This is a genomic window from Sanguibacter sp. 25GB23B1, assembly GCF_040012415.1.
In the GTDB taxonomy this organism is placed as follows: domain Bacteria; phylum Actinomycetota; class Actinomycetes; order Actinomycetales; family Cellulomonadaceae; genus Sanguibacter.
Genome location: NZ_JBDYKL010000001.1, coordinates 1 through 55,450 on the forward strand (window position 1 = coordinate 1; position 55,450 = coordinate 55,450).

Genomic DNA, 55,450 nt, shown 5'->3' on the forward strand with positions numbered 1-55,450 from the left:
GACCTGGCGCACCCGGACGATCATCAGCGCGACCGGGGCAGGTGGACGCGGACCTGGGGCGGCGGCGAGCAGCCGCGTCAGGCCTGCGTGAGAGGCTGAAGCCATGCCGCACGACGACGAGACCCCCGACGCCCCACAGACACTCGAGCCCGAGGGCTACGTCGAGAAGGGGATCTTCGACGGCACCGATCTCCGGGACGTCGACGCGTCCGGCTCCCGCATCATCGACTCGGAGTTCCGCGGCGCGAACCTCTCCGGCATGGACCTCGGCTCCGCCCGGCTCATGGACTGCACGCTCGAGAGCGTCAGCGCCGACACCCTCGACGCGGCGTCGGGCTCCTGGCTCGACGTGACCGTCCGCGCCAGCCGTCTCGGCGGCATCCAGGCGTACTCCGGCGACTGGTCTCGCGTGACGTTCCGCAACGTCAAGATCGACTACCTCAATCTGCGCGACGCCCGCCTGAGCGAGGTCCGCTTCGAGGACTGCGTCATCGGCGAGCTCGACCTCTCCCGCGTCCGCGCCAGCGTGGTGTCCTTTCCCGGTACCCGGATCGACCAGCTCACGACGACCGCCACCCAGCTCAAGCGCGTCGACCTCAGCGGCGCACGGCTCAGCGTGATCACCGGCCTCGCGGGTCTCAAGGGAGCGACCATCAGCGAGGAGCAGCTCCACGACCTCGGCCCGTCGTTCGCGGCGCACCTCGGGATCGCGATCGCCGACTGACGTCAGAGCGCTGTCCTGTCCTGGTCGCCGAGACCCAGCCCGTCGTCGATCGTGTCATCCCGGATCAGCCGAAGAGCGCAGCGAAGCCGACGAGCACGCCGAGGTGGACGAGGACCGCGAGCGCGCTGACCGCGAGCCCCAGCCACGCGAGGACGATGCAGGCGAGCGCCTGAGAGCGCCCCGCGCGGTACCGGCGGGCTCGCCCGACGTGCCCTGCGACGATGGCACCGATCGAGCAGACGACCGCCACGGTGAGGAAGAACGGCGCGTAGAGCCATCCGAGGAACGTCCCGAAGCTCGCCAGAGCAGCGACGACGCCGATCAAGAACCACCCGCTGACCTGGGCAGGACGGTTCCGCCGCTCTCCGGGGGTCGTGGGAGTGATGTCCCGCGCTCGCACGGGAGGCCCTTCCGGGACAGGCTGATGGTGCACGGCTGCACAGTAGCGGGCCGGTGCGCGAGGCGTCGACGCGGGAGCGCCGGCGCGGAAAATGGGAGGCGACCAGCAGCAACGGTCCACTACGGTCAGGCGCGCCGCACAGCCCGGGTGACGCTCCCGGCCGGCACTGATCGAGAGAGGCATCATGCACACCGAGTTCCCCGTCCCCCTCCCGGGCGCGAAGGCGCCGACGCTCATGTGGGCCCACCCGCACGACGTCGGCCCCGAGGCGCTCCAGCAGCTGCGCAACATCGCAGCCCTGCCGTGGGTCGAGGGCGTCCGCGTCATGCCGGACGTCCACCTGGGGAAGGGGGCGACGGTCGGCTCGGTCATCGCGATGCGAGATGCCGTCTCGCCCAACGCGGTCGGCGTGGACATCGGCTGCGGCATGATCGGCGTCCGGACCTCCTTGACGGCCTCGGACCTGCCCGACGACCTCGGCCCGCTGCGGTCGGCGTTCGAGCGGGCTGTCCCGGTCGGGTACCACTCGCACGGCTCGGCCGTAGACGTCAGCCGGCTGCGGCCCGTCCGCTCCGGGCCCGCGAGCGCTGCGTTCGTCTCGGGAACGGCATCGCTCTGGGGCCGGTTCTCGACGCTCCACGACGGCGTGCACCAGCTGGAGGCCCGGGCGCGCAAGCAGCTCGGGACGCTCGGTGGCGGCAACCACTTCATCGAGCTGTGCGTCGACCAGGACGACCAGGTGTGGCTGCAGCTGCACTCCGGGTCGCGGAACATCGGCAAGGAGCTCGCGGAGCGCCACGTGTCGATCGCGAAGGGTCTGGACCACAACCTCACGCTGCCGGACCGGGACCTGGCCGTGTTCCTCGCGGGCACCCCGCAGATGGACGCGTACCTGACCGACCTGCGGTGGGCGCAGGAGTACGCGGCGCGTTCGCGTGCGGTGATGATGGCGCTCGTCGTCGAGGAGGTCCGGACGGCCTTCGCGGGTCGGGACGTGGAGTTCGACGAGGCGGTCAACGTCCACCACAACTACGTGGCGGTCGAGCAGATCGACGGCGCGGAGCTCATCGTCACCCGCAAGGGCGCGATCCGGGCCGGTCTCGGGGAGCTCGGGCTCATCCCGGGCTCGATGGGCACGGGGTCGTACATCGTGCGGGGATTGGGGAACGACGTGTCGTTCCAGTCGGCGTCGCACGGCGCGGGCCGCCGGATGTCCCGGACGCGGGCCAAGAAGGAGTTCACGGTCGACGACCTCGCCGCGCAGACGTCGGGCGTGGAGTGCCGCAAGGACGCCGGGGTGGTCGACGAGATCCCCGGCGCCTACAAGGACCTCGACGCGGTCATCGCGGCACAGTCCGACCTCGTCGAGGTGGTCGCCCGGCTGCGCACGCTCCTCTGCGTGAAGGGCTGAGGGACCGGCTGACGCACAGCGCCCCGTCGGGCCGGGGTCGGCGGGGCTCAGCCCGACCAGTAGGCCAGGTGCGTCCGGTGGAGCCAGTCGTCGACCCAGCGGCGGTCCGGGTGGTCGCGGAGGCTGGACGCATCGCGGAGCTCTTCGAGCTGCGTCTCCGCAGCCGAGATGGCAGCGACGACCCGTGACAGCTCCACCTCGCCGCTCCGCACGGCGCGCAACCAGCTGAGATGGGGCTCCGGCACCGGCAGGGTGATCCGGCCGGTCGTGAGGTACTCGACTCCCTGCACACCCAACCGCAGTGCGTGCATCGCGAACTTGGTGTCGTAGCCGTGCGCCGCGACGAGCTCCGGGCGGTTCGTGTGGGCGCCTCTCAGCCCGAGCATCGCTTCGCGCTGCGCACGGAGGTAGCCGAGGAACCGGTCCGCGGCGAGCTTCGACACGAACCGCGGGGCGTTCTCGACGAGCTCTGCGCCGGCCTCGTTGCGGTAGACGACCTCCTCGTCCGGGACGAACAGCGCGAGGAGCACGGTCGGGTTCCCGGCCAGCGCGAGCCGGCACCACTTGCGTGCCGAGTAGACGACGACGTCGAGGTCTCCGGCGCCGGACCTGTTCGCCAGGCCGCCGGGGCGGTCCCAGACGGTGTGCCGCTGGTACTGCTCGAACTCGATCTCGGTGCCTTGCGCGTCGGTCCCGCGCGGCACCCGGGCGAGGCCGGTCACGAGCTCGGCAGGCTCCAGGCAGATGCCCATCTCGTCGCGGTCGTCCTGGCCGGTGATCGCGGTGCCGTGCACGCCCGAGCCGACCTGGACCCTCAGGATCATCCCGGCTTCCGCGATCGCCCGCGCCTCGTCCGAGGCGTGCGGGTGCGCGAATCCCGGAGGCAGGTTCCTCTCCCCCTCGACGACGCCTACGCCCACCATCGACACCCTCCACGATCTCGGGACACGTGTCAGCCGACCGGCCGACCTGCTGCGCCCGACCCTACTGCCCCTCCCTCAGTTCAGGCCGCTCCTCGGCGTCGTGACAGGGCGTGCTCCTGCGGGCCGGGCGTGCGGTTCAGCGCACGCTCCGTCCTCGAGAGCACGCCCCGTCAGGCGTGGCGCGTGGAGCTCGCGGCACGGACCAGGGCCTGGTCGACCCGCGCGTCCCCGTCAGCAGCGCCCGTAGACGTAGTCCTCGTGGGTGGGGGTGACGAGGTCGAGGTCGCGCAGGACCATGTTGTCGGGACGCCCCGGCACGGCGCAGGTCGCGGCGAAGTCGCCCGCGTCCGGGTACTCGATGGCGAAGACGGCGCCGCCGTACACGTCCGTGAAGACGTCGCACTCTTCCCAGTAGCCGCACTCTTCGACGATCGCGAAGTCGAAGCCGATCTCGTCGCGGCCGCGAGCCTCCAGCTCGGCGGTGTTCTTCTGCCCGACGGCGAGCCCGAGCTCGTGCCCGCGCTCGACGTACAGGTGGGCGGCGGCGACGGTGTCGTCGAGGTCGAGGGCACCGCCGGACCGGGAGTAGGAGTCGAGGTTGTCGAACTCGATGGCGTCGAAACCGCGTTCCGCGCACGTGGCCATGGTGGCCGCCATGATGTCCGCGATCGCCTCGCGCTTCACGTCCGTGGAGACGTCGAGGATGTACTCGTCGGGCCACCCCGGGTCCACGACGGGCTTGCCGGCCGCGGTGCGCAGGACGAGCTCGGGGTGCTCCGCGAGCCACGCGTCGGAGTCACCGGGCTGGGTCTGGAAACCGTTGACGTAGCAGACGTTGTACAGGCCCGGGGCGGGCTCGGCGGTGCTGTCCCGGACGACGAGGGTCACGTCGGCAGCGGGCGTGTACGCCCCGCCCAGCTGGTAGTCGCCGACGGCGTCCTCGGGGAAGGCCGCGCGCCCGGCGGGCTCGGACGTCGCAGCGTCGTCGACGGGGACGACCTCCGGCTCAGGCTCCTCGACGACGGGCGCCGGTGTCTCGACCGGCTCGGCGGGTACGGTCGGCACCACCACCTCCTCGGGCGCGGCGGGCGCCTCGACGGTGGGCTCCGGCGTGGGCTCTGCGGGCACCACCACCTCGACCGCGTCGGTGTTCTCGGTCGGCGCGGAGAGCGGAGGCCTCTCGTCGCAGGCGGTCAGCACCAGTGTCAGGGTGGCCGCCGCACACGCGATCCGGACAAAGCGGGTCGGAGCGAGGGTCTTTTTCACCCGGCGCACACTACGCCCTCGAGCGCTGTGGGTCGAGGGCGCTCACGAGTGGAGAGGGTCTCTGACCTGCTCCTCAGCCGTCCGTGCCAGGCACCGGGCCGCACCCGGCGGTGACGCCGAGGCCGGCCGACGCGGTCGCGATGAGCCCGGTGAGCCCGGAACCGGCGGGCAAGGGGCGCGGGTCGTCGACCACGGCCCAGCACCCGTCGACGACCTCGTACCGGGCGACCGGTCCGGCGGTGACGTAGGCGTGCAGAGCGGCGACGAGGCGGTCGACCTCGTCGAGGGTGGTGCCGACGCCGACGCTCGCGCGGACCGCGCCGGCGTCGTAGCCGAGGCGCGCGAGGAGCGGGTGGGCGCAGAAGCGGCCGTCGCGGACGCCGATGCCGTGCTCGGCGGAGAGATAGGCCGCGACGAGGCCCGGGTCGTGGCCGACGACCGAGAACGTCACGACACCGACGGGGTCGACCGCGTCGGCCCAGGCCGTGACGATCTCGACCCCGGGGACGGCCGACAGCCCGTCGACCAGGCGCGTGCGCAGGACGGCCTCGTGAGCGGCGAGCGCGCCCTCGGGGAGCGCGCCGAGCGCGTCGCACGCTGCGGCGAGCGCGACCGCACCGACGACGTTCGGCGAGCCGGCCTCGTGGCGGGCGGGAGCGTCGGTCCAGACGACGTCCTCGACGCCGACCTGGCGCACCGCGCCTCCCCCTGCGAGGTACGGCACGCCAGTGTCGAGCCAGTCGCGGCGTCCCACGAGGGCACCGGACCCGAACGGTGCGTAGGTCTTGTGCCCTGAGAAGGCAATGTAGTCGACGTCGGTGTCGGCGAGGGAGAACCGGCGGTGCGGCACGAGCTGCGCGCCGTCGAGCACCACGCGCGCGCCGGCGGCGTGGGCCGCCGCGACGACGTCTGCGACGGGCAGCGACTCCCCGGTGACATTGGAGGCGCCGGTGACGGCGACGAGCGCGTACGACGCGGCGGCGAGCTCCGCACGGAGTGCGGCGAGCGTGGCCGCGACGGACGTCTCGCCGACGAGGACGGTCGCCCCGCCGGCGGCCCGCTGCCACGGCAGGAGGTTCGCGTGGTGCTCGACGTCGAGGACGAGCACCCGGCCCGGTGCGCCGTCCGGGCCGTCGGGGACACACCCGGCGAGGAGGTTGAGGGAGTCGGTCGTGTTGCGCGTGACGACCGTGACGTCGTCGGCGCGGGCACCGACGAACGACCCGATGGCGTGGCGGCTCGCCTCGTACAGGGCGGTCGAGACCTGGGAGAGGTACCCGGCGCCGCGGTGGACGCTCGCGTAGAGCGGGAGCACCTCGGCGACACGGTCGGCGACGGCCCGCAGCGCGGGGGCGCTCGCGGCGCAGTCGAGGTTGGCGTAGGTGAGGACGCGTCCGTCGACGAGCGGGACGAGCGTGTCCGAGCCGACGACGGGCAGGCAGCTCACGGAGCCTGGGGTCGCGGCAGTGGCTGTGGTGGCGGTGGTGCGCTCGAGAGTGGTGGCAGACATCCTGGGTCCTCCGACGATCGTGGGGACCGCTGTGCAGAAGCCTGCAGTCCCGCGCTTGCCGGAGGTCGACTGACTCCGGCCAGGTCTTCACCCGGGGCACCCCACCGCGGAAGGAGGGTTGCCGGCCAGCAAGCCGGGGCTATCTGCTGGCACTCGTGACCTGAGTCAACGATCGGGGACGCGACGGGCCGTGTCAACGCACCGACCGGGTCAATCTCACGATGTGATCACCCCGTCTCATTTCTGGAACGGCACGCGATCCTGAGACGTACGACCATCCAGAGCGGCTGAGTGACCAGGCACGACGACGCCGCAGCAACCCCCTCGTCCGACGAGGTGAGGGTGCTACCGCCCGGACCGATGGAACCACGGAGGCATCACATGACATATGCAGGCGACCTCACCCCCCAGCAGGCCTGGGACCTTCTGCGCGACGACCCGCGCGCCGTGATCGTCGACGTGCGCACCGAGGGCGAGTGGCACCAGGTCGGTGTCCCCGACGTCAGCGAGCTCGAGGGGCGGGACGTCGCCTTCGTCGAGTGGAACACCGCGTACGGACCGAACGAGAACTTCGTCGCCGAGGTCGCCGAGAAGACCGGCGTGCAGCCCGGCGACGAACGCCCCATCGTCTTCCTCTGCCGAGCCGGCAACCGTTCCATCGGGGCGGCGATCGACGCGACCGCAGCCGGGTTCGGGCCGTCGTACAACATCCTCGAGGGCTTCGAGGGCGACGCCGACGCCCGCGGGCAGCGGACCGTCAACGGGTGGCGCCTGCGCGGCCTCCCGTCGACGACGTACACCGGGGAGTGAGCCCGGTGACGGACGAGACTCCCCCGCGCAGCGCGCTGCGCCCCGCGACCCTCGCCGTCCGCGGCGGGCAGGTGCGCTCGAACTTCGAGGAGACCTCGGAGCCGATCTTCCTCACGCAGGGCTACGTCTACGGCTCGGGCGCCGAGGCCGAGGCGGCGTTCAAGGGCGAGGTCGACCGCTTCATCTACTCGCGCTACGGCAACCCGACGGTCCACATGTTCGAGGAGCGCCTGCGCCTGCTCGACGGGGCCGAAGCCTGCTACGCCACCGCGACCGGCATGTCCGCCGTCTTCACCTCGCTCGCCGCGCTCGTGAAGTCCGGGTCGCGCATCGTCTCCGCCCGCGCGCTCTTCGGCTCGACCGTCGTCATCTTCGAGGAGATCTTCAAGGACTGGGGCGTCACCGTCGACTACGTGGACGGTCACGAGACCGACCAGTGGGAGGCCGCGCTCTCGACGCCCGCCGACGTCGTCTTCTTCGAGACCCCGTCGAACCCGATGCAGGACATCGTCGACGTCCGCCGCGTGTGCGAGCTCGCCCACGCCGCCGGTGCGGTCGTCGTCCTCGACAACGTCTTTGCGACGCCCGTCCTCCAGCAGCCGTTCGCGCTCGGCGCCGACGTGGTCGTCTACTCCGCGACGAAGCACATCGACGGTCAGGGCCGCGTGCTCGGCGGTGCGATCCTCGGCTCGACGGAGTACATCGAGGGGCCGGTCCAGAAGTTCATCCGGAACACCGGTCCGTCGCTCAGCCCGTTCAACGCGTGGGTGCTGCTCAAGGGCCTCGAGACGCTCCCGCTGCGCGTCCACGCCCAGACGGCCGCCGCACTCAGGGTCGCCGAGCACCTCGAGACGCTCCCCGGCATCACGCGGGTGCGGTACCCGTTCCTGCCGTCGCACCCGCAGTACGAGCTCGCGCGCTCTCAGCAGTCGGGGGGCGGGACGGTCGTGACCTTCGACCTCGCAGTCCCGGAGGGCACGGACGCCGAGACGGCCAAGAAGCGTGCCTTCGCGTTCCTCGACGCGCTCGAGATCATCGACATCTCGAACAACCTCGGCGACGCGAAGTCCCTCGTCACGCACCCGGCGACCACGACGCACCGCAAGCTCGGCCCCGAGGGTCGCGCCGCCGTCGGGATCATGGAGACGACCGTGCGCCTGAGCATCGGCCTCGAGGACCCGCTGGACCTCATCGAAGACGTCGAGCGGGCGCTGGCCGCCGGCTGACCTGCACCCGTGGAGTTCGCCGACCTCGGGCACCTGACTCGACCTCGACCGTTCCAAGGCCCGAGGTCGAGGCCTATGCCCGAGGTCGAGGGGCGACGCGCTCGGTGTCAGAGCCGACGACCTGCGTGGCGCGGCCGGCCTCAGTGACACCATGGTCGAACATCAGGCCTCCACCGCCCGGCCGCGCGCGCTCGGGCGCACTCGTTCAGTCGCCACCGCCGCCGCCTCCGTCGCCGCCACCGCTGTCGCCGCCCCATCCGCCGCCGTCACCGCTGTCGCTACCGCCGCTGAACCATCCGCCGCCTCCGTCGTTCCCGCCCGTCGAGGATCCGCCGCTGGATCCTCGGCTCGCCCGCACGATGATCATGACGACGATCGAGATGGCGGCAACGGTGATGATGGGGACCATCACGCCTCCTGCATGCTCTGAGAGTCGAGCGCTCCGAGCGAGCCCCCGATCACGGCGACAGCCTAGCGGCACCCGCGGAGTGCCTGAGCTCCGGGTCAGGTGAGGCTCAGGGTGTAGCAGAGCGAGACCGGGTCGGTGACGTACGGGCCGTAGTTCTCGATGAGGGTGTAGCCGCACGCTTCGTAGAGTGCGCAGGCCTCCGGCTGGAGCATGCCGGTCTCGAGGACGAGCCGGTCGAGGCGGGCGTCGCGCGCATGCTCGTGGAGGGCTCCCATGACGAGCCGGGAGAGTCCCCGACGCCGGGCCTCCGGGCGCACGAACACCCGCTTGATCTCGCCGATGCGTCCCGGTCCGAGGTCGGGGTGCTCCCCCGTGATGTCCTGGACCGCGCCGCAGGCGCTCGTCCGGCCGTCGACGCGGACGAGCACCATGGCGACGAGACCGTGGCCGGTCGGCGGCGGTCCGGGCTCGCCCCGCCCGTAGCGGCCCCGGAGCTCGACCTGCTGTTCCTCGCGCAGCTCGTGCACCTCGGCGAGGTCCCAGGGGACGGTCTCGAGCGTGACGCCCGCGGGCATCGTCGAGGGCACCGCCGTAGCGGACCCCGGGTCGACGAGGGCTGGCGCCCCGGAGATGTTCACCACGGGCGGGCGGGTCAGGCGCGGACGAGCGAGCCGAGGACGGACGTGAAGAACCTCAGCCCGTCGGTGCCGGCACGGGGGCCACGCTCTGCGGCGGTGCCGAAGCCGGACTCGACGGCGTGCTCGGGGTGCGGCATGAGCCCGACGACGTTCCCGGCCGCGTTGGTGATGCCGGCGATCCCGCGGCGGGAGCCGTTGGGGTTGACGCCGGCGTAGCGGACCACGACGCGACCTTCGCCCTCGAGCTCGTCGAGGGTGTGCTCGTCGGCGACGAACTGGCCGTCCTGGTTCTTCAACGGGATGGTGATCTGCTCACCCTGCGTGTAGTCGCGCGTCCACGCGGTGGTGGCGTTCTCGACCGTGAGGGTCTGCTCGGTGCAGAGGAACGCGAGGCCGTCGTTCTTGATCATGGAGCCGGGCAGGAGGTGGGCCTCGGTGAGGATCTGGAAGCCGTTGCAGATGCCGAGGACGGGCAGGCCGCCGTTGGCGGCGTCGACGAGCGACTCCATGACGGGCGCGAAGCGGGAGATGGCGCCGGCACGGAGGTAGTCGCCGTAGGAGAAACCGCCGGGGAGGACGACGGCGTCGACGCCGTGGAGGTCGGCGTCTGCGTGCCAGAGCGGGACGGCGGTGCCGCCGGCGAGGCGGACGGCGCGGGCGGCGTCGCGGTCGTCGAGCGTGCCGGGGAAGGTGATGACGCCGATGCGGGTGCCGCCGAGGTGCTGGGTGTCGCTCATACCGCTGCGACCTCGTCGGACGCGTCGAACACGTTGACGACGTCCTCGATGATGGGGTTCGACAGGACGCGGTCCGCGGCCTCGCGGGCGGCGGCGAGCACCTCGGGGGTGACGGGCCCGTCGACCTCGAGCTCGAAACGCTTGCCCTGGCGGACGCTGGTGAACTGCGTGAAGCCCAGTCGCGGCAGGGCCCCGGCGACGGCCTTGCCCTGCGGGTCGAGGATCTCGGGCTTCGGCATGACGTCGACGACTACGCGTCCCACGGGGGCTCCTCAGGCTGGATTCTTGTCTGCTGCGGGTGCACGGTACAGACCGGTGGTCAGTTTATCGTGAGCGTCCAGCCCGGCGGGTGAGGGTCCCGTCGCTGAGACGTCGGGGGCACCAGCCCGACCTCCCCCGTCGACGTCCCGGCGCAGGTCAGGCCTCCAGGTCAAGGGGAGTTCTCACCATGCCTCGGGCCCCACCCCGCGCCCGGCGTGCCCTAGCCTTCAGGGAGGACGCGCACCGGTCTCGGGAGCCGTCGCACCGACGCGGGGGCCCAGCGTGACGAGCGATCTACCAGCACCTGCCGCGACCGGCACCGTGACGATCGACTCGATCGACGAGCTGCTCCTCAACGTCGCACGGGTCGAGGAGACGCTCATCCAGCTCGCTGAGGCACGTTTGCAGCTGAAGACGATCGCCACTCGGCCTCCACGCCAGGCGTGGTCTGCCGTCCCGTCGCTCGTCACGTTCGCTGCCACGTACGGCAGCGCTTCCTCCGCGATCATCGCCGTGCTCGACCAGGCAGAGCTCAAGATCGTCGGGATGGCTGAAGCGATCCGCACGTACGCCGCCGAGATGCAGTGGCAGGACCAGGCAACGCTCGACGCCCTCTCCTCGCTCGAGCGGAGGGTCGACGACGCCCTCGCCGCTCCTCCCCTCGTGACGTCGGGACTGCAGTACAACGGTCAGAGCATCAAGACGCGCCAGCACCAGCAGCCGATCTAGTGTCGCCCGCTGGTCCGCCCGACGCCGTCACACCATCAGGAAGGCAACCCGTGTCACAGTGGGAAAGTCCGGTCCCGCAGGGATCGCCGACCACGAGCCCGACTCCGAGCGGGTCGCAGTCGAGACGACGTCCAGCGATCACGGCGCTCGTCGGCGCGGGCGTCGCACTCGCGGTCGTCGGAGCCCTGGCGCTGTCCGGCGTGTTCGCCGGTGACGGCGACGACGCCCCGGACCCGCGTGCGTCGGCCGGTGCGGGCTCGACGCCGAGCGCGAGCACGACCCCCTCGGCCGAGCCGACACCCGAGGAGGACGTTCCCGGGGTGACCATCGGCACCGACGAGAACCCCTACGGCCCCGGAGACAGCTTCGTCATGCTCGACGACTGGACCATCACCCTCGGCGCCACCGACACCGACACGTGGCCCGACCTCGAACCCGGTCTCCGAGAGACGTGGCCGGACCAGATCGAGCAGTTCCAGCCCGCAGCCGGGATGGTCTACGTCTCTGCCCCCGCGAACGTCACCTACACGGGGGACCCCGCGGGCCTCGATCGCATCGAGTCCATCGTCGTCGAGCACGTCGCCGCCGACGGCACCGTGAGCGCGATCAACACGTGCGGAGACTTCGGGCTCGCCGTCGACACGTTCCACCCGATCGACCTCGACAAGGAGCCCGTGGTCGAGGGCGTCGCCTGCGTCGAGGTGTCCCCGGCTCAAGCTGCCGACGGTCGATGGCGAGTCTTCGTCGACTGGATCCGGCCGGACGGCCAGGGCGACTACGTCGAGGTCTTCTACACCGCAGGTTGAGCACACCCACACGTCACGACACACGGATCGACGACAGGAGCACCCATGACGGGGACGAACGAGACCGCTCTGGAGAAGATCCACCAGACGTCAGTTCTCGACTCTGGCTCGTACGACTCGGCGAAGCTCGCCAAGGCAGCTGCTGCGATCGCGAGCGTCGCCGACTCGATGAGTCTGATCGCGGCCAACGTCGGCTGGACCGGGTTGTCGGCGGAGAGCTCGGCGGAGACGTTCGTCGAGCTCGGTCGCAAGCTCTACGAGCACTCGGCGAACGTCACCTCCTTGGCGGCCATCGCCGATCAGGCGGAGGTGCTCGTCGCCTCGAAGCGGACGCTCGCCGACGGCATCGGTGGGCCGTCCTACAGGATCAGCGACCTCATGCAGAGCGCCCCGCTCACGGATGACCAGGCGGACGCCGTCGCGGCTCAGGCGCTGAGGCAGATCAACGCCGAGGCGTCCGTGATGCAGGCGACCGCCGAGACCGTGAGGCTGTTCGCGGTGGAGAACCCGGTGGACCCGCAGTCGCTCGTCGTGAGCACACCTCCCTCGGTCGGCACCTCCGACGACGGGTGGTCCGGCGAACCGTCACAGGGCGATGGTCAGCACGGTTCCGGTTCCGGTCTGGGTTCTGGTGGTGGTTACACGTCGGTCGACGGTGCGACCGGTGGGTACGTCAACGGTGCGGGCGGGTACGGGTCCGTCGACCGTGCCGGTGCGTCCGGCTTCGCCGGTTCCGGTGCCGGTGCGGGCGGGTCGATCGCTGCGGGCGGGAGCGGCGGCTCCGGGTCTCCTGGGATGAGCGCCGGTGTCATCGGCGCGGGTTCGGCGGGTCTGCTCGGTGGTGCCCGGTCGGGCGCGCTCGGCGGGGCCGGTTCGGGTCTGTTCGGCGGCGGTGGTGCGGGTAGTCGCGCAGGCGGTGCGTCCGTGGCCGGGACACCGGGCGCAGGAGGCACGGCGGGCGGTCGCGGGGCCGGCGTGCCCGGGACCGTTGCGGGAGCGACCGGATCGTCCGGGACCTCGGGCACGAGCGGCGGCATGATGGGCGGCGGCGGCGCCGGAGGCGCGGGCGGCAGCGCGAAGAAGGGCAAGCGCAGCTCAGCCGGATACCTCGCCCCGCGGATCGACGACGACCCGTCGAACCCACGACGCACCGACGCGATGCGTGCCGGCTCACGCGCCACCCTCGCCGCCCAGCCGCCACCCCCGCCCGTCGACGAACCCGACGGCGACCGCTGGTAACCCCAGCAGTCGGTATCACCCCAGATTCGTGGCGCACGCCCGAAGGCCACGAGACCTCCGTCGACGTCTTCTACGCCACCGCCTGATCAGACCGCCTTCGCACGCACCCCGAAGCGTCCGGGACCGATGAGGTGCGGCGCGGCGATCGGGACCATGAGCGGGGTCCCCGTCTCGGGGTCGTCGATGACGCGGCACCGGAGCCCGAAGACCTCTTCGATGCCCGCGGCCGTCACCACCTCGGCGGGCGTGCCCTGGCTGTGGATGCGGCCGTCCTTCATCGCGATGAGGTGGTCGGCGTACCGCGCCGAGAGGTTGAGGTCGTGCAGCACCATGACGATCGTGCGCCCCAGGGTCCGGTTGAGGCTGCACAGCAGGTCGAGGACCTCGACCTGGTGGCTCACGTCGAGAAAGGTCGTCGGCTCGTCGAGGAGGAGCACGTCCGTGCGCTGCGCGAGCGCCATCGCGATCCACACCCGCTGACGCTGACCACCGGAGAGCTCGTCGACAGGGCGCGCCGCCAGCTCGAGCGTCGACGTCGCCTCGAGCGCGTCCGCCACCGCCTCGTCGTCCTCGGCCGACCACTGCTTGAACCAGCCCTGGTGCGGGTAGCGGCCACGCCCCACGAGGTCCGCGACCGTGATGCCGTCGGGTGCGATCGGCGTCTGCGGCAGGAGGCCGAGCACCTTCGCAACGTCTTTGGTCGAGCGCGAGCGGATGTCCTCGCCGTCGAGCAGCACGGTCCCCGACTGCGGCGACAGCAACCGTGCGAGCCCGCGCAGGAGCGTCGACTTGCCGCACGCGTTCGCGCCGACGATGACGGTGATCTGCCCGGCCGGGATGTCGACGCTCAGCTCGGGGACGATGACGCGGGCGTCGTACCCGAGCGTGAGGTCCCGGGCGGCGAGCGTGTGGTGGACCATGTCAGCCCTTTCCGATGCGGTTGGACTGGGCGAGCAGCCACAGGAGGAACGGGGCACCGATGACGCCCGTGATGATCCCGACCGGCAGGCGCACCTCGCCGAAGAGCTGCGCGCCCGCGAAGTCGGCCGCAAGCACCACGCAGGCCCCGACGAGACCGGACTGCACGAGCGCGAGTCCCGAGCCCGGGGCGAGGCGCCGGGCGATGGGGCCGGAGAGGAACGCGACGAAGGCCACCGGTCCGGCGGCCGCGGTCGCGATCGCGGCGAGCGCCACCGCGGCGACGATGAGCGCGAGCTTCGACCGCTCGGGCCGCACCCCGATCCCGGCGGCGAGGTCGTCGCCGAGCTGGAGCCCGCGCAGCGGCCGGGAGAGGAACGCCACGACCGGCACGAGCGCCACGAGCGGCCAGAAGAGGCCGGGCAGCCGGCCCCACGAGCTCGAGTTGAGCGACCCGGTGATCCACACGAGCGCCTCGTTGGCGTCGATGACGTCGCCCCGGGTCAACGCGTAGCTCACCACGGCGTTGAGGACGGCCGCGACGCCGATACCCACGAGCACGAGGCGGTACCCCGAGACGGAGCCGCGCCACGCGAGCAGGTAGATGATCGTCGCGGACGCGAGCGCCCCGCCGAACGCGAAGGGCGCGGCGAGCGCGGGGTTGAGGCCGAAGAGCATGATCGCGACGACCGCCGCAGCGCTCGCACCCGCCGTGATGCCGATGATGTCCGGGCTCGCGAGGGGGTTGCGGACGAGCGTCTGGAAGATGGCGCCGGAGACGCCGAAAGCGACACCCACGCACAGCGCGGTGAGGGTGCGCGGCAGGCGCAGGTCCCACACGACGAACGTCGCGCCGTCGATGTCCGCGCCGCCGATGACACGCAGCACGTCGACGAAGGACACCATGAACGCCCCGACGCACAGGGTGAGCACCACGAGCCCGACGACCAGCGCCGCCAGTACGGCGGTCACCAGCCGCGACCGGGTGGTGCGCTCGCGCCGGGCCGCGCGCACGGTCTCGACCGGGCTGAGCGTCCCCGCGGGGACCGTCGGCGGCGCGGTCTCTGGTTCCGGACTCACGGACTCGGGGATCACCACAGGCGCGCTCACAGCTCGGCCAGCTTCCTGCGCCGCACGAGCGCGATGAACACGGGCGCCCCGATGAACGCGGTGACGATGCCGACCTGGAGCTGGCCGGGGTGCGCGACGATCCGCCCGAGGACGTCAGCGACGACGACGAGGACCGCGCCGAGCAGGCCGCTGTACGGGAGGATCCACCGGTAGTCCGGTCCGGTGATGGCGCGGGCGACGTGCGGGACGGTGAGCCCGACGAAGGCGACCGGCCCGGCCGCGGCCGTCGCGCCGCCGCAGAGGAGCACGACCCCCACGGCCGCGAGACCGCGCGCCAGGCCGACGTGCTGGCCGAGCCCGCGCGCGAGGTCGTCGCCGAGGGACAGGGCGTTGAGCACACGCCCGCTGACGAGCGCGACGACCATCCCCACGACGAGGTAGGGCAGGACGGTGCCGATGATGTCGAGCGAGCGCCCTGCGACGGAGCCGACCTGCCAGAAGCGGAACGTGTCCCAGGCGCGCGTGTTCATGATGAGCAGCGCCGTGATGACGGACGTGAGGGCCGCGGTGATGCACGCCCCGGCGAGGGCGAGCTTCACCGGGGTGGGCCCGCCCCGGCCGAAGGACGCGACCCAGTACACCGCGACGGCCGCGATCGCCGCGCCGGCGAAGGCGAACCACACGTGCGCGGCAGGCGACGTCACGCCGAGCACGACGATCCCGAGGACCACGAACATCGACGCCCCGGCGTTGACGCCGAGGATGCCCGGGTCGGCGATGGGGTTGCGGGTGAGCCCCTGCATGAGGGCACCGGCCAACCCGAGCGCGGCCCCGACGAGCAGGCCGAGGAGCGTCCGCGGGATGCGCGAGCGCACGGCCTCGTGGGCGATGTCCCCCGGGACGTACGCGGTGAGAGCGGCCCATGCCTCCGCCAGGGGGACCTGCCGGGCGCCGACGGCGACGCTCACGAGCGCGACGAGAACCACGACGCTGAGACAGGCGACGAGACCGAGCACGAGGACGCCGCGGCGCGGTGCGTGCGTGGCTCGCCCGTCACGCGGGCCAGCCGGCCGCGTGCCCCGGGGGGTCGCGACCGGCTGTCCGGTGGGAAGGGTGCTCGTCATGCGATGTGGTCGGCGGACGTCACTCGACGTTGTTCGCCGCCTCCTGGATGAGCGGGACGTACTGGTCCACGGCCCACGGGATGGACAGCGGCGACGGGGCCGACGTCGAGAGGATGAACGTCGGGTCGTCGAGCATGACGACCGCACCGCTGGCGATCGCGGGGATCGCACCGAGGAGCGGGTCGGCCTGGACGGCCGCGAGGTGCTCGGCGTTGTCGACGTATGCGAAGACGATGTCCGCGTCGATCGTGTCAGCCAGCTCGGCGCTGATCTCGCCGTAGAAGTAGTCGTTGCCCTCGGCGAGCTCGACGATGCTCGGCGCGCTCTCGAGGCCGAGGGACTCGACGAACTCGACGCGCGAGTCGGCCGGCGTGTAGTACGTGACGACCGACGGGTCCGTGGAGGAGAAGGACAGGTACGCGAAGGTCTTGCCCTCGATCTCCGGCGCCGACTCGACAGCGGTGGCGATGCCGTCCTCGATCTCGGTCTTCAGCGCGGCCGCCTCGTCCTCGAGGCCGAGCGCGCGGCCCGTCACGTCGAGCTGCTGGATCCAGTCGGTGCCCCAGGCGGCCTCGGGGTAGGCGATCGTCGGGGCGATCTTGCTCAGCTGCGAGTACTCGTCCTCGGTCATGCCGGAGTACGTGCCGAGGATGATGTCAGGTCCGGCGAGCTCGAGCTCGTCGTACGGGACGCCGTCCACGTCGGAGTAGAGGGCGGGACGCTCGTCGCCGAGCGTCTCGAGAGCCTCGAGCGTCCAGGGGAGGTATCCGTTCTCGTCGCCGCCGTAGGTGGAGAACGGCATCGTCACGGGCACGACGCCGAGCGCGATCGCCGCGTCCTGGTTGGCCCAGCTGACGGTCGCGACGCTCGTCGGTGCCTCCTCGATGACCGTCTCGCCGAGAGCGTGCTCGATCGTCACGGGGAACGCGCTGGTGTCGCCGGCGGCGCTCGTCGCGTCCGAGGACCCGGTGGTGTCGGTGCTGCACGCGGCGAGCGCGCCGAGGGCGAGGAGGCTGCCGGCGATCGTCGCGACGGCGCGCGTGGTGGTCTTGCTCGTGGTCACTGTGTGTCCTTGCGGCTCGAGCCGGGGCGGGTGCCCGGCCTGTGGAGGGGGTGGGAGAGAAAGGATGTGGGTGAGCTGCCGACGGGGCAGGCTCAGCACTCGGCCTTGCCGCGGCGCCAGTAGCCCATGAAGGCCACGGAGCGGCGGTCGATGCCGAGGTCGCGGACGAGGTGGCGGCGCAGGTCGCGGATGACGGCGGCCTCGCCGGCGATCCAGGCGTAGCAGCCGGAGAGCGCGGGCAGGCCCGGCTCCGCGTGGCCGGCGGGCACGTCCCAGAGGATGTCGGTGTCGATGTCGACGTCCTCCGGCTCGGCAGCCCGGACGGTCTGCCGGGCAGCGGTCGCGGCGCTGGCCAGCTCGGCGCAGTGCTCGCTCATGCGTTCACGGACGGCGGCGTCGAGCAGGACGCCGTGGTCGTGCCGCACTCCGGCGACGGCGTCGTGGCGCGGGAGCCAGGTGAGGGTCACGCCGTCGGGCACGGGGACCGTGAGGGCGTCGCCGCTCTCGGGGACCTCGATGAACGCGTGGGCGCGGGTCCCGGGGGGCAGCGTCGCGATGATCGACGTGATCGCGGGGGCGGCGGTCTCGTCACCGGCGAGCAGGAGCGTGGTGGCGGTGACGGGAGGCTGCCACTCGATCCCGCCGGGCTGGCCTGCGTAGAGGGCGTTGGGGCCGATGAGCACGGCCTCAGCACCGGGGACGACGCTCGCGACCCACCGTGACGCGGGGCCGCTGTGCGTGGGTGCGCCGTCTGGGCCAGGCTCGGTGCCGTGGAGGACGAAGTCGACGTCGACCTCGGCGCTCCCGCTGGAGGTCTCGTGTGCCGAGCGCGTCGCACGGATCGTGTAGGTGCGGAACGGGTGGCGGACGTCCTCGGGGAGGTCGCGCCACGCCTGGTACCAGCTGTCGCCGTCGAAGTCGGAGCGGACGGGTGCGCGGCCGGCCGAGTCGGGGAAGACGACCTTGATGCGCTGGTCGAGACCGCCGCTCCCGAAGAAGTCGAGGTCCGCGCCCGTGAACGTCACGCGGACGAACGACGGGCCGAGCCGCCGGACGGCGCCCACGGTCACGCCGAACGCGCGGAACGAGGGCTGCGTGCGCTCGAGCGTTGCCGTTGCGAGAGTGGTCATGATCCAAAGTATGGCATGCCTAACCTACGCGTCGGTATGGATTGCCTTACCTCAATCCTGTGAACTAGTTCACAGGAGCGCCCAGACGTAATCCCGGCAGTTCGTGCATTACGGTGGGCGCGAGACGCTCCATCTTAGGAGTGCCTTACCTACCCTCGTCCAGCCATCCGGGAGCAAACGCGTGCACGAGCTGCTGTCCTCCACCACAGCCGACACCTACACCGCCACGATGCACGACGCCGTCGGTCGCATCGCCGACCGGTTGCGCACCACCACCCAACCTTTCTCCGGCGCGAGCCGGCAGCAGCTCCAGGCGCTCGTCGACGCGATCGACCTCGACGGCCCCGGACGCGGCACGGCACTCGCTGTGGAGGAGGCCGACTCCCTCTTCGCCGAGCACGCCGTCTGGTTCCACCACCCCGACTACGCGGCGCACCTCAACTGCCCCGTCGCGCTGCCCGCCGTCGCCGCCGAGGCCGTGGTCTCCGCCGTCAACGCGTCGCTCGACACCTACGACCAGTCGGGGATCGGCACGCTCATGGAGCGCCGGCTCGTCGACTGGGTCAACGCCCGGATCGGCTTCACGAGCGGCGACGGGATCTTCACCTCCGGCGGCACCCAGTCGAACCTCCAGTCGCTCCTGCTCGCCCGCGAGCACGCCACCGCGCGCCACCCGCTGGGCCGGGCTGCGCTGCACCAGCTCGTCGTCGTCGCCACGGCGTCGAGCCACTTCAGCGTGCAGAAGTCCGCCCGGCTCCTCGGCCTGTGCGACGACGCGGTCCTCACCGTCGCGACCGACGCCCACGGCCGCATGCTCCCCGAGGCGCTCGCCGACACCCTGCGCGACGCCCGCGACGCCGGGCAGGTACCGATGTGCGTCGTCGCGACCGCCGGGACCACCGACCGCGGCTGCATCGACCCCCTCGCGTCGATCGCCGACGTCTGCGAGGACGCCGACGTGTGGCTGCACGTCGACGCCGCCTACGGCTGTGGCCTCCTCGTCTCCCCCACGCGCCGTCACCTGCTCGACGGCATCGAGCGCGCCCGCTCCGTGACCGTCGACTTCCACAAGAGCTTCTTCCAGCCCGTCTCGTCGAGCGCCGTCCTCGTCCGCGTCCCCGCCGACCTCGCGCCCGCCGCCTGGTACGCCGACTACCTCAACCCCGCCGGGAGCGGCGAGCCCAACCAGGTCGACAAGTCCCTCCAGACCACGCGCCGCTTCGACGCCCTCAAGCTCTGGGTCACCCTGCGCGCCCTCGGTGCCCACCGCCTCGGCGAGATGTTCGACGAGGTGATCGACCTCGCTGCCCAGGCGCACGAGGTCATCGCGGCCGACGCCGACCTCCAGCTCGTCGGCCGCTCCCAGCTGAGCACCGTCCTCTTCCGCTACCAGCCCGCAGGCCTCGACGACGCCGCCTCCGACCGCCTCGTGCCCCTCGTCCGCCGGGTCCTCTTCGAGTCCGGCCGCACCCTCGTGGCCAAGACCGTCATCGGCGGGCGCCCCTGCCTCAAGCTCACGCTGCTCAACCCCGAGGTGAGCGTCGCTGACGTGCGGCGGGTGCTCGCCCTCGTCAGCTCGACCGCGGCAGCCCTCGTCGAGGGGGACGCCCTGCTCGACCGCGCCTCCCACGCTCCCGCCCGCACCGTGCCCGCACCGGTGGGTGCACGATGAGCGCCGACCTCCGCACGTACGACGTGGTCGGCATCGGCATCGGCCCGTTCAACCTCGGCCTCGCCGCCCTGAGCGCACCGCTCGCGGAGCTCGACGCGGTCTTCCTCGACTCCGCGGACGGCTTCAGCTGGCACCCCGGCATGATGATCGAGGGCGCCACCATCCAGGTGCCGTTCCTCGCCGACCTCGTGACGATGGCCGACCCCACGTCGCGCTACTCCTTCCTCAGCTACCTCAAGGCCAGCGGCCGCCTGTACCCCTTCTACATCCGGGAGAGCTTCTACCCGCTGCGCGAGGAGTACGACGCGTACTGCCGGTGGGTGGCCGAGCATCTCGACACCCTGCGGTGGGGCAGGACGGTCGTCGACCTGGAGGTCGACGGCGACACGTACGTCGTGCGCGCCGTCCGCAGCGACACCGGCGAGGAGGAGACGTACCGCGCCCGGCACGTGGTGCTCGGGACGGGGACGAGCCCCGTCGTGCCCCCCGCTCTGCGGGACGTCCCCGGCCTCGCGGTGCACAGCTCCGAGTATCTGCCCCAGCGCGACCTCCTGCGCGCCGCGCGGTCCGTCACCGTGGTCGGCAGCGGCCAGTCCGCCGCCGAGATCTACCGGGACCTCCTCGAGACGGTCGGGGAGCAGCCCGCCCGCCTCGACTGGGTGACGCGCTCACCGCGCTTCTTCCCGATGGAGTACACGAAGCTCACGCTCGAGATGACCTCGCCCGAGTACACGGACCACTTCCACTCCCTGCCCCTCGAGACACGTCAACGGCTCGGCCGCGAGCAGCGCAGCCTCTACAAGGGGATCAGCGCCGCGCTCGTCGACGACATCTACGACACCCTCTACCGCAAGAGCGTCCGTGGACCCGTCCCGTCGACGCTGCTCACCGACACGGAGGTCCTCGGCGCCCGGTGGGACGCGGCGACCGAGGAGATCACGCTCCGCCTGCGGCACGGTCAGCTCGACGAGGCCCACGAGCACACGACCCACGCCCTCGTCCTCGCGACCGGGTACGCCGCCCGCGTCCCCGACTTCGTCCTCGGTGCCCGCGAGCACCTCGCGTGGGACGACCTGGGGCGGTTCGCGGTCGCCCGGGACTACACGATCGACGTCGCCGAAGTCGCCAGAGACGCCATCGGGCCCGACGCCCGGTCCGCGCGCGGGCGGGTGTTCGTGCAGAACGCCGAGGAGCACACGCACGGCCTCACCGCCCCGGACCTCGGTTTCGGTCCGTGGCGCAACTCCTCGATCCTCGCGACGATCACGGGCCGCGAGGTCTACCCCATGGAGCGGCGCATCGCGTTCCAGGAGTTCGGCGTGCCGGCCGGCGTACCGACGGGGGCGCTCCGGTGAGCGCCGAGACCACGGCGCCCGTCACGGCCGGCGTCCCGCTCGACATCACCATCGAGCCCTTCGACGTCGACCGGTACGCGCGCGTGCTGCACGCGTGGCTGCGCCACCCCGCGTCGGCGTTCTGGCAGATGGGTCACCTCGAGGCGGCCGAGGTCCTCGCGTACCTCCGCGAGATCGAGACCGACCCGCACCAGGACGCGTGGCTCGGGCGCGTCGGCGGAGAGCCGACCTTCCTCGTCGAGACCTACGACCCCGCGCACGTGCTCCTCGCCGGGATCCACGACGCCGAGCCCGGTGACATCGGGATGCACCTGCTCGTCTCGCCACCGCCAGCGCCGCCCGAGCCGCGCGTGCACGGGCTGACCTCGGCCGTCATGGCGGCCGTCGTGCGGTTCCTCTTCGACGAGCTCGACGCCCGGCGCGTCGTCGTCGAGCCCGACGTGACCAACGAGCCCATCGCCGTGAAGAACGCCGCCGTCGGCTTCCGCGTCCTGCGCGAGGTCGACCTCCCCGGCAAGCGTGCACGCCTGAGCGTCTGCACGCGTGACGACTTCGCCTCCAGCCACCTCGGACGGATCCACTCATGACTCTCACCGCACCGGCACCCGTCGCCCTGTCGTCCAGCGCCCCGACCAGCGCCCCGACCACCGCCCGCCCCGCCGGGCCCGAAGCTGCGGGGCCCGCCCAGGCACCGCACCTGCGCCCCGAGACGATGGCCGTCGCGCACCGCCACCTCGTCGCGAAGGCGTTGGCGGAGTTCAGCCACGAGCGCCTGCTCGCGCCGGTCCTGCTCGAGGACGCCGAGCCCGCGACCACAGCCGCGCCGTACCGGCTCACCCTCGACGGCGGCCGGGTCGTCTACCGCTTCCGCGCCCGCCGCACGGCGCTCGAGCACTGGGTCATCGAGGAGCCGAGCATCGCACGCGAGGTGGAGGGCGTCCCCGCACCGCTCGACGCCCTCGACCTCGTCCTCGAGCTCCAGCCCGACCTCCAGGTGCCCGACGACCTGCTGCCCGTCTACCTCGAAGAGCTCTCCTCGACCCTCGCGAGCGCAGCGTTCAAGGTCCACCACGGTGGCCCGAGCTCGCGCGAGCTCGTCGACGCGGACCTCGCCGCGGTCGAGCAGGCGATGACGGAGGGGCACCCCGGCTTCGTCGCGAACAACGGGCGCATCGGCTTCGGCGTCGCCGAGCACGCCGCCTACTCCCCCGAGGCCGGTGCGCCGATCCGGGTGGTGTGGCTCGCGGCCCGGCGCGCATCGACCCACCTCGCCCTCGGCGACGGCCTCGACGAGGACGCGTTCTACCGTGGCGAGCTCGGCGACGCGACGCTCGAGCGCTTCGACGCGACGTTGCGAGCGCTCGGCCACGACCCGGCCGGGTACCGGTACCTGCCCGTGCACCCGTGGCAGTGGGAGCACCGTGTCGCGGTGACCTTCGCGGCGGACCTGGGCCGCGGCGACCTCGTGCTGCTCGGCGAGGGGGACGACGAGTACCAGGCGCAGCAGTCCATCCGGACGCTCCTCAACCGGTCGCGCCCGGACCGCCACTACGTCAAGGTGGCGCTCGCGATCCAGAACATGGGCTTCCTGCGAGGGCTGTCGCCGGCGTACATGCGCCCGACGCCGGCGATCAACGACTGGGTCGCCGAGCTCGTCGACCAGGACGAGACGCTGCGCAGCTGCGGTTTCCGCGTCCTGCGCGAGCGGGTGTCGATCGGCTACACCGGCGACGTCTACCACCGCACCGCGCGCCCCAGCGCGCACCGCAAGATGCTCGCGGCGCTCTGGCGCGAGAGCCCGGTCTCCCTCGTGGAGCCCGATCAGAGCCTCGCGACGATGGCCGCGCTCCTGCACCGCGACGCCGACGGCGGCGCGTACGCCACAGCGCTCGTCGAGGCCTCCGGTCTCGACCCGGCCGAGTGGGTGCGCCGGTACCTGCGGGCCTACCTGCGGCCGGTCGTCCACTGCCTGCTCGTGCACGACCTCGTGTTCATGCCGCACGGGGAGAACCTCATCCTCGTCCTCGAGGACCACGTGCCCGTCGGGGTGTTCATGAAGGACATCGGCGAGGAGGTCGCCGTGGTCGCGGAGCGCCCCATGCCGGCGGACGTCCGGAGGATCTGCCACCCGGTCGACGACGAGGAGAAGGCGCTGTCCGTCTTCACCGACGTGTTCGACGGGTTCTTCCGGCACCTCGCGGCGATCCTCGACATCGATGGAGTGCTGCCGGAGGCCGAGTTCTGGGACCTCGTGGCGCGGTGCGTCGACGAGCACCGGGCGGACCACCCCGACCTCGAGACGGACGTCGACCTGCGCGCCGCCCGGTTCGCGCACTCCTGCCTCAACCGTCTCCAGCTGCGCAACACCCTGCAGATGGTCGACCTCACCGACCAGTCGTCGTCGCTCATCTACGCCGGGACGCTCGCCAACCCCGTCGCGGCGACCGCCCTCCCAGGGAGCACCCTCCCAGCGTCCACGCGCCCGCCGGTGGGTGGTCGTGACCGCTGAGCTCTTCCGCGACGCGTGGGGCGTCCCCCACCTGCGGGCGTCGGACCACCTCGAGCTCGCCGAGGCCCAGGGGCGTGTGACGGCCCTCGACCGTGGCTGGCAGATCGAGGTGGACCGCTGGCGCGCGCAGGGCCGGCTCGCCGAACGCATCGGTGCGGCGGGCGTCACGTGGGACGTCTTCGCGCGCCGCACCCGGATCGACGACACGGCCCAGCGGGTCTACGCCCGGCTCGCGGACGAGGACCGGGAGTGGGTCGACGCGTACGTGCACGGCGTGAACGCCGGCCTGCTCGCGGGCGTCGTGGCGGGCACGCGGCCGGTGGAGATCGGCCTGCTCGACGAGCACCACGGCGACGGGGACAGCGGCGACGGGGACGGCAGCGGCGAACACGGCGGTGGGACCCCGCACGAGCCGTGGGAGCCGTGGGCGCCGATCGGTGTGCTGCTCGTCGCGCACGCGCTCTTCTCGTCGTTCCCGCACCTGCTGTGGAACGAGCACGTGGCGAACGTCCTCGGCGAGGAGGCCGTGCCGCTCTTCGCCGAGTCGGTCGAGGGCGGGGCGCCGTCGTCGGGCAGCAACGCGTGGGCGCTCCACGGGTCGCGGACCGCGAGCGGTCGGCCGCTGCTCGCGGGCGACCCGCACCGGCTCCTCGAGCTGCCCGGTGTCTACCAGCAGATCCGGCTGTCCTGCCCCGACTTCGACGTCGTGGGCCTCGCGTTCCCCGGTGTCCCCGGTATCCCGCACTTCGGTCACACCGGTCATGCCGCCTGGGGCGTGACGAACGCGATGGCTCATCACGTCGAGGTGTTCCGCGAGCGCCTGCGGCGCGAGGGCGACGCGCTCGTCGCGCTCGGGCCGGACGGGTGGGAGCCAGCAGCACGATCGACCGCGCACATCCGGGTCCGTGGCGGCCAGGACGTGACGATCGAGGTCGTCGAGACCGCACGCGGTCCCGTCCTCGCCGACCTCGGCGGGGTGGGGACGACCACCGACGCGGGAGCGACCCACCCGGCAGGCGACGGGGGCCCGCCGAGCGTCAGCGAGACGCTCGCCCTGAGCCTGCGCGCCCCTGTGCGCGTCGACGCGGATGCGGGCGTCTCGGCGCTCCTCCCGCTCCTGCGCGCGCGCACCGCTGCCGACGTCGCCGACGCGCTCGCGCGCTGGGTCGACCCGGTCAACCGCGTGGTCGTGGCCGACACGGCGGGGACGGTCCTCGGCGTGGTCGCCGGGCGCCTGCCCGAGCGCTCTCCCACCGAGCGTGTCCGCCCGCACGACGCCTGGTCGGCTGCGGCCCGCCCAGCGCCGTGGTTGCGGCTCCCCGCGCCGCGCCTCGTCGACGACGTCGCCGTGGACGCGAACGACCGACCCCACGACCGGTCTTGGGACCTCGGGAGCGCCTACGCTCCCCCGCACCGGGCGGAGCGCGTCCGGTCGCTGCTCGCCGAGCGGCGCGCCGAGCGCCTCGACGTGCGGGACATGGAGGCGATCCATGCCGACACGCTGCTGCCCTGCACCGGCCTGCTCGACCGCATCGCCGACGCCGACGGCCTCGCACCCGGTGCGACGGACCTCCGGTCGCGGCTGCTCGCATGGGACCGGCACATGGATACGGACAGCGTCCCGGCTGCGGAGCTCGCGGCCGTCCGCTCGGCACTCGTCGTGCGGATCAGCGCGCACCCGGCGCTGCGCGCGCTCCACGCGCCGCACGGGACGGACGCCGCGCTCGACCCGTGGTTCGCGGTGGGACCGCGCGTCGCACACTCGCTCGAACGCCTGCTCGCCTCGCCGCTGCTCGGCATCGACGCCGCGGCCGAGGTGCGTGCAGCGCTCGAGGAGGTCGCCGCCCGGCCGGCTACGGACGGGTCCTGGGGTGATGCGCACCGGCTCCACGCGCTGCACGTCCTCGCAGACGTCCCCGGTTGTGCCGCCCCGACCGTGACCGCCGTGCCGCTCGGCGGCGACACCGACTGCGTGCGCTCGACGTCGTCGAGCCCCGGGACGAGCGACCTGTCCTGGCGTGGCTCGGTCGCCCGGTGGGTCTGGGACCTCGACGACCGCGAGCGCAGCCGCTGGATCGTGCCGTTCGGCGCGTCCGGGGACCCGCGCAGCCCGCACTTCACCGACCAGCTCCCGCTCTGGGCCGCCGCGACGACCGTCGAGGTCGTCACCGACTGGGCCCACCTCACCCGAGAGGACCTGCCATGACCGAGGTCACCGACGCACCGCTGGCCGCGCCGCCCCTGGACCACGTGCGACTTCACGGCGGTCCGCCTGGCACGCTCGTCGGAGACCGGACCCTCCCCGGGCTGGGCCGGATCACGACGACCGTCCTCGACCCGCGAGCCGACCTCGACGTGCTGCACCGGTGGGTGACCGCGCCAGGCACGGAGTTCTGGGGGCTCGCCGAGCTGGACCGCGAGGAGCTGGGCGACCTCTACGCCTACGTCGACTCGCTCCCCAGCCACCACGCCTTCCTCGTGCGCCGGGACGACGAACCGGTCGCGCTCCTCCAGACGTACGACCCCGCACAGGACCCCGTCGGCGAGTGCTACCCGGTGAGACCCGGCGACACCGGTGCGCACCTCCTGGTCGGTGGTCGCGGTGCACCCACTCCCGGTTTCGCGACGCGGCTCATGGCGACGATCCTCGACCTCCTCTTCACGCAGCCGGGCGCCGAGCGGATCGTCGTCGAGCCCGACGTCCGCAACGTCCGCGCGATCGCCCGCATGCGCCGCACCGGCTTCGAGCTCGGGCCGGAGATCGACCTGCCCACGAAGCGGGCACAGCTCGCGTTCCTCACACGGGAGGTGTGGGAGAACCCCTGAGCGGCACCTCTCGACGGGCCGAGCGTGGATCAGAGCGTGCGCACGTGCTCCGAGACCTGCTGGAGCAGCGCGGTCTGCACCTCGACGGAGGCCAACCACCTGCCCGGGACCAGGAGCCCGTGGTCGCCGCCCGGCACGGTGACGAGCCGTGCCGCAGTCGAGGGGGCGCTCTCCGGGAGCCACGCGGTGTCGCGGTCGCCGCCTGCGGCGAGGTGCGACGCATCGGCGTCGTCGAGCGCGCGTGCGACGACCGGATCGGTGAGGACCGGCGTCAGCCAGATGCCCGGCACCCCGTGGCGCACGGCCCACGGCAGCGCGAACGCGCCGAGAGACTTCCCGACGACGAGGCGCCGATCAGTCACGGGAGCGTCGGCGAACGCCGCCTCGACTGCGCGCTCGACGAACGCCACCGGCCGCTCACGTGCCTCGTCGGTCATGGTCCACTCGACGGCCTGGACGTGCCATCCCAGCTCGACGAGCAGCGCGGCGGACCAGGAGAGCAGCGGTGCCTGCACGGTGTACCCGGCACCGGGCAGGAGCACGGCGACGCCGCCGAGCGGCTTCGCCGGGCCACGGCTCCACGAGAAGGTCCTCATGCAGCCGAGGATAGGGCAGCGGGTAGGCACGTGTGCCGGGCGCCGGGCGCCGGGCGATGTCAGGCGGTTCCGCTCTCGTCCGAGGTGCGTCCCGGACGTCGATCACGAGCCTGGTCGCGGCGCGACAGGAGACTGACCGGTACCTCCGGCGAGACGTGGCGCTGCCAGGACGTCCGACGACTGCGCCGCCCCGCGGGCGTCAGGAACGAGAAGGACATCACGACGAGGAACGCCAGATACATGTTGAGGATCGGCCGCACCTCGTCCCAGTCCCGCGTGAGGGACAAGTACCCGGCCACGCCGGCCAGGACGACGAGACCGGTGATGTACGTGCGCGCGACGTAGAACCTGCCGAGGATGTCGTCGACCACCCAGTGTTGATACCGCAGCGGCAACCGAAGGTCGAGAAACCGGTACCCGAGCCAGCGGAGCAGCGGCGGGTGCTCACGCAGGCGCAGCGCCCAGCCGGCGCGGACGATGGCGACGGCTTCTCGCGTCGGCACCCTCGACGAGCCTGGTGGACCGACCTCTCGGAGGACACCCACGAGGTCGTCCCCGAAGGCCGCTCGCCAGCGCCGAGGATAGGCGCGCAACCACAGCCGGGCCGATCGCTCGAGCCGGTCGGAGGCGTCCGCGGATCCGGCCCCCTGCTGCTCGCGAGCCATCAGGCGCCTCGCGCTTCGCGCACCGTGCGGTACCTGTCCCGCTCGGACAGGAGCATCCACGGAACCTCGGGGGCGATGTGCCGCTGCCACGCCTTACGCCGTCTGGGGATGGAGAGCGCACCGCCCAGGAGGACACTCATCCCGATCATGCTGGGGTACATCATCGCCACGGTGTCGACCGCGACCGCAGGGTCCACGCTGGAGAACAGCCAGAAGTACCCGAGCACACCGACCATGCTCATCGCGTTCACAGCGCTCATGTATCGCGTGAACCAGAACCTGCCGAGGATGTCGTCCGCGACCCAGTGCTGGTATCGCTCCGGGAGACGACGCTCGAAGAACCGGTACCCGAGCCAGCGCAGCAGGGGCGGGTGCTCGCGGAGGCGCAGCGCCCATCCGCCCTGCACGATCGCCGCAGCCTCCCGAGCCGGGACGCGCACCGTCCCTGCCGCAGAGATCTCGGACAGGACCCCGACGAGGTCGTCGCCGAACGCCGCGCGCCACCGTCGCGGGTATGCGCGCAGCCAGAACCGGGCGGACCGCTCGAGCGGGTCAGCGGCACCCAGCTCACCCATGACGCCGCGACGGTCGGAGCGGCGGGCCATCAGACGCTCCCCAGCGCAGGTCCCGCGGCCCCCGGCCACGGTCGCGGGATCGGCGTCCCGCCGGGCCGCGCACCGAGGATCGTCTCGGCGCGGGCGGCGAGCTCGGCCAGCCGGCGCGTCTCGGCGAGCGCCAGGTCGGCCCCGTCGGCTGTCGCGCGGTAGTACCGTCGCTGCCGCCCGCCGACGACCTCTTCGCCGGCCGTCTCGACGAGGCCCGCGTCGAGCAGCCGGTCGATGTTCCCGTAGAGGGTGCCTGCGCCGAGGGTCACGTCGCCGTCGGAGAGCTCGGAGACAAGCTTGATGACGGCGTAGCCGTGCTGGCGTTCCTGCCCCGCGAGCGCGAGCAGGATGAGGTAGCTCTGCCTGGTCATGCGGAACGCTGTTGCCATAGACGATATATATCGTCAGACGACCCATCAGCGCAAGGGGCAGGCCCGTCGATCAGGCGAGATCGGTCCCCGTCAGGCGCCGGTAGGCGTCCAGGTACCGCGACCGCGTCGCCTCGACGACCTCACCCGTGAGCTCGGGCGGCAGAGCCTCCCCCGAGCGGTCCCACCCGGACGCAGACGAGACGAGCCAGTCACGGATCGGCTGCTTGTCGAAGCTCGGCTGCGCCCGCCCGGGCTCCCAGCTGTCGACCGCCCAGAAGCGCGACGAGTCGGGCGTGAGCACCTCGTCGCCGAGGACGATCACCCCGGTCACCGGGTCGGTGCCGAACTCGAGCTTCGTGTCCGCGAGGATCACCCCGCGCTCGCGGGCGATGCCCTCGGCGCGCGCGTAGACGGCCAGGGTGAGCTCGCGCAGCCGGGTCGCGGCGTCGAGACCGATCTGCCCGACGACGACCTCGAAGCTCACGTTCTCGTCGTGCTCCCCCACCTCGGCCTTCGTCGCGGGCGTGAAGATCGGCTCCGGCAGGCGCGAGCCGTCGACGAGCCCGTCGGGCAGCGGGACACCGCAGACGGAACGGCTCTCGCGGTACTCCACGAGGCCGGAGCCCGTGAGGTAGCCGCGGGCGACGCACTCCACCGGGAACATCTCGAGCCGGCGGCAGATCATCGCGCGGCCCAGCACGGCGTCCGGCACGAGCCCGTCCCCGGGCATCGCGGACGGCTCGGTGCTCACCACGTGGTTGTCGACGAGGTCGGCGAGCTGCTCGAACCACCACAGGCTCAGCTGGGTGAGAACAGTCCCCTTGTCGGGGATCCCGGGGCTGAGCACGTGGTCGTACGCGCTCACCCGGTCCGACGCGACGACGAGCACGACGTCACCGAGCGGGTGCGCCCCGCTGTAGTGGGAGAGGTCAGGCTCGTAGAGGTCGCGGACCTTGCCCGAGTAGACGTGCCGCCACCCGGGCAGGTCGAGGCTGGAGGTCTCGAGGCCGACGCTGCGCTCGCTCACGAAGCCGCTCCGCCCTCGGACGAGCCCGCCCCGTCGGAAGCACCGGCGACCTTCACCGCGATGTCGGTGCGGTGGTGCGAGCCGGGCAGCGAGATCTTGTCGATGCCCGCGTACGCAGCGCGCCGCGCGGCCCGGAGGTCCTCACCGACCCCGACGACTGAGAGCACGCGGCCCCCGGCGGCGACGAGCCCACCGTCGGCGTCGAGTGCCGTGCCCGCCTGCATGACGCTCACGCCCGGGAGCGACTCGGCCTCACGCACGCCCGTGATCGCGCCGCCGTAGGCGGGGTCGGCCGGGTAGCCGTTCGCCGCGACGACGACGGTCACGGCCGCCTCGTCGCGCCAGCGCAGGCGTGGGACGCTCGCGAGCGTCCCGGTCGCGGCCGCAAGGAGGAGTGCCGAGAGCGGAGACTCGAGCCGGGCGAGCACCACCTGGGTCTCGGGGTCGCCGAAGCGCGCGTTGAACTCGATGACGCGCGTGCCGCGGCTCGTCAGCGCGAGCCCCACGTAGAGGACGCCGACGAACGGGACGCCGCGCTCGCGCATCTCGTCGATCGTCGGCTGGGCGACGCGGGCCACGACCTCGTCGACGAGGCCCTCCGGCGCCCACGGGAGCGGGCTGTACGCGCCCATGCCGCCGGTGTTGGGGCCGGCGTCGCCGTCGAACGCGCGCTTGAAGTCCTGCGCCGGGGCGAGCGGCACCACCGTCGTCCCGTCGCTGATGCAGAAGAGGGAGACCTCGGGGCCGTCGAGGAACTCCTCGATGACCACGCGGGGGTCCCCGCCACGGTCGGGGTTGGCGAAGCACGCCTGCGCGTGGCGGATGGCGTCGATCCGGACGTCGGTCACGACGACACCCTTGCCAGCGGCGAGGCCGTCGTCCTTGACGACGTACGGCGGGCCGAACGCGTCGAGCGCGTCACCGACCTGGTCGACGGTCGAGCACACGTGGGCCATCGCGGTCGGCACCTCGGCGGCGGCCATGACCTCCTTGGCGAAGGCCTTCGAGCCCTCGAGGCGGGCGGCGTCTGCGCTCGGGCCGAAGACGGGGATGCCCGCCGACCGGACCGCGTTGGCGACCCCTGCGACGAGCGGCGCCTCCGGTCCGACGATGACGAGCTCGGAGCCCAGGCGCGTCGCGAGCTCGAGGACCGCGACGTTGTCGAGCGGGTCCACCCGGTGCAGCGTCGCGAGCTCGCCGATGCCGGGATTGCCAGGAGCCGCGTGCAGCTCGTGGCCCTCCCCGTCGGCCGTCTCCTGCGCGAGCGAATGGACGATGGCGTGCTCACGGGCACCGGAACCGATGACGAGGATCTTCACGCTGGCGAGTCTATCGGCGGCCCCGGCCGCCCGGGCGGCCGTCCACCCACCGAAGCCGAGCCGGCTCCGGCCCGCCGAGTTCGGCACTCCGGGCCCGAGTTCGGCACTCCAGGTCACCGAACTCCCCTGAGAGTGCCGAACTCGACGCCGGGCCTGGCGCAGCGGACGGCCGCCGGCCCGGACCTTCTCAGTCCAGGAGGTCGAAGCGGTGGATCGTCGCCTCGCGGTCCGGGCCCACGCCGATCGAGGACATCCGGGTACCGGACATCTTCTCCAGCGCGAGGACGTACTTCTGCGCATTGACCGGGAGCTCCTCGAACGTCCGTGCACCCGTGATGTCCTCGGTCCAGCCGTCGAGCTCTTCGTAGATCGGCTTCGCGTGGTGGAAGGCACTCTGGTCCGTCGGCATCTCGTCGTGACGCACGCCGTCGATGTCGTACGCGACGCACACCGGGATCTTCTCGATCCCGGTGAGGACGTCGAGCTTCGTCAGGACGAAGTCGGTGAGACCGTTGATGCGGCTCGAGTACCGCGCGATGACTGCGTCGTACCAGCCGCAGCGACGCGGGCGGCCGGTGGTGACACCGAACTCGTGGCCGGTCGCGCGCAGGAACTCGCCCGACTCGTCGAAGAGCTCGGTCGGGAACGGTCCTTCACCGACGCGGGTCGTGTACGCCTTGATGACGCCGACGACGCGGTCGATGCGCGTCGGGCCGATGCCGGAGCCGGTGCACACCCCGCCCGCGGTCGCGTTCGAGGACGTGACGAACGGGTACGTCCCGTGGTCGACGTCGAGCATCGTCGCCTGACCGCCCTCGAAGAGGACGGTCTTCCCGGCGTCGAGCGCCTGGTTGAGGACGAGGGCCGTGTCCGAGACCATCGGGCGCAACCGCTCCGTGTACTGCAGCAGCTCCTCGACGACCTCGTCGACCGTGATGGCGCGTCGGTTGAACACCTTCACGAGGAGGTGGTTCTTCTGGTCGAGGGCGCCCTCGACCTTGGCGCGCAGGATCTTCTCGTCGAACAGGTCCCACACACGGATGCCCGTGCGGTTGATCTTGTCCGCGTACGTGGGCCCGATGCCGCGACCGGTCGTGCCGATCTTCCGCTTGCCGAGGAAGCGCTCCGTGATCTTGTCCATCGTCCGGTTGTACGGCGCGATGACGTGCGCCGAACCGGAGACGAGAAGACGCGAGACGTCCACGCCACGCTCGATGAGCGCGTCGAGCTCCTCGTAGAGGACCTCGATGTCGATGACGACGCCGTTGCCGATGACCGGCGTGACGCCCGGGGAGAGGATCCCGGAGGGCAGGAGGTGGAGTGCGTACTTCTCACCACCGACGACCACCGTGTGACCCGCGTTGTTCCCGCCGTTGAACTTCACGACGTAGTCGACGCGCGAGCCGAGCTGATCGGTCGCCTTGCCCTTGCCTTCGTCGCCCCACTGGGCGCCGACGACTACCACGGCTGGCATGGATCCCCACTTTCGAGCTGCCTGTCTGGGGCGGCAGCCCGCAGGACATCGCGGGGCGCTCCGGGCCTCCGGGCGGCAGTGAACCCGATGTCCCCGACGAGTTTACCGTTTGTCGGCCCTCAGTGCAGCGACCTCACCTGCTCAGCGCAGCGACGCCACCTGGTCGGGGGACGTCCCGGCGTCGAGGAGGAACGTGGTGCAGCGCGTCGCCTCCTCGGTCTCGCCGATCTGGTCGGCTGCCTCGGCGAGCGCGAGGAGCGCGCGGAGGAACCCCTGGTTGGCCTGGTGGTCGACCGGGATGGGACCGTGGCCGCGCCAGCCCGCCTTGCGGAGGGAGTCGAGGCCGCGGTGGTAGCCGGTGCGCGCGAACGCGTAGGCGGTGACCTCGTCGCCGCGGTCGAGCGCTCCCTCGGCGAGCAGCGCCCACACGTAGGACGACGCCGGGTAGTCGCGGGCGACGTCCGCGACAGCGCGTCCGCCCTCGACCTCGGCGCGAGCCGCGACGTCCGGGTGGTCCGCACCGAGGCGCGTGGGCGGCGGGCCGTCGAGCAGGTTCGCGGCGGGGCGCGGCGGGGTCGGAGAGGAGGGGGTGCTCGCATCGTGGCTCATACGCCCATCATGCCCGGTACGCGCGGTGCCCGGCGCGACGGCCACCGTCTCGGTGGTGCAACGATGCCCAGGGCGGGTCACTGCAGACGTGCACGCCCGCTGACCCGTGGTTAGAGTCGACTCATGATCGAGATCGCAACATCGCCCGCGACGACGACCCTCGTCATCGCAGGTGATCTCGACCTCGCCGAACGGGACCAGTTCCCCGAGATCACGGCCCGGGTCGTGGGGCTGCGCCGTCAGCTCCTCGTCATCGACATGTGCCGCGTGACGTTCATGGACTCGACGGGGGCGGCCTTCCTCATCTCTCTGGCCGACGCCGGTCGCAAGCGCGGCGGTGCGACCGTCCTGCGCGGGTGCGACGACCGCGACCTCTTCGTCCTCGAGGTGTGCGGGGCGCTCGAGCTCTTCCGCATCGACCCGGACCACGCGTGCAACCCGGTCACGCCCGCGTCGGGCATCCCGCTCGTCCCCAGCCCCTAGGCCTGTCCCCTAGGAGCGGTCCGCCCTCGGCCGGCCGCCGTTCTCGCGGACCTTCGCCCAGACGAGCTTGCCGGTGCCGCTCGGCCGCCAGCCCCAGTCCGCGAGCCGCTCCACGATCTGCATCCCGTAGCCGCCCATCCGGTTGGCGTGCCCGTCCGTGGTCACGGGCGGGGCAGGGTTGGAGTCCTCGACCTCGATGCGCAGGCCGTCGCCCGTGTCGAACAGCCGGAGGGCGATGTGCCCCCAGCCGTGGAGCACACCGTTCGCGACCAGCTCGGACACGACGAGCTCGGCGTTCGCGACGTCGCCGATCTCCCAGACCTGGCACGTCCGCAGGACGGCGTGGCGGGCACGACCGATCGACGCGGGCTCGCTCGGGAGCAGCCAACGCCGCGAGCGTGGGCTCATCGTCGAGGCCGAGCTGTCTCCCACCGGGTCCGGTACCCGCACGACCACGACGGCGACGTCGTCCTCCGGCGCGTCGGCCAGGCGGGCGAGGAGCTCCTCGCCGATGCCCGCCGCATCGGTGGCCGTCACTCGTTCGGCCGCGTCGACGAGCGCGGTCAGCCCGTCGCGCAAGGAGCGGTCGCGGCGCTCGATGAGCCCGTCGGTGTAGAAGATCAGCGCGTCGCCCGCCTGCAGCGCCTCGTCCGCCGTCTCGCGCGACCTCGACCCGAACCCGATGAGCGCTCCGCCTGCACCGCTCATCTGTCGGACCTCGCCGTCCCGGACGAGGAGCGGTGGGAGGTGGCCCGCCCGCGAGTACTGCAGCTCCCAGCCCGACTCCCCCGCCTGGCGCAGCGTCGCGTACACGAGGCTCGCCGAGCGCGGGATCCGCATGCCGACGAGGAGCTGGTCGACGCGCTCGAGGACGGTCCCCGGCGTCGTCAGCTCGAAGGCGTACGAGCGGACGACCGAACGGAGCTGGCCCATGGCCGCCGCGGCCTCGATGTCGTGCCCCACGACGTCACCGATGACGAGCCCGGCGACACCGTCGTTGATCTGCAGGACGTCGTACCAGTCACCGCCGACCTGCGCGTGCTCCGACGTCGGGGAGTAGAACGTCCAGACGTCGAGGCCCGGGATCTCGGCCTGCTCCGGGAGCATCGCGCGCTGGAGCGTCTCGGCGAGCTGGTGCTCCCGCGCGTAGAGCCGCACGTTGTCGATCGCCATGCCCACCCTGCGGGAGACGAGGTCGAGGAGCGTCATCGTCGCCCGGTCCGTCCCGCCCGTGGCACCGGGCGCCGTCGACGGTTCCGGCTGGCTCGTCACGAGGACACCGAGCACGCGCCGACGTCCGGGAACCGAGGACACGACGACCGTGGGCTCGTGCGCGTGGTCATGGCCGACGCCGCGTCCCTGCCCTGCCTCGTCGCGGGCGGTGCCGGACGGCACGAGACCCATCCGGTCACGCACCGCTCCCGCCAGCCAGCGCGCGATCGTCCCCACCGGATAGTCGGTGCGCAGCTGGAAGCTGATCGGACCGGCGATGAGCCCGTCGAGAAGGTCGCGCAAGGGGTCGATGAACGTCGTGGCGACCTGGGTGAGACCGGTGCTGGCGCCCGGCGCGCTCGCGTCACCCAGCGCGTCCGTCTCGGCACCGGCCTCGCGTGCGATCCGGTGCGCACCCCGGGTGGGCAGGGGATGGACGTTGATGCCCTCGGCGAAGCGGAGGCCACCGTCCTCGAGGAAGAATCCGGCCCAGCCGACGACGCCGCGCTCGAGGATCGCGGAGATCTCCCGCAGGACGAAGGGGTAGTCGAGGTCGCTCAGCAGGTCGGAGACGAGGACGATGAGGTCGAGCGTCGTGCGGGCGTCGTGCTCGACGGCGAACGACCGCTCCTGCTCCTCCCGCTCGACGACCTGGCGCGAGACGTCGGTCACGAAGCACACGCGGTGCGTCACCGGCCCACCGGCCGCGAACCGCTCGTCTGCGGCTCCCTCCCCGGCGGCGACGTCCGACATCGAGTACTCGAGCCACACGGCGGACCCGTCGGCGAGCACGCCCTGCGTCCGCCACGTCACGGACGGCTCCTGCGCGAGCCTCGCGTCGAGAGCGCTCCGGTCGGTCGGTGAGGAACCGGGCGGGTCGAGGATGGACAGCGGTTCTCCGACGACGGCGTCGGCGTCGAAGCCCGTCATGCGCGAGAACGCCGGGTTGGCCCAGGCGATCACCGGTTCGCCACCGTCGACCGCCAGCAGGACGACGGGGAGTCCCGCCGCCTCCAGCGCGCGGTCCCGAAGGCCCGGGAGCGAGACGTCCGCGACCGATGCGGACCTCCCCTGCCCGCGCCCCACGCCGGGCGTCGTGGAACTCACGCACATCCTCCAGTTCGTAGTGGAACTTCCGGGCGTACTACTCTCTCAGAGAGCCATCGCACCGGTGATAGCTCTTCGCGGTCGAGGGCGTACTAGTCAACACCCCCCACACCACGACACAATGGTCATCTGTCGAAGGGAGCTTTCGTGGGCGACGCTAACACCCCTACCTCTGGTGGGCCTCCTGAGTCATCAGGCGAGTCGGCACGCGTGGAGAACCCCCTGTCGAGCCTCGGGGCCAGCGAACCTGGGGCCGTCCACGTCATCGTGGGCAACACCCACTCACGCATCCTCCTGTCCGGCGAGGTCGACGCTGACATCGTCGCGGACCTCCACCAGGCCACGCTCGACGTCCAGGAGGCTGGCCTCCCCGTCGAGATCGACGCGCACCACGTGACGTTCATGGACTCCACCGGCGTGGCGTTCCTCGCACGGCTCACCGCGATCAGCGCGACGCCGGTGCGGATGCTCCGCACCCCGCCGACCGTGCGGTTCCTCCTCGAGGTCACGTCCATCGGCGACCTCCTCGAGATCGACGACGACACCGTGGGCGACTCGACCGATCCGCCCAGCTCGCTCGAGGCGAACTTCGCGCCGGCGCGCACCGGTTCGGCGGCCACGCCGGACATCGGCTGACGCCCCTCCTCACGAGCAGGGCGCTCCCGCAGCGCACCCGTCGTGCACCCGTCGCGTAGGCGACGGGCTGTGGATCAGCCGATCGAGTGACCGGCGGAACGCAGCTGCTGTGCGGCCTCGACGATGCGCTGAGCCATGCCGGCCTCAGCAGCCTTGCCCCAGGCGCGGGGGTCGTACGCCTTCTTGTTTCCGACCTCGCCGTCGACCTTGAGGACGCCGTCGTAGTTCGAGAACATGTGGCCGACGACCGGACGCGTGTACGCGTACTGCGTGTCGGTGTCGATGTTCATCTTGATGACGCCGTTGTCGACAGCCTCGGAGATCTCCTCGGCCGTGGAGCCGGAGCCGCCGTGGAAGACGAGGTCGAACGGGTTCTCCTTGCCGAGGACCGAGCCGACACCCTCCTGGATCTCCTTGAGGAGGGCCGGGCGCAGCTTGACGGCGCCGGGCTTGTAGACGCCGTGCACGTTGCCGAACGTCAGGGCGGTGAGGTAGCGGCCCTTCTCGCCGGTGCCGAGCGCACGGACGGTCGCGAGGCCGTCCTCGACGGTCGTGTAGAGCTTCTCGTTGATCTCGGCCTCGTGGCCGTCCTCCTCGCCACCGACGACGCCCACCTCGATCTCGAGGATGGTGCGCGCTGCGACGGAGAGCTCGAGGAGCTCCTCGGCGATGATGAGGTTCTCCTCGAGCGGCACGGTCGAGCCGTCCCACATGTGCGACTGGAACGTGGGGAGCTTGCCGGCCTTGACCTGCTCGGCCTCGAGGGCGAGCAGCGGGCGGACCCAGGAGTCGAGGTTCTGCTTGGCGCAGTGGTCCGTGTGGATGGCGACGGTGATGCCGTAGCCCTTGGCGACCTCGTGCGCGTACGCGGCGAGGGCGAGCGAACCGGCGACGCGGTCCTTGACCGTCGAGCCGGACGCGTACTCGGCGCCACCGACGGACACCTGGATGATGCCGTCGCTCTCGGCCTCAGCGAAGCCCTGGAGGGCAGCGGTGATGGTCGAGGACGACGTGATGTTCACGGCGGGGTAGGCAAACTTGCCTGCTCGCGCGCGGTCGATCATCTCGTTGTAGACCTCGGGGGTTGCGATCGCCATCGAAAAACTCCTGTGAGAGAGGGACGTCAGTGGGACTTTCAGATCAAGTTTGTCACGGAACCCAGGCGGTGTGCGTGGGCCGTTCGACCTGCGGTCACGGGGCCGGGGCACCCGGGAGCCGGGATCGCCCGGCCCTATACTTCGGTGGCCAGGGCGGAGCCTGGGTTCGGGACACCGACCCGTACCTCACCGCGCTCGACCACTCCTACGACGCGGTGGTCTTCGGGTCGCCCGGCATGGGCGTGGACGACCGGTCCCGGCTCGATGTGTTCGGAGAGGTCTATCGCGTGGAAGCACGGTGGGACGGTGTCGCGGACTTCGGCGGCTTCGGCGCTGATCCGAGCAGCACGGACGACGTCACCGGGCTGGGCTCGGGCGCCGTGGTGCTCGATGGCCAGGACTTCTCGCAGTCGACGTTCCACAGCGACTACCTGACGGACGAGAGCACGAGCCTGCACAACCTGGCTGCGGTCATGGTGGGCAACACCGACCGGTTGATCGTGGCGCCGTGACCCGGTGTGGGGTCCGGCGGCCGCGCTCATGGTTCCTTCTGTGGGCGCTGCCCGCCCTCGGCGTCGCCGTCCTCGTGGGCGCCTTCCTCGTCCAGCTCGTGCCACCCACATCCACGGAGACGATGGCCATGCTCGCTGAACGCCCCTCGAAGGAGGCTGCCGTCGCGCGCTACGAGCAGATGCGCCAGGAGATCACCGACCGGCTGGACACGGAGCTCGGTGCCAGAGAGTGGGAGCCGAGCGCGAGCTATCCCGAGGGTAGTCTCGCGTCGGCCTGTAGCGACGCTGACGGGGGTGCCCAGATCGTCTCCCTCGTCCTCTACGGGTTCGCCGGCACCTACGACCGCGCCGACTGGCGACGGTCGCAGGAGATCGTCTCCGAGGTCGCGACGGAGTACGGCTTCACCGTGGGGGAGGTGCCGGACCGTCCGCGCGACGGCGCGGAGATCACCGGCGCGGACCCCTACGGCGCGCGGTTCACCTATGGGACGGGCACGAACACCGGTCTGACGATCAGGACGGGCTGCCACCTTCCTGAGGATCTCCTGCCGGCCGGCTGATCCAGCGACGGCGGCCGGTACGATTTCGGCATGCTCAGGGCGAGCGTCCTCAGTCTCGACGCGAGCTGCCACCGCTGGGACGTCGTGCAGACGCCGCAGTCCTGACGCACCGCCCGCGACCAACGGGGGGGGATCAGGCGATCGTCGCGTGCTGCTGCACCCACGCGTGCATGGCGATCGCGGCGGCCGCACCGGCGTTGATCGAGCGCGTGGACCCGAACTGGGTGATGTGGAGGATGTCGCGGCTCGCGGCACGGGCCTCGTCGGTGAGACCTGTGCTCTCCTGGCCGAAGAGCAGGGCGCACTCGCGCGGGAACGCGTAGCCCTCGATGGGGATCGAGCCCGGGACGTTGTCGATGCCGATCACGGGCATGCCGGCGTCCCCCGCCCACGCGAGGAACGCGGCGACGTCCGGGTGGTGGCGCACGTGCTGGTAGCGGTCGGTGACCATCGCGCCGCGACGGTTCCACCGGCGCCGGCCGACGATGTGGATCTCCTGCGCGGCGAACGCGTTGGCCGTCCGCACCACGGAACCGATGTTGAGGTCGTGCCCCCAGTTCTCGATCGCCACGTGGAGCGGGTGCCGCCGTCGGTCGAGGTCGGCGACGATCGCCTCCATCGTCAGGTACCTGTAGGCGTCGACGACGTTGCGGCGGTCACCGCCCGCGAGCAGCTCGGGGTCGAAGGCCGGGTCGAGCGTGCCGTCGTCGGTGCGGGGCCACGCGTCCGGGCCACCGGGCCAGGGGCCGACACCGACCGCCTCGGGTGTCCCGGGAGCCGGGTGGTCCGAGGCGGTCGCCCTCGGCTCGTGGTCGTCGGTGACGGTGGCCGCGGGCGGGAAGGTCATGACCCCAGTCTCTCAACCGGGAGCGTTCCCTCGCGCCCGCGCCAGGTCAGCGCTTGCCGATGCGCCCGGCGCCCGCCTCCTTGTCGACGGTCCTCGCGACGGACCACGTCGGCTCGACCCGGTTCGCGTGCGTCGGCGTCCAGCCGGCGTCCGCCCCGAGGTCGGGCTCGTTCACGGCGTTGAACGTGGCGAGGACGTTCGTCGGTCGCCTGTTGACGACGCTCCCCGTCTCCGTGATCGCCGTGCCCTTCCACGGCGCGATGATCCGGTCGGCGGTCACGCCACGCGCGAGCGTGAAGGCGTTGTTCTGCGCGACGATCGCCGACTCCACCCCGACACCCCAGTAGTACTGGAACAGCCCCGGTGTCGTCTGGACGTAGTGGTTGTTGTAGACGTGCACCTGCCCGTACCGGACGCGCGGTGCGCGCTGCCCGACGTCGGTCCACCGGTTGTGGTGGATCGTGACACGGTGCAGGCCACGGTCCTGGACGCGGGAGTCCGACGAGCCGATGAGCATCGTCTTGTCATGGTCGTCGAAGCGGTTGTAGGAGACGGTCACGAGGTCGGAACCGTGGGTGATGTCGAGCAGGCCGTCGTGCACCTCGAAGGGGCGCCCGTAGACCGTGGGCAGAGACGAGGGCGGGTTGTCGCCGTCGTCCAGGGTGGTGTGGTCGACCCAGACGTTCGTCGACGTCCACACCGAGATGTTGTCGTACGCCGAGTTCCAGTTGCCCGCGTTCGTGTCGCCCGGGTCCCACGCGGGGAAGCAGTCGTACGCGTCGGAGACGCGGAGGTTGCGGACGATGACGTTGTGGGAGTCGCGGATGCGCAGGTTCGCGCCGGTGATGCTCGCGTCCTTGCCGACCCCGATAATCGTCACGTTCGAGCCGATGTGCTGCTGGGTCTGCGCCGCCTGGACGGCAGCCGCTGCCACGCGAGCGTCCTCGAGCGGGCCCGACGGGTCGGCCGCGCCCCAGACGGCCGGGTCGAACGCCGCGATGTAGTCGGCCATCGCGAACCCGGACCGCGCCTCGTAGTCCGCGCACGTGAGTCGAGCACCGTCTGCGGTGTCGCCCGCGTGGAGAGCGCCCTCGACGTAGACGATGCGCGGGGTCGTGTCACCGCGCGCCCCCGCGCCGCCGAGGGCGGCCTGGAGCTCGGGCCACGTCGAGACGCGGAACACGTGGGCGGCGTCGGCCGCGCTCCCCCCGGTGGTCCCCGAGCCCGCCGAGGCCCAGCCGTCGTCCGCGGCCAGGACCTGCCGGCCGAGATCCGTGCCGTGGCCGCCGCCACCGCCGCCGTGGCCGCCACCACCGTTGCCGTGCCCGCCACCGCCGTTGCCGCCACCGTGCCCGCCGCCCGCGGCGACGTGCGCGCCCGAGGGGGCGGCGAGCGTGACGGAGAGCGTGAAGGACGTGAGGCAGAGTGCAGCGACGGACAGTGCGGCCATCGCTCGGGTGGATCGACGCCGGGCGGCGTGGGGTGTCGAGATGCTCATGGTGCAAGACTCCTTCGTCTCGGTAAGCGCATTCCGCCCAACATGCCACAGATCATGACGATCCGCACAGCACCTCTGGCCCACTTCGGGCCAGAACGTTCACATCTCGGTCCCCGTCCCTCGACAACCGACCCCGCCCCACCCCGTACCCTGGACGGGTGACTACTGTGGACATCCTCGCGAGCGCGAGCGACCAGGTCGTGGCCCTCGGGCCCAGCTGGCTCAACGCCGACAACCTCATCGAGTCGTTCGGCACGTACGCCCTCATCGGGATCGTCCTCGTCGTCTTCATCGAGACCGGACTGCTCTTCCCGTTCCTGCCCGGGGACTCGCTGCTGTTCACCGCGGGGATGCTCGTCGCCCAGTCACAGCTGGACTTCCCCATCTGGCTGCTCTGCCTGCTGCTCTTCGTCGCGGCGTTCGCCGGCGACCAGGTCGCCTACTACATCGGCCACAAGGCCGGACCCAGGATCTTCAACAAGCCCGACTCACGGTTCTTCAAGCAGCAGTACATCACCCAGACCAACGCGTTCTTCGCCAAGTACGGCGGACGCAGCATCATCCTCGCGCGGTTCGTGCCCTTCGTGCGCACCTACGCCCCCGTCGCCGCCGGTGTCGGCAAGATGCCGTACAGGCACTTCGTCAGCTACAACGTCATCGGGGCGCTCCTGTGGGGCGTCGGCGTCACCCTCCTCGGGTACTACCTCGGCCAGATCGACTTCATCCACGAGAACATCGAGACGGTCCTCGTGCTCATCGTCTTCATCTCCGTCCTCCCGGTCATCCTCGAGGTCACGCGCGGATGGCTCGGGAACCGCAAGGAGAAGGCCGCGGCACAGTCCGCGACGGCCGACGTCCCCACCGCCGGCGACGAGGCGAAGCGATGACCCGCGTCATCGAGTCCTGGCTCACCGACATGGACGGTGTCCTCGTCCACGAGGGCAACGCGATCCCCGGCGCGTCGGAGTTCATCACGACGCTGCGCGACAAGGGCCGCCCGTTCCTCATCCTCACGAACAACTCGATCTTCACGGCTCGCGACCTCCGCGCGCGCCTCGCCGCATCCGGGATCGACGTGCCCGAGGAGTCCATCTGGACGTCCGCTCTCGCGACGGCCCAGTTCCTCTCCGACCAGATCCCCGGGGGCAGCGCGTACGCCATCGGCGAGGCCGGGCTCACCACCGCGCTCTACCAGGCCGGCTACACGCTCACCGAGTCCGACCCCGACTACGTGGTCCTCGGCGAGACACGCACGTACTCCTTCGAGGCGATCACCAAGGCCGTCCGGCTCATCCTCGGCGGCGCCAAGTTCATCTGCACCAACCCGGACCCCACCGGCCCCAGCGCCGAAGGCCCCCTCCCGGCGACCGGTGCCGTCGCCGCGATGATCACCCGCGCGACCAACCGTGAGCCCTACTTCGTCGGCAAGCCCAACCCGATGATGTTCCGGTCCGCTCTCAACCGCATCGACGCCCACTCCGAGTCGACGGCGATGGTCGGCGACCGCATGGACACCGACATCGTCGCGGGCATCGAAGCCGGGCTCCACACCTTCCTCGTGCTCACCGGCTCGACGAAGGTCAAGGACGTGGACAGCTTCCCGTTCCGCCCGAGCACCGTCGTCAACTCGATCGCAGACCTCGTCGAACGCATCTGATCCTCGCAGCAGGCAGCGGTCTGCCGCCGTCCCGGTGCAGGCGGCCACGCGGACACGGATCCGGTGGGGCGCGCTCAGGTCGAGAGCGAGTAGAGCACCGCGCCGAGAGTCACGAGCATCGCGAGAGTGATCGCTGCCCGCACGCGCCCGGGGTGACGGTCCCCCACCGACGTCGAGCCTGGATGGAGCTTCTCGTGCATCGCCGGCGTGAGGAGCTCCGTGCACACGGTCGGGCGCGGACCGATCGCGTGAGCGAGCATCTCGAGGTCCGCCGGGCTCCAGACCGCGCTCGTGAGACGCAGGATCCGCCGCCCGGCCTGGTCACGGACGAACAGCGTGAGCACCACGCGGGTGTCACGGGCAGAGGCCTGGTAGGGCGCGAGCACCACGTCGCGCGCATCCGCCCGAGCGAAGCTGCGTGTCGTCACCATGCCCCTGCGCGAGAACGTCAGATGGTCCATGCGGATGCGTGAGCGCGCCAGGTAGAGCCTGAGGATCCCCAGCAGCGCAGCGCTGAGAACCGCCCCGGGGAGCAGCGCTTCGATCCCGTAGCGCAGGTAGAGCACCACGGCACCGACGATCAGTACGAGCGGCATCCCGGCGAGGAACGCCCGCATCTGCTGCACAGCGGGCCGGATCTCGACCTCCCCGGAGGTCGAGAGCGGCGATCGACGTCGATCGCCGCCCAGGTCGTCCACGTGCGTCAGGATTCCATCGCCACGATGACGACCACGATGACGACGATGATGACGACCGTCGCGACGATACCGACGATCCAGGGGTGGCGCTCGGCCCAGGACACGGAACCCGGGTGGCGCTCGGTGAGCGCCTTGGGGTTGAGCACGTCGGAGTAGACGACTGGAGCCGGTCCCATGGTGTGGGCGAGCCGTTCGAGGTCGACCGGACGCCAGATGGCGCTGCCCAGACGCAGGACGCGCTTGCCCTGGCGGTCGAGCGCGATGAGCGTGAGGGAGACGCGGGAGTCCGCCGTGCTCGCCTGGTACGGCGCGAGGATGACCTGCCCGAGGTCCGCGCGAGCAAAGGACGTCGTCCCCACGAAGCCTCGACGCGTCACCGAGAGGGCGTCCATGCGTACCCGGGCGCGTGCGATGTAGAGGAGCACCCCGCCGAGGGCGAGGACACCGACGACGAGCCCGATGAGCATGCCGACGAGACCTTCGCGGAGATAGACGATGACGATGACGACGATGAACGCGATCGGGGTCTTCGCAAGGAAGCTGCGGTACTGGTCCTTCGAGGGCCGGACCTCGACGTCGCCCGCAAGGTTCGTCGGACCCGGCGGCGGTGGGGGCTGCTGGCCGTACGCCTGGGGGCCGGGAGCTCCGTACGCCTGGGTACCGGGCTGGGGCTGCTGCTTGCTGAGGTCGATACCGGAGCTGGGGTCCACGCCATAGGTCATGCGCTGGAGCGTAGGCCCGGCTCTCGGGGCGCGCCATGGGGAGCAGTCCCCCGCGACGAGGCGGAGGAGGCCGCGGATCGCCGCAGGTCAGGAGCCGAGCGCCACCGCGGCGACGGTGCCCACGCACAGGACGCCCATCGCGAAGGCGACGGCCGCCTGGACCGAGAACCGCGCCCAGGCGCGTCCGGCAGCGATCGCATAGCGGTCGTGGCCCGCGCGTTCAGAGGCGTCGGGGCGGACCGAGCGGACCGACTGGAAGTACTGGGCGGCCTGCGACGGAGTCGGGGTGCCTGCGTCGCGAGCGAGGTAACGGGAGCCGGCCGAGCTCGGTGCAGCGGGCCGTCGTGTGATCTCTGCACTCGTCGTCATAGGACGGAGCGTAGGGGCGGGTGAAATTCCTGGCGATGGGGACTAGTGCCCATCGCCGGGAGCAGGCGCGAGGGGCTGGCCGGGGTCGGGCACCGACCTCGGCCGTCACGACGCCGCGGTGGTCAAGAGCACCCTGATGATGACGATGAGCGGGACCGCGAGGACGGCGCCGAAGAGGACGGGGTGGCGCTCGGCCCAGGACACGGAACCGGGATGACGCTCGGCGAGCGCGCGGGCGCCGACGACGTCGGTGTGCACGACGGGCGTCGGGCCCAGGGCGTGCGCCAGCCGCTCGAGGTCGGCTGGTTGCCAGCTCGCGCTGCCGAGCCGCAGGAGGCGCTCGCCCTGCTGGTCGAGCGCGACGAGGTTGACCGCGACGGACCGGTCGGTCAGTGTCGACCGGTACGGCGCGAGGACGACCTCCCCGATGTCGGCCCGCGCGAAGGACGTCGAGCCCAGGAACGTCCGGTGCGTGACGGTGCTGCCGCCTGTGCGGACACGCGCGCGCGTGATGTGCACGAGGGTGCCGCCGAGCGCGAGGAGGGCCGTCACGAGCCCGATGAGCATGCCCGCGACGCCGTGGCTGAGGGACAGGACGACGACGCAGATGACGACGGCGATCGAGGTGCCGGGAAGAGAGGTGCGGAGCCGGCTGCCGGACGCGCGGATCTCCAGCTCGCCGGGCGGCAGTGCGTCCGGCGTGTCCGACGAGTCCTGCTCGGACAGCCTGGGAGGTCGAGGTGGGTCGTCCGCCATGCGATCCAGCCTAGGTCGGAGGGATCCTGAGCACACGTCGTCAGGGACGGGTGTCCTTCTGGCCGAGGTCGACGACCGGCGTCGTACGGACCGCCGGGTCGACGACCTCGAAGTACTCCGCGCGCGTGAAGTGGAAGATGCGCGCGACGACGTTCGACGGGAAGCTCTCGACCTTGGTGTTCAGCTCGCGGACGTTCGCGTTGTAGAAGCGGCGCCCCGCGGCGATGCGGTCCTCGGTGTTGGTCAGCTCCTGCTGGAGCTGCGCGAAGCTCTCCACCGCACGCAGCTGCGGGTACGCCTCGGCGACGGCGAAGAGCCGGCCGAGCGCCCGCGTGAGGTCGTTCTCCTGGGCGGCCTGCTGCGCGGGGCTGGAGCCGGGCTGGATCGCGGCGGTGCGCGCCTGGGTCACGGCCTCGAAGACACCGCGCTCGTGCGCGGCGTAGCCCTTGACCGTCTCGATGAGGTTCGGGATGAGGTCGTGGCGTCGGTGCAGCTCGACGTCGATCTGGCGCCACGCCTCCTGCACGAGGTTCCGCAGGCGGACGAAGCCGTTGTAGGTCGCGACCGCCCAGACGAGCACGATGACGACGAGGGCGACCACGACGATGCCGATCAGGCCGATGTCCATCTACGAGCTCCTTCGGTGAGGACCGGTCGAGGTCGAGGCGCGCCGACCTGGGACCGGACGGGACCTAGTGTCCACCGGCATAGTAGCCGCGGTCCTCCCAGACGTAGGCGGGGATCGCGTCGACGAGTCCGTCGAGGACGGTCGCCCTCGGGATGATGGCCTCGACCCTGGGTCGCCCGGTGGACCAGGTGAGGACCGCGTCGCCGGCAAAACGGATGGACGTGTCGGCGACGTCCGGGAGCATGAGTCGTTCCATCGTGCGCGGGTTCACCACGTCGTACGCGAACCGCGGGTCGTCGGACGTCACACGCCAGGCGCGGTTGAACGCCTCGGACTCGAAGCGGATGTCCTGGCCTCCGAAGGCCTTGACGATCTTCGCGGCGATGCCGTCCGGGGTGAGCTCGAGGACGGGCAGGAGCCGGGGCAGGAAGACGGCGACGACGTGACGGGTGTGCCGGGTCCGGTTCTTGCCGCTGCCGGTGGTGAACTGGTACTTGAACGAGACGGCGTGGCGGCCGCCGACGGGTCCGCTGAGCACCTCGGTCGCGCGCCGGGCGCTCCCTGTACCGAAGGGGGTCCCTCGCCACCGGTTCACGAGCGTGGCGTCGCTGCCGTGGTAGGTCCACCCGGTCGCGGTGGCCCAGGCCCGCAGCGCGGCCTGGCGGCGGCGCTCGGCGTAGATCCCTCCGACGACGAGTGCGACCGCGAGCACGGCCATCCCGGCGTAGAAGAGACCGACAGAACCGCCGGTGAGGTCACCGGCGGCCACGACGACGGGGGTCATGTCAGGCGAGCCCGAGGTCCGCGAGCCCGAACAGGGAGAGGTACGGCACCCCGTGCGCCTCGATCTTCTCGCGCGCACCGGTCGCCCGGTCGACGATGGTCGCGACGCCCACGACCTCTGCGCCCGCGGCACGTGCTGCCTCGATGGCCGCGATCGGGGACCCGCCCGTCGTCGTGGTGTCCTCGACGACGACGACGCGGCGCCCGGCGATGTCCGGGCCTTCGATCTGCCGCTGCATGCCGTGGGCCTTGGCAGCCTTGCGCACGACGAACGCGTCGAGGTCCTGCCCGCGGGACGCTGCGGCGTGCAGGAGCGCGGTCGCGATGGGGTCGGCTCCGAGCGTGAGGCCGCCGACGGCGTCGATCTCGGCGGTGCCGAGGCCGGCCTCCTCGAGGGCGTCGAGGAGGAGGTGCCCGATGAGCGGTGCCGCCCGGTGGTGGAGGGTGACGCGTCGGAGGTCCACGTAGTAGTCGGCCTCGCGGCCGGAGGACAGCGTCACCTTCCCGTGGACGACGGCGAGCTCCGCGATGAGGTCGCGGAGCTGCTCGCGCGGGGTCGGGGAGAGGAAGGAGGGGGCGTCGGCGCCAGGTGTCTCGGTCACGCCCCCAGGCTAGCGGGCGCTACGCCGGCCGGGCTGTCCCGCCCGCTCCCCCGGACGCCTGGAGCGCCCGCACGGCGGAGCGCGGGAGGACCCGGAGCAGTCCGGACGCGGCGCGGTAGCGCAGGCTCGGGGTCGAGATGACGACGCCCCGGCGCACGTCGGCGAGCGCTGCGGTCACGACGTCCGCAGCGTTGAGCCAGGCGATCTCGGGGAACCCGGAGTAGTCGATGCCGGCCCGGTCGTGGAACTCGGTGTGGACGAACCCGGGGCACAGTGCGGTCGCGGTGACTCCGGTGCCCTTGAGCTCGACGGCGAGACCCTCCGTGAAGGCGCGGACCCAGGCCTTGTGCGCGGAGTACGTGCCCGAGGCCGTGAGCGCCGCGACGGAGGAGACGTTGAGGATCGCCCCGCGCTCGCGCGGGAGCATCTGCTCCAGGGCGGCGCGGCTGAGCACCATGACGGCTCGCACGAGGACGTCGAGCGACGTCTCCTGCTTGGCGATGTCCCCGGTCGTGAACGCCTCGTGGACGGCGTAGCCGGCGTTGTTCACGAGGAGGCTCACCGGGTTCTCGGTGGCGCGCAGGCGCTCGGCGACGCGCTCCGTCTGCTCCCGGTCGGCCAGGTCGGCGGGCAGGACCTCGACGGTGACCCCGGCGGCGGCGCGCAGCTGGCGGGCGACGCTCTGCAGCCGTTCCTCGTCGCGCGCGACGAGCACGAGGTCGTGGCGTGCCGTCGCGAGCTGCCAGGCGAATTCGAGTCCGAGACCGGCGCTGGCGCCGGTGATGAGTGCGGTTGCCATGCCGTCAGCCTACCGATCTGCGGCTGCGCTGCGGCGATCGGGTCAGGCGCGTGTGCGCGAGTGCACGAGCGTCCCGATCGCGAGCCCGACGACCAGCCCGACGAGGGTGAGCGTCGGCTGGCCGTCGCGCCCGATCCCGGCGAGGAAGCCGATGAGCGTGCCGACGAGCATGGAGATGATCACTGCGGGAGACTTGCCGAACGGACGATTCGTCATGAGGTTCCTCTCGGGTGGTGCGTGGAGCGTGGCAGCACGGCACGGTGCCGCGTGCGGGAAGGGGATCGGTCAGAGGACGTCGCGGCGTCGCGTGGACCGATCCCCCCAAACTAGCAGGATCACGGCATACGCCCCGAGAACGAGGGCGCCCTGGAGCTGGCCGCCGGCAGGGAGCTCCATCGCCATGGTGATGACCGTCCCGCCGGCCAGGGCGTCGCTCGCACCCCCGGGCAGGAACGCGCTCACGCCGGGGAACGGGCTGTACGTGCTGGCGACCTTGAGGACCGGTTCGACGAGCTGGGTGAACACGAGGATGCCCGCGATCGCGATCACCTGGTTCTTCACGACGGCTCCGAGGCCCACGCCGATGACCGCCCAGAGCACGACGACGACCCACGCGCCCACGAGCCGTCGCACCACGTCGGGGGACGACAGGTAGGCCGCCTGGTCGTTGAGCGTGAGGATGCCGGAGACGATCGCCGTGCACGCGAGGAGCGTCACGGTGCCGAGGACCGCGGCAGCCCCCGCGCACACGGTCACCTTGGACCAGAACACCGTCCCCCGGTGAGGTTGTCCGAGGAAGGTGAGCGTGGCCGTCCGGTGGTGGTGCTCGCGCGTCACGCACACGACGCCGAGCGCGAGGGGGAACACGGTGCCGAGGGCGGCCGTGAGGTTGTACAGGACGCCGACCGACGCAGCGCTGGTGAAGTCGACGTTGGTCCCTGGTGCGCTCACCGCCCCGAACGCGAACATGGCGGTGAGGGCCGCGACCACGGCGACCATCGCGGACAGGACGAGCCACCAGAGGCGCGACGTGCGCAGCTTGCGGTACTCGGAGACGAGCTGGACCGTCATCGTCATCGGACTCCTACCTCTCCGTCGACCTGGTGGGTGAGATCGAGGAACGCCGTCTCGAGGCTGGGACTCGAGATCTGGAGCTGACCGAGGTCGAGCCCGTGGGCCAGGGCGAGCGAGGTCACGGTGTTGGCCGACGCCCGCACGCGCAGGCCGTCCGCGACGGTGCGGACGACGTCCAGCCGCTCCTCGTCGAGGACACGGGCGAGCACCTCGATCCCGGGTCCGCGCACGACGCACGCGTCGCCCGAGGTGACGAGTCCGCCGACCGGTCCGTCGTAGACGACGAGACCGTGGTCGACGAGCACGATGTCGTCGACCATCTGCTCGACCTCGGCCAGCATGTGGCTCGAGAGGAGCACGGTCCCGCCGGCGTCGGCGAAGGACCGGAGGAACTGCCGGAGCCACACGATCCCCTGCGGGTCGAGACCGTTGGCCGGCTCGTCGAGCACGAGGATCTCGGGGTCTCCGAGCAGCGCGGTCGCGAGCGCGAGTCGCTGCTTCATGCCGAGGGAGTAGGCGTTCACCGGCCGGCGCGCGGCGTCGGTCAGGCCGACGAGGGCGAGCAGCTCGTCGATGCGCGACGCCGACGCGCCGGCGGCGGGTGCGTAGCACCACAGGTGGTCGTATCCCGACTGCCCCGGTGTGAAGGCGTTGCTCTCGAGGGCTGCTCCGACGACGGTGCTCGGCATCGTGAGGTCCGCGTACGGGACACCGTCGACGAGCGCGGTCCCGCGCGTCGGTCGGCACAGGCCGAGGATCATCCGCAGCGTCGTCGTCTTGCCGGCGCCGTTCGGTCCGAGGAACCCGGTGATCCGTCCTCGTCGGACGCTGAAGGTCACCCCGCGGACCGCGTCGTGCGGCCCGAAGGACTTCGCGAGCCCGTCGGCGACGATCGGTACGTGCCGCGGGTCGGGTGCGTGGTCGTGGGTCATCGTGCGGCCCCGATCCTCTCGTTGTCGTCGGTCCCGGGCGTCGCGCGATCGACGACGCCCAGGAAGGTCTGGGCCACCGGTCCGAGCCCCACGAGCTCCAGCGCGTCCTGCTGGGTCATGAAGAGGTCCCGGTAGTGGCCCTCGGTGGCGAAGAGCTCCTCGTGCGTGCCCGACTGGATGATCCGGCCCGCCTGCATGACGAGGATCCGGTCCGCGTCGACGATGGTGGACATCCGGTGGGCGATGACGATCCGGGTGCACTCGACCCTCTTGAGGTGCTCCGCGATCCTCGTCTCGTTGAGGACGTCGAGGGAGCTCGTCGCCTCGTCGAGCAGGAGGATCTTGGGGTTCTTGTAGATCGCGCGGGCCAGGGCGATCCGCTGGCGCTGCCCGCCCGAGATGTTGGCGCCCATCTCGCTGATCCTGGTCTCGTAACCCATCGGCATCTGGAGGATCTCGTCGTGGATCTGGGCGGCCTCGGCGGCCTGGACCACGCGCGCCGGGTCGTGCTCCGCGACGCCCATGGTGATGTTGTCGCTGATCGACTTGTTCTGCAGGTCGATCTCCTGCGGCACGACGCCGATCATCGAGTAGAACGCCCGGCGGTCGAACGCCGTGATCGGGCGGCCGTCGTAGGTGACGGACCCGGCCGTCGGGCGCTGGAGACCGGACAGGACCTGACCGAGGGTCGTCTTCCCGGAGCCCGACGTGCCGACGATGGCGATCTTCTGCCCCGGGTCGGCGTCGAAGGAGATCCCCTGCAGGACGTCCGCGCTGTTGTCCGTGAAGCGGAACCGCAGGTCGCGGACCTCGATGCGGCCCTGGACCTCGCCCGCGAACCCGTCCTCGGGCCAGACCTCGGGGTCCGCGCGCGTGATGTCGACGAGACGTTCGAGGTACGAGGTGGCGATGAGGTACTGGGAGAACGCCGCGAAGATCGACGTGGAGAGCGCGAAGAAGCTCGTCGACAACGCCTGGAACGCGACGGCCTCCCCGAGGCTCAGGGTCCCGGAGGCGGCCATCATGAGGCCGAGGAGCAGGATGACGAGCGGCGCGCCCGTCCGCGCCACCCCGACGAACGAGTCGACCCAGCCCTGGAGGACGGAGCGTTCACGCATCCGTGCGAGCCCGCGCTCGTACGTCGTCGACCAGTCCTGGAAGAACTCGTCCTCGACGCCGGCGACGCGCAGCGACGCGATCGAGGAGACGGCCTCGATCTGCAGACCCTGGGTCTTGCTGAACTCGGTCATCTCGGCGTTGAGCGCGTTGAGTATCCGCTTGCGCGTGACGAAGAGGACGGCCGAGATGAGCACGAAGAAGCCGAGTGCGACGAGCGCGAGCTGCACCGACTTCGAGGCCATGTAGAGGAAGACGACGACGATCATGCCGGCGTCGAGCACGCCGGCGACCACCTGGCTGGCGAGCAGGTCCCGGAGCGACCCGATGCTGTTGAGACGGTAGATGAGCTCTCCGGGGCTGCGGGTACCGAAGTACTTGTAGGGCAGCGTGAGCAGGTGCTTGAACGTGTTGCCCATGAGCGTCCGGCCGAACACGACCGTGAGCCGGGTGACGTAGACGACCTGCGCCTGCATGATGCCGAAGAACGCGATGGCGGCCACGACCGCGAGGGTCTTCGTGAGCCCCGCGAGCCCCACGTCCCCGTCGGCGACGAAACTGTCGACGAGTCGCTGGGTGACCATCGGCACCGCGAGGCTCACCCCGTAGATGACGAGTGACAGGAGCGCCACCCCGACGAGCGCCGCCTTCGCGTCCTTCATGTGTGCGAGGAACTCGCGCCAGATCCAGGGCTCGCGACGGAGGTCGGGCTCGAAGGCGGCCGTGGGCGTCGCGAGGATGATGATCCCGGCGAAGTCGGCCTCGAACTCGTCCGCGGAGAGGACCACGCGTCCCCGGGCGGGGTCGAGCACCGTGATCGTGTCTCGGGAGATCCGTTCGACGACCACGAAGTGGCTGTTGCGCCAGTACGCGATGACGGGCAGGTGCACGTCGCGCAGCCCACCGAGGTTCGCCCGGAAGGTCTTCACCGCGAAGCCCCGCGACTCGAGGACGGCGCGGATGTCCCGGACGGACAGCCCGTCCCGACCGACGTCGAAGTCCTTGCGCAGGGAGACGAGCGACTCCTTGCTGCGGTGGTGGGCGAGGATCATCGAGGCGCAGCACAGCCCGCACTCGGTCGACGTGATCTGGATCGTCGGGCGCATCCGGCTCACTGCAGCCTCCCGTCCGGCGACGCAGGTGCGGCGGCGGGGGTCCACCGGAGGGATCCCGGCATGCTCAGGCTCGGGTCCTCGAGCATGAGACCGGCGTAGGCGAGGCCGCCGAGACCGCCCATGAAGCCGGTCTGCCCGGCGCTGCGCCGGAGCCCGCCCGAGTACCCGTGGGTGGCTGCGGCCTCGCAGAGGTCGTCCCAGACGTGCCGGGCCTGCTCGACGAGCGCGTCGTCCCCCGTGAGCCTGCCGATGCCCGCGAGGCTCGCGACCTCCCCGCCGGCGCCGTGGCACAGGCTGATGTCCGGCGCGGACCGTCGCCGCCGGGAGAGGTCCACGACCACGTCCGTGTGGGCCGTGGTGCGGGCGGCGATCGCGTCGGCCGGGTACCCGAGGGCGTCGAGCCCCAGCGCGAGGCCGGCGGCGACACCGGGGACGCCTCTGCACCACGTCGTGCGCTGGCGCGGCTCCATGGCGTCGACGTAGCCCGTCCCGCGCGCGACCTCGAGCAGCGCCGCCTCGGCTGCGGACCGGAGGTCGTCGTCCTCGAGGACGGCCCCGCACTGCGCCAGGCCGTACGCGACGCCGACGCTCCCGTGGGCGAGCTCGGGCGGGAGCCCCCCGTCGGCGAGCGCGCCGGCGAGCCGCCGGCCGAGGCCGTCGAGCTCTTCGGAGAAGTCGGCCACGCCCGCTCGCATGGCCCCGGCGAGCACGACGGCGATGCCTGCGGCGCCCCCGACGAGGTCGACCTCCTCGAGCGCGGTGAGGTGCACACCCCGGAGCGTGTCGAGGAGCGTGTCCCGGATCGCGGTGCACCGTCCGCCGGGCAGCGCGGCGAGGATCTCGTTGACGACGAGCGCAGAGCCTGCTGAGCCGCTGTACGCCGAGGCGGACCCGCCCTTCTCGTCCCCTCCGGCCCACCATGCGGCGTCGAGCGTCCCGGCGTCGAGCAGCCGGCGAGCCTGGGGGTGACCGTCTCGACGGACCATCGCGGTGAGGAAGAGCATCGTCCCGCCGCCGCCGTAGAGCGAGAGGTCCGAGGGACCGAGGACGGAGCGGTCGTCGGCGTCGAGGAGCGCGCCGATCCAGGTGCAGCGCTCCCTCGCGCCGTCCCACACGCTCAGCCGGTCGAGCCGTTCGACGAGCCCCTCCGCGAAGCCGACGGGGTCGGTGCGGTCGAAGAGCTCCTTGGAGAACTGGCTCGGCCTCGCCGAGGGGGCCGCCCAGGGGTTGTCGATCGACGTGAGGAGCGCTGTGTGGATGTAGTGCTGGTCGAGGAGGTGGTCGCGGGCGAGCCGTGCGGAGACGCTCTCCTCCACGTGCTGCTGCAGCGTGACCTCGTAGACGTCCGCCACCTCGTCCACCCGGTTGCCGAGGAGGTCGCGCGATCCGAGGGTCGTCGTGAAGTACGGGATGTCGCCGTCGGCGAGAGCGTCGATCTCGAGCGCGAGGACCTGCTCGCCCCGCTCGGTGCGGACCGCGGGGCATGCACGGAGCTTGGCGAGCAGCGTCCGGCGGGTCGCCTCGTCCGTGAGGTAGACCGGGTGCGTGGACGCCTCGAGGAAGCGCGCGTACGTGGCGGTGGGTCGCAGCACCTGGCGGACGCGCATGCCGACGTGCTGCTCGGCACGCAGGAGCGCGACGAGCTCGGCGCGGTGGGCGGCGAGGACCGCTGTCCCGAGGTCGAAGCCCTCCTGGACCGCGTCCGAGAAGTCGACGGCAGGGTGGTGGTGGCCGTCGAGGAGCGGCATGTTCAGGGTGTGCTCGAGCTCGGTGGCGTACTTGGCGAAGCGGAGCTCGTCGCTGCCGCGGGCCCCGATGGTGTAGCTCTTCCAGTACCCCGAGGCCTGCTTGCCCGTCATCCCCAGGCCGGCCATGTTGAAGTCCTGGGGCGAGCCGTGGAAGCGCAGCGGCAGCATCATCGTGTTGAGCACCGACTCGCTCAGCTCGTCGACGAACGCCTGCCGGAGGTCGCCGTCGGTCGGTGCGACGCGGCGCGGGTGGGCGAACAGCGTCTCCAGGTCGATGAACTGCGGCTGGGAGCCGTCGGCGATGATGTTCTCGAAGTGCAGGTCACCGGTGCCGAGGACGAAGAAGACCGCGAGGTACAGCCCCATCCGCTGGTAGTAGGCCTCGAGCCCGGCCTCGTCGGCGCACGCGGTGTGCTCGACGAACGCCTGCCACCCGTGGTCGTCCCGGGTGAGTGTGGGGCTGGGCCGCAGCGCGAGCGGCGCGGGCACGTGCGCTGTGACGAGGGCCGCGATCTCGGCGAGGAGGCGGTCGGTGCCGAGCCCCTTGGGCTTGTAGACGAGCGTCGCGTCCTCGAACGTCACGACGAGCACCTGACGTCCGCCGTTGTGCGAGTCGCCGGCGCTGCAGCGCGCCCGGACCACCCTGCCGGGCGACGAGAAGGACGACGCACCCGGGACGAGGTCCTCGTCGGCGTGGTCGAGCATCTCCCCCAGGAGGCGCAGGCGTGCGGCGACCGACTGCTCGAGAAGGCGTCGCAGCACGGGGTACGTGCTGAGCACGGCCTCGCGGCCGCCTGGTGAGGACACCTGCTCGTGGAACGCCCTGTACCTCCCGGTCGGCAGGTCGGGGTCGTAGAGCGGGATCTGGTCGACAGGCACACCCTCGACGTCGTAGCGGGACTCGGTGCCCACGACCGCACGGAACTCGTGGACGAGCGTGCGCGACGCGAGGTGGACGAGCTGCTCGAAGAGGTCCTCGGCTGCGGCGTGCGCGAACGCGTGGCCGTCGACCACCTGGCGGGGGCGATCGGCGAGACGACGGGCGAGACGGTCCTGGAAGTCGACGACGAACGGCT

The 55,450-nt window shown here is 71.6% G+C and carries 57 protein-coding genes and 2 riboswitches (1 of these 59 cut by a window edge); of the genes, 19 read left to right on the top strand and 38 right to left on the bottom strand.

The features are described from left to right. Window positions 1-103 precede the first annotated feature (103 nt). Complete coding sequence (locus tag ABKW26_RS00005) at window positions 104-724, top strand: pentapeptide repeat-containing protein (RefSeq protein ID WP_348590332.1); 621 nt, start codon at window positions 104-106, stop codon at window positions 722-724. 64 nt (window positions 725-788) lie between these two features. On the opposite strand, the gene ABKW26_RS00010 is transcribed toward ABKW26_RS00005, so the two are convergent. Continuing rightward, the gene (locus ABKW26_RS00010; RefSeq protein WP_348590333.1) at window positions 789-1,157 is read right to left on the bottom strand and encodes a hypothetical protein; all 369 of its coding nucleotides are present in this window, start codon (window positions 1,155-1,157) and stop codon (window positions 789-791) included. Window positions 1,158-1,308: 151 nt separating this feature from the next. Between ABKW26_RS00010 and ABKW26_RS00015 the strand changes: the two genes are divergently transcribed. After that, window positions 1,309-2,535 (top strand): RtcB family protein, encoded by a 1,227-nt coding sequence (locus ABKW26_RS00015; RefSeq protein ID WP_348590334.1) that lies wholly within the window; start codon window positions 1,309-1,311, stop codon window positions 2,533-2,535. Window positions 2,536-2,582: 47 nt separating this feature from the next. On the opposite strand, the gene ABKW26_RS00020 is transcribed toward ABKW26_RS00015, so the two are convergent. The 3 genes from ABKW26_RS00020 to ABKW26_RS00030 form a co-directional block, all read right to left on the bottom strand. Further along, the gene (locus ABKW26_RS00020; protein WP_348590335.1) at window positions 2,583-3,458 is read right to left on the bottom strand and encodes a nucleotidyltransferase domain-containing protein; all 876 of its coding nucleotides are present in this window, start codon (window positions 3,456-3,458) and stop codon (window positions 2,583-2,585) included. 231 nt (window positions 3,459-3,689) lie between these two features. Next, the gene (locus tag ABKW26_RS00025; RefSeq protein WP_348590336.1) at window positions 3,690-4,724 is read right to left on the bottom strand and encodes an endo alpha-1,4 polygalactosaminidase; all 1,035 of its coding nucleotides are present in this window, start codon (window positions 4,722-4,724) and stop codon (window positions 3,690-3,692) included. 73 nt (window positions 4,725-4,797) lie between these two features. Beyond that, entirely contained in the window at window positions 4,798-6,234 is a 1,437-nt protein-coding gene (locus ABKW26_RS00030) for an aminotransferase class V-fold PLP-dependent enzyme (protein WP_348590337.1), read from the bottom strand. A gap of 46 nt (window positions 6,235-6,280) precedes the next feature. Continuing rightward, a riboswitch (SAM riboswitch) is annotated at window positions 6,281-6,395 on the bottom strand. Between the two features lie 110 nt (window positions 6,396-6,505). Beyond that, window positions 6,506-6,601, top strand: a riboswitch (SAM riboswitch). 14 nt (window positions 6,602-6,615) lie between these two features. Here ABKW26_RS00030 and ABKW26_RS00035 point away from each other — a divergent pair. Then, a complete protein-coding gene (locus ABKW26_RS00035) occupies window positions 6,616-7,044 on the top strand; it encodes a rhodanese-like domain-containing protein (RefSeq protein WP_348590338.1) in 429 nt (142 codons plus the stop codon). Window positions 7,045-7,049: 5 nt separating this feature from the next. Beyond that, complete coding sequence (locus tag ABKW26_RS00040) at window positions 7,050-8,270, top strand: O-succinylhomoserine sulfhydrylase (RefSeq protein ID WP_348590339.1); 1,221 nt, start codon at window positions 7,050-7,052, stop codon at window positions 8,268-8,270. A 205-nt stretch (window positions 8,271-8,475) separates the two neighbouring features. Here ABKW26_RS00040 and ABKW26_RS00045 read toward each other — a convergent pair whose 3' ends face one another. From ABKW26_RS00045 to purS, 4 genes are all read right to left on the bottom strand, one after another. Continuing rightward, window positions 8,476-8,679, bottom strand: coding sequence for a hypothetical protein (locus tag ABKW26_RS00045; protein ID WP_348590340.1), 204 nt, complete (start codon window positions 8,677-8,679; stop codon window positions 8,476-8,478). Window positions 8,680-8,774: 95 nt separating this feature from the next. Next, a complete protein-coding gene (locus tag ABKW26_RS00050; RefSeq protein ID WP_348590341.1) occupies window positions 8,775-9,266 on the bottom strand; it encodes a GNAT family N-acetyltransferase in 492 nt (163 codons plus the stop codon). Between the two features lie 65 nt (window positions 9,267-9,331). Next, window positions 9,332-10,054 (bottom strand): phosphoribosylformylglycinamidine synthase subunit PurQ, encoded by a 723-nt coding sequence (gene purQ / locus ABKW26_RS00055; RefSeq protein ID WP_348590342.1) that lies wholly within the window; start codon window positions 10,052-10,054, stop codon window positions 9,332-9,334. Next, on the bottom strand, window positions 10,051-10,317 hold the full coding sequence (purS, locus tag ABKW26_RS00060) for a phosphoribosylformylglycinamidine synthase subunit PurS (protein WP_348590343.1): 267 nt from the start codon (window positions 10,315-10,317) through the stop codon (window positions 10,051-10,053). The genes purQ and purS overlap by 4 nt, the downstream gene beginning before the upstream one ends. 280 nt (window positions 10,318-10,597) lie before the next feature. Here purS and ABKW26_RS00065 point away from each other — a divergent pair, with 280 nt between their 5' ends. Genes ABKW26_RS00065 through ABKW26_RS00075 form a run of 3 tightly spaced genes read left to right on the top strand, consistent with a single transcriptional unit; the run spans window position 10,598 to window position 13,089 of the window. After that, window positions 10,598-11,044 (top strand): hypothetical protein, encoded by a 447-nt coding sequence (locus ABKW26_RS00065; protein ID WP_348590344.1) that lies wholly within the window; start codon window positions 10,598-10,600, stop codon window positions 11,042-11,044. A gap of 50 nt (window positions 11,045-11,094) precedes the next feature. Then, entirely contained in the window at window positions 11,095-11,850 is a 756-nt protein-coding gene (locus ABKW26_RS00070; protein WP_348590345.1) for a hypothetical protein, read from the top strand. 45 nt (window positions 11,851-11,895) lie between these two features. Continuing rightward, complete coding sequence (locus ABKW26_RS00075; protein ID WP_348590346.1) at window positions 11,896-13,089, top strand: hypothetical protein; 1,194 nt, start codon at window positions 11,896-11,898, stop codon at window positions 13,087-13,089. A gap of 86 nt (window positions 13,090-13,175) precedes the next feature. Here the strand turns inward: ABKW26_RS00075 and ABKW26_RS00080 are convergent, their stop codons facing one another. The 5 genes from ABKW26_RS00080 to ABKW26_RS00100 all read right to left on the bottom strand — a co-directional run bounded on the left by ABKW26_RS00080 (window position 13,176) and on the right by ABKW26_RS00100 (window position 18,395). Beyond that, the gene (locus ABKW26_RS00080; protein WP_348590347.1) at window positions 13,176-14,009 is read right to left on the bottom strand and encodes an ABC transporter ATP-binding protein; all 834 of its coding nucleotides are present in this window, start codon (window positions 14,007-14,009) and stop codon (window positions 13,176-13,178) included. Between the two features lies 1 nt (window position 14,010). Beyond that, window positions 14,011-15,087 (bottom strand): iron chelate uptake ABC transporter family permease subunit, encoded by a 1,077-nt coding sequence (locus ABKW26_RS00085; protein WP_348590348.1) that lies wholly within the window; start codon window positions 15,085-15,087, stop codon window positions 14,011-14,013. A gap of 26 nt (window positions 15,088-15,113) precedes the next feature. After that, window positions 15,114-16,202 (bottom strand): iron chelate uptake ABC transporter family permease subunit, encoded by a 1,089-nt coding sequence (locus ABKW26_RS00090; RefSeq protein ID WP_348590349.1) that lies wholly within the window; start codon window positions 16,200-16,202, stop codon window positions 15,114-15,116. 19 nt (window positions 16,203-16,221) lie between these two features. Further along, window positions 16,222-17,265 carry an ABC transporter substrate-binding protein gene (locus tag ABKW26_RS00095; protein WP_348590350.1) on the bottom strand — a complete coding sequence of 348 codons (1,044 nt, stop codon included), beginning with the start codon at window positions 17,263-17,265 and terminating at the stop codon, window positions 16,222-16,224. Window positions 17,266-17,357: 92 nt separating this feature from the next. Next, window positions 17,358-18,395 (bottom strand): siderophore-interacting protein, encoded by a 1,038-nt coding sequence (locus ABKW26_RS00100; RefSeq protein WP_348590351.1) that lies wholly within the window; start codon window positions 18,393-18,395, stop codon window positions 17,358-17,360. Window positions 18,396-18,576: 181 nt separating this feature from the next. On the opposite strand from ABKW26_RS00100, the gene ABKW26_RS00105 reads away from it, so the two are divergent. Genes ABKW26_RS00105 through ABKW26_RS00130 form a run of 6 tightly spaced genes read left to right on the top strand, consistent with a single transcriptional unit; the run spans window position 18,577 to window position 26,757 of the window. Beyond that, window positions 18,577-20,067 (top strand): pyridoxal-dependent decarboxylase, encoded by a 1,491-nt coding sequence (locus ABKW26_RS00105; RefSeq protein WP_348590352.1) that lies wholly within the window; start codon window positions 18,577-18,579, stop codon window positions 20,065-20,067. Continuing rightward, window positions 20,064-21,422 carry a SidA/IucD/PvdA family monooxygenase gene (locus tag ABKW26_RS00110; protein WP_348590353.1) on the top strand — a complete coding sequence of 453 codons (1,359 nt, stop codon included), beginning with the start codon at window positions 20,064-20,066 and terminating at the stop codon, window positions 21,420-21,422. The genes ABKW26_RS00105 and ABKW26_RS00110 overlap by 4 nt, the downstream gene beginning before the upstream one ends. Next, a complete protein-coding gene (locus tag ABKW26_RS00115) occupies window positions 21,419-22,009 on the top strand; it encodes a GNAT family N-acetyltransferase (RefSeq protein ID WP_348590354.1) in 591 nt (196 codons plus the stop codon). The genes ABKW26_RS00110 and ABKW26_RS00115 overlap by 4 nt, the downstream gene beginning before the upstream one ends. Next, window positions 22,006-23,931, top strand: coding sequence for an IucA/IucC family protein (locus ABKW26_RS00120; protein ID WP_348590355.1), 1,926 nt, complete (start codon window positions 22,006-22,008; stop codon window positions 23,929-23,931). The genes ABKW26_RS00115 and ABKW26_RS00120 overlap by 4 nt, the downstream gene beginning before the upstream one ends. Beyond that, a complete protein-coding gene (locus ABKW26_RS00125; RefSeq protein ID WP_348590356.1) occupies window positions 23,921-26,137 on the top strand; it encodes a penicillin acylase family protein in 2,217 nt (738 codons plus the stop codon). Before ABKW26_RS00120 ends, ABKW26_RS00125 begins: the two co-directional genes overlap by 11 nt. Continuing rightward, complete coding sequence (locus ABKW26_RS00130; RefSeq protein WP_348590357.1) at window positions 26,134-26,757, top strand: GNAT family N-acetyltransferase; 624 nt, start codon at window positions 26,134-26,136, stop codon at window positions 26,755-26,757. Before ABKW26_RS00125 ends, ABKW26_RS00130 begins: the two co-directional genes overlap by 4 nt. A 29-nt stretch (window positions 26,758-26,786) precedes the next feature. Here the strand turns inward: ABKW26_RS00130 and ABKW26_RS00135 are convergent, their stop codons facing one another. From ABKW26_RS00135 to ABKW26_RS00170, 8 genes are all read right to left on the bottom strand, one after another. Further along, entirely contained in the window at window positions 26,787-27,353 is a 567-nt protein-coding gene (locus tag ABKW26_RS00135) for a hypothetical protein (RefSeq protein WP_348590358.1), read from the bottom strand. 59 nt (window positions 27,354-27,412) lie between these two features. Continuing rightward, the gene (locus tag ABKW26_RS00140) at window positions 27,413-28,018 is read right to left on the bottom strand and encodes a hypothetical protein (protein WP_348590359.1); all 606 of its coding nucleotides are present in this window, start codon (window positions 28,016-28,018) and stop codon (window positions 27,413-27,415) included. After that, the gene (locus tag ABKW26_RS00145) at window positions 28,018-28,623 is read right to left on the bottom strand and encodes a DUF5313 family protein (RefSeq protein WP_348590360.1); all 606 of its coding nucleotides are present in this window, start codon (window positions 28,621-28,623) and stop codon (window positions 28,018-28,020) included. The genes ABKW26_RS00140 and ABKW26_RS00145 overlap by 1 nt, the downstream gene beginning before the upstream one ends. After that, the gene (locus ABKW26_RS00150) at window positions 28,623-28,994 is read right to left on the bottom strand and encodes a PadR family transcriptional regulator (RefSeq protein ID WP_348590361.1); all 372 of its coding nucleotides are present in this window, start codon (window positions 28,992-28,994) and stop codon (window positions 28,623-28,625) included. Before ABKW26_RS00150 ends, ABKW26_RS00145 begins: the two co-directional genes overlap by 1 nt. Window positions 28,995-29,064: 70 nt before the next feature. After that, window positions 29,065-30,021, bottom strand: a complete 957-nt coding sequence (locus tag ABKW26_RS00155) for a phosphoribosylaminoimidazolesuccinocarboxamide synthase (RefSeq protein WP_348590362.1) — start codon at window positions 30,019-30,021, stop codon at window positions 29,065-29,067. Further along, a complete protein-coding gene (purD, locus tag ABKW26_RS00160) occupies window positions 30,018-31,340 on the bottom strand; it encodes a phosphoribosylamine--glycine ligase (protein ID WP_348590363.1) in 1,323 nt (440 codons plus the stop codon). The genes ABKW26_RS00155 and purD overlap by 4 nt, the downstream gene beginning before the upstream one ends. 187 nt (window positions 31,341-31,527) lie before the next feature. Beyond that, window positions 31,528-32,814 carry an adenylosuccinate synthase gene (locus ABKW26_RS00165; protein WP_348590364.1) on the bottom strand — a complete coding sequence of 429 codons (1,287 nt, stop codon included), beginning with the start codon at window positions 32,812-32,814 and terminating at the stop codon, window positions 31,528-31,530. Window positions 32,815-32,955: 141 nt separating this feature from the next. Further along, window positions 32,956-33,423, bottom strand: a complete 468-nt coding sequence (locus ABKW26_RS00170) for a DUF3151 domain-containing protein (RefSeq protein ID WP_348590365.1) — start codon at window positions 33,421-33,423, stop codon at window positions 32,956-32,958. 123 nt (window positions 33,424-33,546) lie between these two features. On the opposite strand from ABKW26_RS00170, the gene ABKW26_RS00175 reads away from it, so the two are divergent. Further along, a complete protein-coding gene (locus ABKW26_RS00175) occupies window positions 33,547-33,906 on the top strand; it encodes an STAS domain-containing protein (RefSeq protein ID WP_348590366.1) in 360 nt (119 codons plus the stop codon). A gap of 9 nt (window positions 33,907-33,915) precedes the next feature. Here ABKW26_RS00175 and ABKW26_RS00180 read toward each other — a convergent pair whose 3' ends face one another. Next, entirely contained in the window at window positions 33,916-36,225 is a 2,310-nt protein-coding gene (locus tag ABKW26_RS00180) for a SpoIIE family protein phosphatase (protein ID WP_348590368.1), read from the bottom strand. A 210-nt stretch (window positions 36,226-36,435) separates the two neighbouring features. Between ABKW26_RS00180 and ABKW26_RS00185 the strand changes: the two genes are divergently transcribed. After that, complete coding sequence (locus tag ABKW26_RS00185) at window positions 36,436-36,861, top strand: STAS domain-containing protein (protein ID WP_348590369.1); 426 nt, start codon at window positions 36,436-36,438, stop codon at window positions 36,859-36,861. A gap of 74 nt (window positions 36,862-36,935) precedes the next feature. Here the strand turns inward: ABKW26_RS00185 and fbaA are convergent, their stop codons facing one another. Beyond that, window positions 36,936-37,958, bottom strand: coding sequence for a class II fructose-bisphosphate aldolase (gene fbaA / locus ABKW26_RS00190; RefSeq protein ID WP_348590370.1), 1,023 nt, complete (start codon window positions 37,956-37,958; stop codon window positions 36,936-36,938). Between the two features lie 74 nt (window positions 37,959-38,032). Between fbaA and ABKW26_RS00195 the strand changes: the two genes are divergently transcribed. Together ABKW26_RS00195 and ABKW26_RS00200 are read left to right on the top strand one after the other, a co-directional pair. Next, window positions 38,033-38,470, top strand: coding sequence for a hypothetical protein (locus ABKW26_RS00195; RefSeq protein WP_348590371.1), 438 nt, complete (start codon window positions 38,033-38,035; stop codon window positions 38,468-38,470). Continuing rightward, window positions 38,467-39,030, top strand: a complete 564-nt coding sequence (locus tag ABKW26_RS00200) for an LppA family lipoprotein (protein WP_348590372.1) — start codon at window positions 38,467-38,469, stop codon at window positions 39,028-39,030. The genes ABKW26_RS00195 and ABKW26_RS00200 overlap by 4 nt, the downstream gene beginning before the upstream one ends. A 133-nt stretch (window positions 39,031-39,163) precedes the next feature. On the opposite strand, the gene ABKW26_RS00205 is transcribed toward ABKW26_RS00200, so the two are convergent. Both ABKW26_RS00205 and ABKW26_RS00210 read right to left on the bottom strand, forming a co-directional pair. Continuing rightward, entirely contained in the window at window positions 39,164-39,877 is a 714-nt protein-coding gene (locus ABKW26_RS00205) for a TrmH family RNA methyltransferase (protein WP_348590373.1), read from the bottom strand. A 46-nt stretch (window positions 39,878-39,923) separates the two neighbouring features. After that, entirely contained in the window at window positions 39,924-41,375 is a 1,452-nt protein-coding gene (locus ABKW26_RS00210; protein WP_348590374.1) for a polysaccharide lyase family 1 protein, read from the bottom strand. Window positions 41,376-41,533: 158 nt separating this feature from the next. On the opposite strand from ABKW26_RS00210, the gene ABKW26_RS00215 reads away from it, so the two are divergent. Together ABKW26_RS00215 and ABKW26_RS00220 are read left to right on the top strand one after the other, a co-directional pair. Next, window positions 41,534-42,262 (top strand): VTT domain-containing protein, encoded by a 729-nt coding sequence (locus ABKW26_RS00215; protein WP_348590375.1) that lies wholly within the window; start codon window positions 41,534-41,536, stop codon window positions 42,260-42,262. Then, complete coding sequence (locus ABKW26_RS00220) at window positions 42,259-43,032, top strand: HAD-IIA family hydrolase (protein WP_348590376.1); 774 nt, start codon at window positions 42,259-42,261, stop codon at window positions 43,030-43,032. Before ABKW26_RS00215 ends, ABKW26_RS00220 begins: the two co-directional genes overlap by 4 nt. A gap of 74 nt (window positions 43,033-43,106) precedes the next feature. On the opposite strand, the gene ABKW26_RS00225 is transcribed toward ABKW26_RS00220, so the two are convergent. From ABKW26_RS00225 to lanM, 13 genes are all read right to left on the bottom strand, one after another. After that, window positions 43,107-43,730, bottom strand: coding sequence for a hypothetical protein (locus ABKW26_RS00225; RefSeq protein WP_348590377.1), 624 nt, complete (start codon window positions 43,728-43,730; stop codon window positions 43,107-43,109). Between the two features lie 5 nt (window positions 43,731-43,735). Next, on the bottom strand, window positions 43,736-44,452 hold the full coding sequence (locus tag ABKW26_RS00230; RefSeq protein WP_348590378.1) for a hypothetical protein: 717 nt from the start codon (window positions 44,450-44,452) through the stop codon (window positions 43,736-43,738). An 87-nt stretch (window positions 44,453-44,539) separates the two neighbouring features. Then, window positions 44,540-44,821: a hypothetical protein gene (locus ABKW26_RS00235; RefSeq protein ID WP_348590379.1), complete on the bottom strand. Its 282-nt coding sequence runs from the start codon at window positions 44,819-44,821 to the stop codon at window positions 44,540-44,542. Window positions 44,822-44,926: 105 nt separating this feature from the next. Next, window positions 44,927-45,577 carry a hypothetical protein gene (locus ABKW26_RS00240; RefSeq protein WP_348590380.1) on the bottom strand — a complete coding sequence of 217 codons (651 nt, stop codon included), beginning with the start codon at window positions 45,575-45,577 and terminating at the stop codon, window positions 44,927-44,929. Between the two features lie 40 nt (window positions 45,578-45,617). Continuing rightward, on the bottom strand, window positions 45,618-46,205 hold the full coding sequence (locus tag ABKW26_RS00245) for a LemA family protein (protein ID WP_348590381.1): 588 nt from the start codon (window positions 46,203-46,205) through the stop codon (window positions 45,618-45,620). A gap of 64 nt (window positions 46,206-46,269) precedes the next feature. Beyond that, complete coding sequence (locus ABKW26_RS00250; protein ID WP_348590382.1) at window positions 46,270-46,989, bottom strand: hypothetical protein; 720 nt, start codon at window positions 46,987-46,989, stop codon at window positions 46,270-46,272. 1 nt (window position 46,990) lies between these two features. Continuing rightward, on the bottom strand, window positions 46,991-47,590 hold the full coding sequence (gene pyrE, locus ABKW26_RS00255; protein WP_348590383.1) for an orotate phosphoribosyltransferase: 600 nt from the start codon (window positions 47,588-47,590) through the stop codon (window positions 46,991-46,993). A 19-nt stretch (window positions 47,591-47,609) separates the two neighbouring features. Then, window positions 47,610-48,389, bottom strand: coding sequence for an SDR family NAD(P)-dependent oxidoreductase (locus ABKW26_RS00260; protein ID WP_348590385.1), 780 nt, complete (start codon window positions 48,387-48,389; stop codon window positions 47,610-47,612). Window positions 48,390-48,431: 42 nt separating this feature from the next. Continuing rightward, window positions 48,432-48,605 carry a hypothetical protein gene (locus ABKW26_RS00265; RefSeq protein ID WP_348590386.1) on the bottom strand — a complete coding sequence of 58 codons (174 nt, stop codon included), beginning with the start codon at window positions 48,603-48,605 and terminating at the stop codon, window positions 48,432-48,434. Between the two features lie 69 nt (window positions 48,606-48,674). Next, window positions 48,675-49,466: an ABC transporter permease gene (locus tag ABKW26_RS00270; protein WP_348590387.1), complete on the bottom strand. Its 792-nt coding sequence runs from the start codon at window positions 49,464-49,466 to the stop codon at window positions 48,675-48,677. Further along, on the bottom strand, window positions 49,463-50,395 hold the full coding sequence (locus ABKW26_RS00275; protein WP_348590388.1) for an ATP-binding cassette domain-containing protein: 933 nt from the start codon (window positions 50,393-50,395) through the stop codon (window positions 49,463-49,465). Before ABKW26_RS00275 ends, ABKW26_RS00270 begins: the two co-directional genes overlap by 4 nt. Then, complete coding sequence (locus tag ABKW26_RS00280; protein WP_348590621.1) at window positions 50,392-52,617, bottom strand: peptidase domain-containing ABC transporter; 2,226 nt, start codon at window positions 52,615-52,617, stop codon at window positions 50,392-50,394. Before ABKW26_RS00280 ends, ABKW26_RS00275 begins: the two co-directional genes overlap by 4 nt. A gap of 5 nt (window positions 52,618-52,622) precedes the next feature. Further along, window positions 52,623-55,450 carry the 3' portion of a type 2 lanthipeptide synthetase LanM gene (gene lanM, locus ABKW26_RS00285; protein WP_348590389.1) on the bottom strand. It continues 91 nt past the right edge of the window, so 2,828 of the gene's 2,919 nt are visible here — the last part of the coding sequence; the start codon falls outside the window, past its right edge; the stop codon is at window positions 52,623-52,625.

What these genes read in the sequence shown, in the direction of transcription:
- ABKW26_RS00005 (WP_348590332.1), top strand. Translation starts at nt 104, where the DNA reads ATGCCGCACGACGACGAGACCCCCGACGCCCCACAGACACTCGAGCCC.
- ABKW26_RS00015 (WP_348590334.1), top strand. Translation starts at nt 1,309, where the DNA reads ATGCACACCGAGTTCCCCGTCCCCCTCCCGGGCGCGAAGGCGCCGACG.
- ABKW26_RS00020 (WP_348590335.1), bottom strand. Translation starts at nt 3,458, where the DNA reads ATGGTGGGCGTAGGCGTCGTCGAGGGGGAGAGGAACCTGCCTCCGGGA.
- ABKW26_RS00030 (WP_348590337.1), bottom strand. Translation starts at nt 6,234, where the DNA reads ATGTCTGCCACCACTCTCGAGCGCACCACCGCCACCACAGCCACTGCC.
- ABKW26_RS00035 (WP_348590338.1), top strand. Translation starts at nt 6,616, where the DNA reads ATGACATATGCAGGCGACCTCACCCCCCAGCAGGCCTGGGACCTTCTG.
- ABKW26_RS00045 (WP_348590340.1), bottom strand. Translation starts at nt 8,679, where the DNA reads ATGGTCCCCATCATCACCGTTGCCGCCATCTCGATCGTCGTCATGATC.
- purQ (WP_348590342.1), bottom strand. Translation starts at nt 10,054, where the DNA reads ATGAGCGACACCCAGCACCTCGGCGGCACCCGCATCGGCGTCATCACC.
- ABKW26_RS00075 (WP_348590346.1), top strand. Translation starts at nt 11,896, where the DNA reads ATGACGGGGACGAACGAGACCGCTCTGGAGAAGATCCACCAGACGTCA.
- ABKW26_RS00080 (WP_348590347.1), bottom strand. Translation starts at nt 14,009, where the DNA reads ATGGTCCACCACACGCTCGCCGCCCGGGACCTCACGCTCGGGTACGAC.
- ABKW26_RS00090 (WP_348590349.1), bottom strand. Translation starts at nt 16,202, where the DNA reads ATGACGAGCACCCTTCCCACCGGACAGCCGGTCGCGACCCCCCGGGGC.
- ABKW26_RS00100 (WP_348590351.1), bottom strand. Translation starts at nt 18,395, where the DNA reads ATGACCACTCTCGCAACGGCAACGCTCGAGCGCACGCAGCCCTCGTTC.
- ABKW26_RS00110 (WP_348590353.1), top strand. Translation starts at nt 20,064, where the DNA reads ATGAGCGCCGACCTCCGCACGTACGACGTGGTCGGCATCGGCATCGGC.
- ABKW26_RS00120 (WP_348590355.1), top strand. Translation starts at nt 22,006, where the DNA reads ATGACTCTCACCGCACCGGCACCCGTCGCCCTGTCGTCCAGCGCCCCG.
- ABKW26_RS00130 (WP_348590357.1), top strand. Translation starts at nt 26,134, where the DNA reads ATGACCGAGGTCACCGACGCACCGCTGGCCGCGCCGCCCCTGGACCAC.
- ABKW26_RS00135 (WP_348590358.1), bottom strand. Translation starts at nt 27,353, where the DNA reads ATGAGGACCTTCTCGTGGAGCCGTGGCCCGGCGAAGCCGCTCGGCGGC.
- ABKW26_RS00140 (WP_348590359.1), bottom strand. Translation starts at nt 28,018, where the DNA reads ATGGCTCGCGAGCAGCAGGGGGCCGGATCCGCGGACGCCTCCGACCGG.
- ABKW26_RS00145 (WP_348590360.1), bottom strand. Translation starts at nt 28,623, where the DNA reads ATGGCCCGCCGCTCCGACCGTCGCGGCGTCATGGGTGAGCTGGGTGCC.
- ABKW26_RS00150 (WP_348590361.1), bottom strand. Translation starts at nt 28,994, where the DNA reads ATGACCAGGCAGAGCTACCTCATCCTGCTCGCGCTCGCGGGGCAGGAA.
- ABKW26_RS00165 (WP_348590364.1), bottom strand. Translation starts at nt 32,814, where the DNA reads ATGCCAGCCGTGGTAGTCGTCGGCGCCCAGTGGGGCGACGAAGGCAAG.
- ABKW26_RS00170 (WP_348590365.1), bottom strand. Translation starts at nt 33,423, where the DNA reads ATGAGCCACGATGCGAGCACCCCCTCCTCTCCGACCCCGCCGCGCCCC.
- ABKW26_RS00175 (WP_348590366.1), top strand. Translation starts at nt 33,547, where the DNA reads ATGATCGAGATCGCAACATCGCCCGCGACGACGACCCTCGTCATCGCA.
- fbaA (WP_348590370.1), bottom strand. Translation starts at nt 37,958, where the DNA reads ATGGCGATCGCAACCCCCGAGGTCTACAACGAGATGATCGACCGCGCG.
- ABKW26_RS00205 (WP_348590373.1), bottom strand. Translation starts at nt 39,877, where the DNA reads ATGACCTTCCCGCCCGCGGCCACCGTCACCGACGACCACGAGCCGAGG.
- ABKW26_RS00210 (WP_348590374.1), bottom strand. Translation starts at nt 41,375, where the DNA reads ATGAGCATCTCGACACCCCACGCCGCCCGGCGTCGATCCACCCGAGCG.
- ABKW26_RS00220 (WP_348590376.1), top strand. Translation starts at nt 42,259, where the DNA reads ATGACCCGCGTCATCGAGTCCTGGCTCACCGACATGGACGGTGTCCTC.
- ABKW26_RS00230 (WP_348590378.1), bottom strand. Translation starts at nt 44,452, where the DNA reads ATGACCTATGGCGTGGACCCCAGCTCCGGTATCGACCTCAGCAAGCAG.
- ABKW26_RS00235 (WP_348590379.1), bottom strand. Translation starts at nt 44,821, where the DNA reads ATGACGACGAGTGCAGAGATCACACGACGGCCCGCTGCACCGAGCTCG.
- ABKW26_RS00240 (WP_348590380.1), bottom strand. Translation starts at nt 45,577, where the DNA reads ATGGCGGACGACCCACCTCGACCTCCCAGGCTGTCCGAGCAGGACTCG.
- ABKW26_RS00245 (WP_348590381.1), bottom strand. Translation starts at nt 46,205, where the DNA reads ATGGACATCGGCCTGATCGGCATCGTCGTGGTCGCCCTCGTCGTCATC.
- ABKW26_RS00250 (WP_348590382.1), bottom strand. Translation starts at nt 46,989, where the DNA reads ATGACCCCCGTCGTCGTGGCCGCCGGTGACCTCACCGGCGGTTCTGTC.
- ABKW26_RS00260 (WP_348590385.1), bottom strand. Translation starts at nt 48,389, where the DNA reads ATGGCAACCGCACTCATCACCGGCGCCAGCGCCGGTCTCGGACTCGAA.
- ABKW26_RS00265 (WP_348590386.1), bottom strand. Translation starts at nt 48,605, where the DNA reads ATGACGAATCGTCCGTTCGGCAAGTCTCCCGCAGTGATCATCTCCATG.
- ABKW26_RS00270 (WP_348590387.1), bottom strand. Translation starts at nt 49,466, where the DNA reads ATGACGATGACGGTCCAGCTCGTCTCCGAGTACCGCAAGCTGCGCACG.
- ABKW26_RS00275 (WP_348590388.1), bottom strand. Translation starts at nt 50,395, where the DNA reads ATGACCCACGACCACGCACCCGACCCGCGGCACGTACCGATCGTCGCC.
- ABKW26_RS00280 (WP_348590621.1), bottom strand. Translation starts at nt 52,617, where the DNA reads ATGCGCCCGACGATCCAGATCACGTCGACCGAGTGCGGGCTGTGCTGC.